This is a genomic window from Mycobacterium simulans, assembly GCF_900232995.1.
GTDB classification, from domain to species: Bacteria; Actinomycetota; Actinomycetes; order Mycobacteriales; family Mycobacteriaceae; genus Mycobacterium; species Mycobacterium simulans.
The window spans coordinates 484,549-528,472 of record NZ_OCVX01000007.1; the positions used below are offsets into that span (position 1 = coordinate 484,549).

The following is a 43,924-nucleotide window of genomic DNA, read 5'->3' on the forward strand; positions in this document are numbered from 1 at the left end:
ACCTTTCCCCGAACGCGTCCGCGGCGTCCATCCACTGAGGCAATAATGAGGCAAGCCCGAACGCGTCCGCGGCGTCAATCCACTGAGGCAATAATGAGGCAAGCCTCGCCCGACACCAGAAAGCGCTCGGCGGCAGATGCGGACTCGGCGGTGACGACACGGGCCACCGCCGAGGAGACCTCGATCAGCCGTTCGGCCCGCTGCCAATCCTCGGGACCGACCTCGGTGCAGTTGTGCAGTATCGCCAGCGCGGCGGCGACCTTGAGCTGTGCGAGCAGGCGGTGACCAGCCAGCGGGTCGGCGCTGCGCCCGAATGGATCTGCGTCCTTGGCCGCGTCGGCGTCAATGATCTGCTGAGCTATCACCGACGCGACACCGATGGGGACCAGGGGCCGCACGGCCGGGCCGTAATCGTCGGGATCGGAGTCGAGGGCAGCATCGGCGACAACGAACGGGTCAATGCCGAAGTCGGGCACCGCCACAGTCAGCGGGTCGATGCGACCGGCATCGGCACGGCGACGTGGCCGGGCGATTCCGGGCCGCACGGGCGCCCAGATGAACCGCTGCGGCACCCCGTCACGATGCGCCCGGTCGTTGAGTAGTACGGCACCGTTGTCGGGCTGCACGCCGGCGGACAGGCACAGCCGATAGGTGTGCATCGGCAGGATGACGCGGCGGTCCTTCTCGGCGTTGGCGAATCCAAGTTCCTCACCCATATAGGCCTTGAGCAGTTCGGGGACGAGAGTCGATCCTTGGCGCGCGATCAGTGCATCGAGTGTGGCGATGTCGCGGCACCCGAACAGCGCGCGGTCGGTATGCCATCGCAAGCGCACCTGGCCACTGCCGTGCTTGTCGCGCTCGGCGTGCGCGTAGGTCCGGTTGATCCCTTCGCCGGTGCCGATCGGGATCATGGGCAGCGGCGCCAGAATGCTGCGGCCACCACGCGACAAGCGAACGGTAGCCTCGGCGGTCTTGTCGGCGGTACCCTTGCCGGCCCCGCTGGCACCGACCAGCGCGAGCAGCAGATTCATCGAGACCTCACCGCCGATGATGGGCGGCAAGACCACTTGCGGCGGGACGGCCAATACCGCGCGCATCAGCACGCCGAACGTGGTTGCATAGCGCTCCGCGCCGCGGGCGTCGGCGAACTGTGCGACGTGGGTGAGGATCGCACTTGACGCCAGAACGTCGGCATTGCCGGCCATCACGTTGCGCAGGTCGGCCATCGCGTCGTTGACCGCCGCGTCATGCTGCTGTGCGGCCTGTGCAGCGGCATTGATGTCACGGGCGCGATACCTGTCGGCGGTGCGTTGCTCAGCTGCGCTGTGTTGACGGTCCTGGCGTACCCGGTCCAACTCCGTTGCCATCTTGCAGGTGTCGAACGGGTAATAGTCGGGATCGTCGGGCATGCGGCCTTGTGAATCGAGCGGCAATGCGCGGCCGTTGCGTTCGTTGGCGGCCTCTGGCGATACTGCGCGGGTGCCCTGGCGGGCGGTAGGCTTGCTCACGTCATCCTTTCCGGGGATGTTGTTGAGTTGGGTGGGGCCGTCCCGTTCATCACCGCCGAGGCCAAAACGGCGCGAACGGTTCGGCCCCACTGTCTTTGGGGGCCGTCCCAGGTCAATCTCGTTGTGGCGATGACGATCCCGGCGTCACGGCGTGTTGCTGTAACCAGGCTTCGAGGTCAGCGATCCGGTAGCGCACCTGTCCGTTTTCGAGCCGGACGTAGGCAGGACCGATGCCCCTGGCGCGCCACCGCTTTAAGGTCTGCTCGGTCACGCGCAGGCGTGGAGCGGCTTCCCGCGCCAAGACGGCGGTGCCCGCGGTGTCAGTCGCTAGGTCGTTCATGTGGTCACGGTCCTTTCGGGGTCGTTACCGGTGCCCGGAGAGTACGAAGTCACCGTGCAATCGTCTGCGGCAGCCAACGCGGCCGCGCGGATCTCGCTGTCGTCGATTCCGACGTACCGCTGGGTGGTGGCCACGCTGCTGTGCCCCAGGAGGGCCTGGACCGCCCGCAGGTTGCGCCCGCCGTGCCGGTATGCCCGCGTCGCGAAGCGGTGCCGCAGTTTGTGCATCGACCAGCCCGGCCCCAGCGCCGCGGCGACGATCTTGCCCACATGCATAGCGGTCAGGTGTCCGCCGGCCGGCCAGGCCGGAAACAGCCACCCGCCGGCGTAGGCCGCCAATGCGGGTGTGTGGCCGGCGGCGCCGCGGCGGATGTCGGCGGCGAGCGACGCGGTGATCGGCACGGCCCGAGTCCGGCCGCCCTTGCCGCAGACGATGAGCTGCGCGCCGCCGATACCCTCGACAACGTCGCGCACGTGCACCTTGGCGACCTCACCGCGGCGCAACCCAGCCTCGGCGGCGAGCCGCAGCATCAGCGTGACGCGCGCGTCCGCGGCTGTGGTCGCCAGCGTCTGTTGCCACACGTCATCCGGCACCGGTCTTGGTATAGCCGGCGGTATCCGTACCGAGGGCAACTCATCGGCGAGATAGTCGGGGACACGGCCTTTGCGGTATGCCCAGGCAAAGAATCCGCGCACCGCAGCGCGGTTGTTGCGCCTAGTCTCTGGCTTCCAATGGGTCTGCCGGCCGAACCACGTGATCAGTTGGGCGGCAGTTACTTTGGTCGGCGGACAGCCCAACTCGCGGCCGAGGCGTGCTAGCGTCTTTTGCCGCGCGTCGATGGTTCGAGCGCTCTGTCCGGCTGCGGCCAGGTGCAGGCAGTAATCGGCGATGTGTTGTTGCCAGGCCGCCGGTACGGGCGCCTGCGCCGGCCCTGGCGGTCGGTGCACAGCCCGCCCGGCCAGGTAGGCCGAAATGGTGCTCAGGTCGCCGGAATCGACCACCTGGCCGTCAACGTCGTAGAGCGCGATCACGGCGCCGCACTTGACCATGCGCAGACCAAGTCGTTTGGCTCGGGTGCGGGCCTGGCGTACTCGGTTGGCCGTGGCCGTGTCCCGCATCGGGCTCCCCCCCCCGCCGCCGCCGTGTCCGCGATACCAAGGTCGAGCGGCGCCACGTCGTCCAGGCCGGCGGGGTCGACGACGTACTCGCTGCCGATGGCAGCCAACAGGTGATCGGGTTGCACGGTGGCGGTGAACCCCTGCCCGCCGCAATGCTTCCGGGCGAACCTGCGCGCGGCGCGAAGATCGCGTGTCCAGGCCATGCCGGCGGTGGTGTGCCAGGATTCGACGATTTCGCCGTAGGGATCGAGGGGGCACCCGAAGGTGTCCACAGCGACCACAGCGACGAGGTGACCACTGGCGTCGAAGTGTATGAACATCGGGACACAGCCCCGGTAGAGGCGGACCGGTTCAGCCGGCCGGTCGTGGAATCCATTGGCTACGAAGAGCTCGACCCAGCGCCACCGGCTCAGCGCAGATTCCGCGTACTCATCGGCCGCCCAGATGGCGGCGACGGCGCCGGCCATGTCCGGCCGGGCCAGATCCAGTGTTCCCTCGGACACCAAATCGTCGAGCAGTGCCGGGCCATTGAACTTGCCCACGGCGCGAACGCACTCGTCGAACGTTTCGCGGTCCAGGTCGCCGCGGTCGTAGTGGTGGTGCCCGTCGCTGTCCTCGTACAAACCGGGTGGCCAGTCCGGCCAGGTCCAGCGGCGGTGCTGTGCCGGCACAGGGAAGGTGAGAATGGTTGCGGCGGGCATGCTTGATCTACTCCTTTGAGGGGTGGGGTTGAGGTTGAGGTTCAGATGGTGGAGTTGAGACGCTGCGGACAATGCCGCCATTGGAAGGTGTTGTGAGGGTTCGCTATTCGGACGACTCAGTGTCGGACCCTGGCTGCGTCACGGCGTTCATCAGAGTGCGGCGGCAATGCGCGATGGCGTTGTCGATAACCTCGAGCTGAGGATTGATATCGTCCAGCACGCTGACTATTTTCTTCAGCGTCGGGTGGTTCAATGGGCCTAGCAGCGCTTTCATGTCGCCTACCCGCCTAGAGAGCAACAGGTGATGGTCGTCTAACCTGGCGATTTCCCCAGAAATTAAGGCAACAAATGCGAGGAAGGTCGAATAGTTGTCGCTATCGGTGTGGTGGACGTTCATCGGTCGGCTGCGTCTGGTGTTTGTGTGTTCGCGTCGAGATAGGCGCGTATATCGCTGGCGCGGTAGCGGATTCGGCGGCCATCGCGGATGAACCGCGGGCCAGTGCCTTTGTGGCGTTCCTGCGCCAGTACCGCAACCGTGGTTCCGCGGTAGTCGGCGACCTGTTGGGGAGTGAGAAGCTCGTCGAGCTTCGGCAGATTGGCAGTGGACATTTTTGGTTGTGCACCCTTTCGCCGGTTCTTGGGTTAATCCCTTGGCGGTGGGTGCAATCCCTGCCTTAGCGTGGGATGCTAACACGCAATGATTGGGATTGACAGTATCTGATGTGGATTGATCGTACGAATGTTGTTGTTAAGTCAGAACATTAATGCCGACTCTTGTAGGCGTTGTGGTTGCAGGCACCGGCACGATTAAAGGGGCGTCGCGATGGCAAGCATCACGAAATACACGACAGCTTCGGGAGCGGTGAGGTGGCGCGTCCAGTACCGCACGCCGGACAACAAATTGACCGGTGCACGCGGGTTCACAACCAAGCGTGAGGCCGAGAATTACGCCGCCACGGTCACTGTGAGCAAGGCGCGCGGGGAGTACGTCGACCCCGCCGACGCGCGGGTGACGATCGGCGATCTCGCGCCTGGCTGGTTGGCGCGCCGTGCCCACCTCAAGCCATCGACCCGACGACGCGAAGAGGTTGCCTGGCGCGTGCATGTACAGCCCCGGTGGGGCCGGGTCAAACTCGCCGATATCCGGCACAGCGCCGTGCAGTCGTGGGTTGCCGAAATGGGGCGCGAGGTCAACGACGTAGACGGCCGGATCATCAAGCGCGCCAGCGGACCGGTCAGTGTGCGCGCGGCCTTCGACGTGTTGGCAAAGATCCTCGACGAGGCGGTGCGCGATCGTCGCCTGATGACCAACCCGGCGCGCGGGGTGAAGCTACCGCGCAAGGTGAAGCGTGACCACCGTTACCTGACCGACGCGCAGGTCTGGGAGCTGGCGGGCCAGGCGGGGCCGGAGAAGGGCGTCATCGTCCTGGTGCTCGCCTACTGCGGCCTGCGGTGGGGCGAGCTGGCCGGGCTGCACGTCGCCGATGTCGACACTCTGCGCCGACGTATTCACGTCCGGCGCAACGCTGTCAACGTCGGCGGCATGATCGAAGTCGGTACACCCAAAACGCACGAACGCCGGTCAATCCCGTTTCCGCGGTTCCTGGTCGAGCCGCTGGCCGCCGCCTGCCGTGGCAAAGCGCGTGACGGCATCATGTTCCCGACGACTGCCGGCGACTACGCGAAGTCGCCGGGAGTTAACACCTGGTTTTCGGGCGCGGTGGGTCGGTGCATCACCGCCGCCGGCAAGGCCCGTGAGGCCGAGCGCAAGGCGTATCCGAACCGCGATCCCGCGGTGCCGGAGTTCCCGCGCATTACACCGCATGACCTTCGCCACACTGCTGCCTCATTGGCCGTGTCGGCCGGTGCAAACGTCAAAGCGGTGCAAAAGATGCTGGGCCACAAGTCGGCTGTGATGACGCTGGATACCTACACCGATCTGTTCGATCGCGATGCAGAGGCCGTGGCCGACGCGCACGATGCACGCCTGGCCGGGGTCGTTTTCCCGGCAAATGTAGTCAGAATGTAGTCACAGGCTGCCGGCGGGCGCCGCGATTGGTGACTTATTAAGCCGCTGACCTGCAGTGACATTCTCAACAAGCCTGGTGCCCTCGGTGAGATTCGAACTCACACTGTACGGGTTTTGAATCCGTTTCCTCTGCCAGTTGGGATACGAGGGCCGATCCGCATTCGTGGTCGAGTTTCTACCTTAGAGGAGCCCGATCCCGACTCACCGCCCCCCAAGGTTCCCAGTTGAACACGCCCACGACACAATGTCCGTCATGACGGGCACCACCACCGACGCCGATGCCGCTCCGCCGCGCCGCGTTCTGATCGCCGAAGACGAAGCGCTAATCCGAATGGACCTCGCCGAGATGTTGCGAGAGGAGGGGTACGAGATCGTCGGGGAAGCCGGCGATGGCCAGGAAGCCGTCGAGCTAGCCGAGCGTCACAAGCCCGATCTGGTGATCATGGATGTCAAGATGCCGCGTCGCGACGGGATTGATGCTGCGTCGGAGATCGCCAGTAAACGCATCGCTCCGATCGTCGTGCTAACCGCCTTCAGTCAGCGCGACCTCGTCGAACGTGCCCGCGATGCGGGGGCGATGGCCTACCTGGTCAAACCCTTCACCATCAGCGACCTGATCCCGGCCATCGAATTGGCGGTGAGCCGGTTCAGTGAGATCGCCGCGCTGGAACACGAAGTGGCGACCCTGTCGGATCGGCTGGAAACCCGCAAACTCGTCGAACGCGCCAAGGGCCTGCTGCAGGTCAAGCAGGGGATGACAGAGCCCGAGGCGTTCAAGTGGATTCAGCGTGCCGCGATGGACCGGCGCACCACGATGAAACGGGTAGCCGAGGTGGTACTCGAAACCCTGGGGGACACCCCCAAGGACCCCGCCGAATAACCCGCGAGCGTGCGTGTTGGTATGGCGACACGCCGCTACGGCCGTGCATTTGCGCACCCTCGCGGGGCGGTGTGAGGTCGTTAACGCGCCACGATCACTGACGAGCCGTGGCCGAATAGGCCCTGATTGGCCGTGACGCCGACCCGCGCGTTCTCCACCTGCCGGCCGGTGGCCTGACCGCGGAGCTGCCAGGTCAGTTCGCAGACCTGAGCGATCGCCTGGGCGGGGATGGCTTCGCCGAAGCACGCCAACCCGCCCGACGGGTTGACCGGTACCTTGCCGCCGATGGTGGTCGCGCCGCTGCGCAGCAGCGCCTCGGCTTCGCCCTTGGCGCAGAGCCCCAGATGTTCGTACCAGTCGAGTTCCAGCGCGGTGGACAGGTCATACACCTCGGCCAGGCTCAGGTCTTGCGGCCCAATGCCGGCCTCGGCGTAGGCGGCGTCGAGGATCTGATCCTTGAACACCCGATCGGGAGCCGGCACCACCGCGGTGGAATCCGTTGCGATATCCGGCAATTCGGGCAGATGCTGAGGGTACTGCGGGGTAACGGTGCTGATGGCGCGCACCGACGGCACGCCCGCCACTGAGCCAAGGTGCTTCTCCGCGAAGGACTTGCTCGCCACAATCAGCGCGGCCGCACCGTCAGAGGTTGCGCAGATGTCAAGCAGCCGAAGCGGATCCGAGACCACCGGGCTCGCCAGCACGTCCTCGATCGAGTTCTCCTTGCGGTAGCGGGCATTCGGGTTGTTGAGCCCGTGCCTGGAGTTCTTGACCTTCACTTGAGCGAAATCCTCGAGCGTGGCCCCGTACAGGTCCATTCGGCGCCGCGCCAGCAGCGCGAAGTACACCGTGTTCGTCGCGCCGATCAGATGAAAGCGTTGCCAGTCAGGGTCGTTCTTCCGCTCTCCGCCGACTGGTGCGAAGAAGCCCTTCGGGGTGGTGTCGGCGCCAATGACCAGGGCCACGTCGCAAAAGCCGGCCAGGATCTGGGCGCGAGCACTCTGCAGCGCTTGGGAACCGCTGGCACACGCGGCGTAGCTCGAGCTGACCGGCACACCGTTCCAGCCGAGTTTCTGCGCGAACGTGGCGCCGGCGACGAAGCCCGGATAGCCGTTGCGGATGGTATCCGCGCCGGCCACCAACTGGACCTGGCGCCAGTCCAGGCCGGCGTCGCGTAACGCGGCGCGGGCGGCGACCACGCCGTACTCGGTGAAGTCGTTGCCCCACTTGCCCCAGGGGTGCATCCCGGCGCCGAGGATGTAAACGGGTTCCGGTGTCATGCGATCCTCCACGCGTACACGATGCGCTCTACGCCCTCGTCGTCGGTGAACAGCGGCATGGTGGTCAGCTCCATCTCCACGCCGACTTTCAAGTCGGCCGCCAGCGTGCCCTCGACCACTTTGCCCAGCACGATCAGGCCCTCGTCGGCCAGCTCCACCGCGGCCACGGCGAACGGTTCGAACGGCTCGGGTGCGGGGTACGGCGGCGGCGGGGCGTACCTGTTTTCGGTGTAACTCCAGAGCTTGCCGCGGCGCGACAGTGCGACGGACTCTAGTGTGTCGCCTTCACATGCCGGATTCGGGCAGTTGTTTTCCCGGGGCGGGAAGACGTAGGTGCCGCACTGCGGGCACTTGCTGCCGATCAGGTGCGGGTTGCCGGTGTCGTCGGTCGCGAACCATCCGTCGATCGCGGGTTCTTGGCTGGTGAGCTCTGGCACCTGGCCAGCGTACCCAGCGCAAGAACAGAACTGAAACGTGTTCCAGTTCTGGCCGCGCACGACGCGTCGGAGCGGGTGCTTAGAGTGTGAGCTGTGAGCGCTCCGCCTATTGAGGCCAGCGAGGCCGCGCCTAAGCCGACGCTGATGTTGCTGGATGGCAATTCGCTGGCGTTTCGAGCGTTCTACGCCCTGCCCGCGGAGAACTTCAAGACCCGGGGCGGGCTGACCACCAACGCGGTCTACGGCTTCACCGCCATGCTGATCAACCTGCTGCGCGACGAGGGGCCGACGCACATCGCGGCGGCGTTCGACGTGTCGCGGCAGACGTTTCGTTCCGAGCGCTATCCCGAGTACAAGGCCAATCGCTCATCGACCCCCGACGAGTTTCACGGCCAGATCGACATCACCAAGGAAGTCCTTGGCGCACTGGGCATCACGGTGCTCTCCGAGCCGGGATTCGAAGCCGACGACCTCATCGCGACCTTGGCCACGCGAGCCCAGGACGAGGGCTATCGCGTGCTGGTGGTCACCGGCGACCGCGACTCGCTGCAGCTGGTCAGCGACGACGTGACGGTGCTCTACCCGCGAAAAGGTGTCAGTGAGCTCACCCGCTTCACGCCCGCAGCCGTCGTCGAGAAATACGGCCTCACCCCCGAGCAGTACCCGGACTTTGCTGCGCTGCGCGGCGACCCGAGCGACAACCTGCCGGGCATTCCCGGGGTGGGGGAGAAGACGGCGACGAAGTGGATCGTCGAGTACGGCTCGCTGCAATCACTGGTCGACAACGTCGATTCGGTGCGCGGCAAGGTCGGCGATGCGTTACGCGCGCACCTGGCCAACGTCGTGCGCAATCGGGAGCTCACCGAACTGGTCCGCGATGTGCCGTTGGCGCAGACCCCGGACACATTGCGGCTGCAACCCTGGGATCGCGACCAGATTCACCGGCTTTTCGACGACCTGGAGTTCCGGGTGTTGCGGGACCGGCTGTTCGACACGTTGGCGGCGGTTGAGCCCGAGGTCAACGAGGGGTTCGACGTGCGCGGCGGCGCGCTGGAGCCCGGGACGATAGGGCAGTGGCTGGCCGAGCATGCCGGCGACGGGCGCAGGTCCGGCCTGACCGTTGTCGGTACCCACTTGCCGCACGGTGGGGACGCCACCGCACTGGCGATCGCCGCCGCCGACGGGGAGGGCGCCTACATCGACACCGCCACGTTGACGCCAGACGACGACGGCGCCCTGGCGGTCTGGCTGGCCGATCCCGCAAAGCCGAAGGCCCTGCACGAGGCCAAGCTGGCCATTCACGATCTGGCGGGCCGCGGTTGGACGCTGAACGGCGTCACCTCCGACACCGCACTGGCGGCGTACCTGGTGCGGCCGGGACAGCGCAGCTTCACCCTCGACGACCTCTCGCTGCGCTACCTGCGTCGCGAGCTGCGTGCGGAAACGCCTGAGCAACAACAGCTTTCGCTTCTCGATGACTTGGACGAGTCGGGCGGGGTGGACGAGCAGGCCGTACAAACGACGATCTTGCGGGCTAGGGCCGTGATAGACCTCGCCGACGCATTGGACGTTGAGCTGGCCCGCATCGACTCCACCGCGCTGCTGGGTGAGATGGAGCTGCCGGTCCAGCACGTGCTGGCCAACATGGAGCGCGCCGGTATCGCCGTCGACATGGAAATGCTGAGCGAGCTGCAAAGTCAGTTCGGCAACCAGATCCGCGACGCAGCCGAGGCCGCATACGCCGTGATCGGCAAACAAATCAATTTGGGCTCGCCCAAACAGCTACAGGTCGTGTTGTTCGACGAACTGGGCATGCCGAAGACCAAGCGAACCAAGACCGGCTACACCACGGATGCGGACGCCCTGCAGTCGCTGTTCGACAAGACCGGGCACCCGTTCTTGCAGCACCTGCTCACCCACCGCGACGTCACCCGGCTCAAGGTCACCGTCGACGGCTTGCTGAACTCGGTGGCCGCCGATGGCCGCATACACACCACCTTCAACCAGACGATCGCGGCGACCGGCCGGCTCTCGTCGACCGAACCCAACCTGCAGAACATCCCGATCCGCACTGACGCCGGCCGGCAGATCCGGGACGCATTCGTCGTGGGGTCGGGTGACTACGCGGAGCTGATGACCGCCGACTACAGCCAGATCGAGATGCGCATCATGGCGCATCTGTCGGCCGATGATGGCCTCATCGAGGCGTTCAACACCGGAGAGGACCTGCACTCGTTCGTCGCATCCCGAGCGTTCGGCGTGCCGATCGACGAGGTTACCGGCGAGCTGCGGCGTCGGGTCAAGGCGATGTCGTACGGGCTCGCGTACGGCTTGAGCGCCTACGGCCTGTCCACCCAGCTCAAGATCTCCACCGAGGAAGCCAAGGACCAGATGGACCAGTACTTCGCGCGGTTCGGCGGAGTGCGCGACTACCTGATGGCCGTCGTCGAGCAGGCCCGCAAGGACGGCTACACCTCGACCGTGCTCGGCCGGCGGCGCTACCTGCCCGAGCTGGACAGCAGCAATCGCCAGGTCCGCGAGGCCGCCGAGCGCGCGGCGCTCAACGCGCCCATCCAGGGCAGCGCCGCCGACATCATCAAGGTGGCGATGATCGAGGTCGACAAGGCGCTCACGGAGGCCGGGCTGGCGTCGCGCATGCTGCTGCAGGTCCACGACGAGCTGCTGTTCGAAATCGCGCCCGGTGAGCGGGAGCGGGTGGAGGCGCTGGTGCGCGACAAGATGGGTGGCGCCTACCCGCTGGACGTCCCGCTGGAGGTCTCGGTGGGCTATGGCCGCAGCTGGGACAGTGCGGCACACTAGCCAGGTAGTAGCCGAGTTTGTCCAGCGTGTGCCCTGTCGAGTAGCCTCAACAGGTAAACCCCAATTTGTCCCTACGATGAACCCTGTCCGGAGCAACCCAACAATATGCCGAGTCCCACCGTCACCTCGCCCCAAGTAGCCGTCAACGACATAGGCTCCAGCGAGGACTTTCTCGCAGCAATAGACAAAACGATCAAGTACTTCAACGATGGCGACATCGTCGAAGGCACCATCGTCAAAGTGGACCGGGACGAGGTGCTCCTCGACATCGGCTACAAAACTGAAGGGGTCATCCCCGCCCGCGAGCTCTCCATCAAACACGATGTCGACCCCAACGAGGTCGTTTCGGTGGGCGATGAGGTCGAGGCCCTGGTTCTCACCAAGGAGGACAAAGAGGGCCGGCTGATCCTTTCCAAGAAGCGCGCGCAGTACGAGCGCGCCTGGGGCACCATCGAGGCGCTCAAGGAGAAGGACGAGGCCGTCAAGGGCACCGTCATCGAGGTGGTCAAGGGTGGCCTGATCCTCGACATCGGGCTGCGCGGCTTCCTGCCTGCCTCGCTGGTGGAGATGCGGCGGGTCCGCGATCTGCAGCCGTATATCGGCAAGGAGATCGAGGCCAAGATCATCGAGCTGGACAAGAACCGCAACAACGTGGTGCTGAGCCGCCGGGCTTGGCTGGAGCAGACCCAGTCCGAGGTGCGCAGCGAGTTCCTCAACCAGCTGCAGAAGGGCACCATCCGCAAGGGCGTGGTCTCGTCCATCGTCAACTTTGGCGCATTCGTCGATCTGGGCGGTGTTGACGGTCTGGTGCACGTGTCCGAGTTGTCCTGGAAGCACATCGACCACCCGTCCGAGGTGGTCCAGGTTGGCGATGAGGTCACCGTCGAGGTGCTCGACGTCGACATGGACCGCGAGCGGGTTTCGTTGTCGCTCAAGGCGACCCAGGAAGACCCCTGGCGGCACTTCGCCCGCACGCACGCCATCGGCCAGATCGTGCCGGGCAAGGTCACCAAACTGGTTCCATTCGGCGCGTTCGTTCGCGTCGAAGAGGGCATCGAAGGCTTGGTGCACATCTCCGAGCTGGCCGAGCGCCACGTCGAGGTGCCTGACCAGGTGGTTGCCGTTGGCGACGACGCGATGGTCAAGGTCATCGACATCGACCTGGAGCGGCGCCGGATTTCGTTGTCGCTCAAGCAGGCCAACGAGGACTACACCGAGGAATTCGACCCGGCGAAGTATGGCATGGCCGACAGTTACGACGAGCAGGGCAATTACATCTTCCCGGAGGGCTTCGACCCCGAAACCAACGAGTGGCTCGAAGGATTCGACGCCCAGCGCGCCGAATGGGAAGCCCGCTACGCCGAGGCCGAGCGCCGGCACAAGATGCACACCACGCAGATGGAGAAGTTTGCCGCGGCCGAGGCGGCCAGCCATGCTGCCGGCGACCAAGCGCCGTCCAGTGGCGGGTCCTCGGAGAAGTCCGCGGGCGGATCGCTGGCCAGCGACGCCCAATTGGCGGCGTTGCGGGAAAAGCTGGCCGGCAACGCCTAACCTGTCAGCTGATCGCGCTCGGTAATGCTGCGGATCGGGTTGACCGGTGGCATCGGTGCCGGGAAATCTGCGCTGTCCACGGCCTTCTCGCGGTGCGGGGCCATCATCGTCGACGGGGATGTCCTGGCACGGGAGGTAGTCGAACCGGGCACCGAAGGGCTGGCTTCGCTGGTCGAAGCCTTTGGCCCTGACATCCTGCAACCAGACGGCTCCCTCGACCGGCCAGCGTTGGCTGCCAAAGCATTTCGAGACGACGAGACGCGCGGAAAACTCAACGGGATCGTTCACCCCCTGGTCGCCAAGCGCCGCGCGGAGATCCTTGCGGCGGTGACTGGGGATGCCGTTGTGGTGGAAGACATTCCGCTGCTGGTCGAATCTGGGATGGCGCCACTGTTCCCGTTGGTTGTCATCGTGCATGCCGACGTGGAACTGCGGGTGCGACGGTTGGTCGAGCAACGCGGCATGTCTGAAGACGACGCCCGCGCCAGGATCGCCGCCCAAGCCGACGACGAGCAACGCCGTGCCGTCGCCGATATCTGGCTCGACAACTCAGGCGAGCCGGGGGACTTGGTCGAGCGGGCTAATGACGTGTGGCACAACCGGATAGTGCCGTTCGCACACAACCTGAGCAGCCGTCAGGTCGCCCGCGCACCCGCGCGCCTGATGCCGGCCGACCCGAGTTGGCCCGCGCAGGCACGCCGTATCATTGCCCGGCTGAAGACCGCATGCGGCCACCGGGCACTGCGAGTCGACCACATCGGATCAACTGCCGTACCGGATCTCGACGCCAAGGACGTGATCGACATCCAGGTCACCGTCGAGTCACTAGAGGTGGCCGATGAACTCGTCGAGCCGTTACTGGCCGTGGGATACCCGCGCCTGGAGCACATCACCCAGGACACACCCAAAGTCGACGCCCGCAGCACCGTTGATCATTACGACCACAGCGATGATCCATCGTTGTGGCACAAGCGAATTCACGCATCGGCTGACCCTGCCCGGCCGACGCACGTGCACATCCGGGCAGACGGTCGACCCAATCAGCAGTTCGCCCTGCTGTTTGTCGACTGGCTGGCGGCTAACCCCGCTGCGCGCGCCGACTACCTGCGAGTCAAGCGCAGAGCCGAAGCCAGCGGGAACGGCGATATGGCGCGCTACGTCACCGCCAAAGAACCGTGGTTCCTGGACGCGTACCGGCGCGCATGGGAGTGGGCCGACACCACCGGCTGGCGGCCTTAGCTGAATACCGTTACTCGCGCTGACAACGCGGGCACCACAGCGATGCCCGGCCGCCCACCCGATCGCGCGCGAGGCGGGTGCCACAGCGCGGGCAACTCGGATCCGGTTCGTCTCGTGCCGCGGTGAGCCAGCGGGGCAGGCTGGGCACTCGGCCGTGACGCACCGCGGTGCGCAGCACTCGGATCATGGCGCTGTGCAAGCGCCGCACATCGTCGGCGTCAAGGTTTTCCATCGCGCGCGACGGCCGCATCCTGGCCCGCCAGCAGATTTCGTCGGTGAGCAGATTGCCCAGACCGGCGATTACCGATTGGTCCATCAGCGTGGACTTCAGCCGACCGCGCCGGCCGGACAGCGCGCCGCGGAACGTCCGCAAGTCGATGTTCAACGCATCGGGGCCTTGTGGCCCCAGCACGTCCGCGACCTCGTCGGCGCAACCGGCCAGCCACACGCCGCGCAGCTTGCGCAGGTCGGCGTAGCGCAGTTCGCCGCGATCCAGCGACACGACTAGCCGTTCGTAAGCCAGATGTTCAGTGCCGTCGCTGGCGTAGTACGGATGGCCCGTCATGCCACTGTGTACCAGCAGTGTCGGGCCGTCCGTCGGCAGGATCAGCCACTTGCCGCACCGGCGCGGGGCATCGAAGCGGTGACCGTCCAGCCGGTATCCGAGCGCTTGCGCGGTGACGTTCCGCAGAATGCCCGCATCGTGGACGGTCACCCGGCGGATCCGCCGGCCCGGCAGCGTGCCGGCCAGCTCGCGCCGAAACCCTTCCACGTCAGGCAGTTCAGGCATGTAGCTTCGCCTGGCGCTGCAGAGGTCCGGATAGCGAGCGAGCGTGCCGGGACATGTCTGCCCACGGATCACGTTGGCCGGCAAGCCGTTTGGGGATGTCGCGGATCGTGAAGCGATCGGCACGCAAATCCGGGCTGTCTAGTTCGTCCCATTCCAGCGGAGTTGCCACCGGAGCACCGGGACGGGCCCGGACCGAATATGGCGCTACCGCCGTCTGCGCGTACGCGTTTCGTGCGACGTCCAGGGGAAACCGCTGCACTGTGAGCGGCCGGCCCTTGAGGTGCGGCAGCATTGTGTCGACCACTTCGCAGTAGTAGTCCACCAGGTCGCGCTTGGTGATTCGTTGTTGTGAGGACCGGCCGGGAAACAACACCCGGTCGGTGTGAGTCACTTCAACTTCAACGCGGGACATCAACGGCTCTTCTTCACGATGTCTTTGGGGTCGTTGGGTTCGTTGTCGGTGCGCAGACCGGCGGGATCGGTCATGCCAAGTCGTCCAGCGTGCGACCCGACAGCACCGACTCGGGCTGACTGCGCACCGGTTTGCGTCGCGCGTCGGCATCCCGGTCTTTTCGCTTGACCAGCAGCCACGTCTCGTCCTTCCCCTCGCGGATGCGGGTCAGCGCGTAACCGCCGCGCAGCTTTTCACCGTGTAAGCGAAACGAGAGGTGGCCGCGTTCAAGGCCCTCGGTCATTTCATGCTGGGTCGCGTTGGCGTAGGTGCCGTGGTCCCAAACGATGACGCCACCCGCGCCGTACTCCCCTTCGGGGATCACTCCCTCGAATGTCGCGTACTCCAACGGGTGATCCTCGGTGCGACGGGCCATCCGTCTGTGCTTCGGGTTTATCGACGGCCCTCTGGGGATAGCCCAGGACACCAGCACGCCATCGATCTCGAGACGAAAGTCATAGTGATCGCTGCGCGCCGCGTGGTGCTGGACGACGAACCGTGGCTCTTCCTGGGGTTCCGGGTTCTTCCGCCGGTGCCGCCCCCGTGGCTCGGGACTGCGGCCGAATTGCCGTTTGCGGCGGTATTCGCTCCAGGGCATACGACTGAGGTACCCGTCTGGCGGCACTGAAAACTGCTACGCCTCGCTCCAGGTCAACTCCATGCCCTTGGAAGCCAGCCAGCGTGTGAGGTCATAGTCGTTGCGGGCCAGGCCGTCGACTGCGTCGACGGCACGTCGTACGGCCCGCTCGGCGACGTCTGGGGCCAATAGACCGTGGCGAACGGCGTCCAGCAGCTCGTCCACGTCAGCCAATGAAGCGTCGCTGCAAGTGCGAACCTCGATGTCGAGGTAATGGTCTTCGGAACGCCACACTGCCGGGCCGGGCGTGTATTCGCCAATGTCGAGGTAGTAGTCGTGGTTGCGTTCATGGCCCGGGTTGAAGTGAAAGACCGTGGCGCGCAAGCCCAACGACGGTAGTAGCCACGACTCGAGGTAATGGAACTGCGCCCGGCCCGGGGTCGGACGGGCCAGATAAAGCCCCCACGGGCGCACCGCGTACTCATCGACGGCCCGCACCACGCCTTTCGGGTCGGTGTTGGTGCGGGCCACCAGGTCGAATGTTTCGTGCTTGGGCGGATGGATGCTCTCACCTTAGCGACCCTAACGACGCAGCCGGATCTTCCACCGCACAAAGCAGGCATAGAACACCGACAACGCGGCCAGCATCGCCATGTCGAACAGCCAGATCTTCGACGTGTGTTGCCAGAACCGGTCCTCGGAGACCAGCGAACCGGGTACCAGGTGGCGTACATCGACCGTCGACGCGGCCGCCGCATAACCCCAACGCGCGGGCGTCGCAAACGAGAGCTGGTCGAGCACGATCCGGCCGGTCACCGGGACCATCCCGCCGCACAGCACCAGCTGCGCCATGATCGACACCACGAACAGCGGCATGATCTGCTCACTGGAGCGGACCAGCGCCGAAATGGCCAGGCCGAGAATCGCCGACGCCACACACGTCCCGGCGACAGCGAGGAACAGCTCAGCGGTCGCCGCGACGTTGCTATGTTGCGGGCCATGCCCGAGCGCGAGAGCGCCTCGGGTCGGCGTGCCCTTGCCGACCACGACGATCGCGGTGGTGATCGCCGATTGCAGGATGGCGAACAAGCAGAACACACCGGTCTTGGCCATCAGGTAGGCGGTTGTCAACAGACCGACGGCTTGTTCCCGTTGAAAAATCGCACGTTCGCCAACCAAGTCGCGAATCGTCAAAGCGGTGCCCATGAAAGCCCCGGCGAGCACGAGCAGGTTCAGTATCTGTGCGGATTCGTCGGGAGTACCGCCATGCTCGCCGACAATCCGGAATCCGTTTGAGCCCGGAACCGTCAACGACAGCGCACCCAGAATGAACGGCAACAAGGCCAGGAACACAAAGTAGCCGCGGTCGGCGACAACCAGCCGAACCTGCCGGCGGGCGACGGTCGAAACCTGCCGCCGCACGCTGGTATGTACCGGCTCGCCGAGATCGGCGGGTTCGTCCGCTGGGACCGGCGGTTTCGGCGCTTGGTTTTGGGAGAGGAAGCGTCGGTTGGCTTCCTCGGGGTCGGCGCCCACCTGGCCGAAGATCTTGGCCCAGTTGGTGGTTCCCATCGCGTCTCCGATCCGGTCAGGCGGACCGCAATAGGCCGTCTTGCCACCCGGCGCCACTAACAGCAGTTGGTCGCAGGTGTCCAGGTAGGACAACATGTGCGTTACCACGATCACCACGCGGCCGGCGTCGGCGAGCTGGCGCAGCATCGTCATCACTTGATGGTCCAGTGCGGGGTCCAGCCCTGACGTCGGCTCATCGAGGATGAGCAGCGACGGGCCGGTCAACAATTCCAGTGCCACCGAGGCACGTTTGCGCTGGCCGCCCGACAGCTTGTCCACCCGGGTGTCGGCGTGCTTGGTCAGGTCGAGCTCCGCGAGGACCTGGGCAACCACCCTGGCACGGTCCGCCTTGCTGGTGTCGGGCGGCAGGCGCAACTCGGCGGCGTAACCCAACGCCTGGTTCACGGTGAGCTGGTGGTGCACCACATCGTCTTGCGGGACCATCCCGATTCTGCTTCGCAGCGAGGCGTATTCGGCATGGATGTCGTGGCCCTCGAAGCTGACCGAGCCCGAACTGGGGCGTGCGTAGCCGGCAATCAGCCTGGCCAGTGTGCTCTTTCCGGCGCCCGATCCACCGATGACGGCGGTCAGCGTGCCGGGTCTGGCGACCAGCGAGATGTCATCCAACAGTTGTTTGCCGTTGTCGACGGTGTACTTGATGTTGCGCACCTCCAGGCCACCGGTGCGCGTCGCGGCCTCATCGCGCTGGATCAGGGTGCCGTCTGTGAACACCAGGTCGACATTGCCGATGGTGACAACGTCGCCTTCGGTCAAGATCGCCGACCCCACTCTGGTGCCGTTGACGAATGTTCCGTTGATGCTGCGGTCCCTGATCTCGGTGCCCAGCGGTGTCGGCCGGAGCGTCGCGTGCTGCCGCGAGGCCAAGACCTCGGCGACGACGATGTCGTTGTTGGTGGCGCGACCGATCGTGGTGATACCACCGGTCTTGGTGGCCGGCGAGGACCGCAACGACAAGGACTTCACCATCCTTGTCGCGAGGTTCGACACGTCGGCCGATGTGGCGTTGACCACGGTGAGCTCGGCTGCTGGTGGGCCGACGTTGATCGCCGTGAGTTCGTCGAGCGGCGGCGGGGTCGGACGCCGGGGTGGGCGCCTCTCGATCGGTGCTGGCGATGCGGGCACCGGATGTAGCGACCACGCAAGGGTGGGCGGCCCGCTGTCCCGCGCCGACCTGGTCTGCGCTGGCCGACTGGTCGGCCCATGGTTAGGTCCGATCTGGAAGGTCAGCCGCGGCCCCGCGGGATTCCCGACGTTGATGCTTTGACCGTCGTGGATATCAACTACCGGCATCCGGTAGCCGTTGACGTAGGTTCCGTTCAGCGACCCGTTGTCGATGGCCAGCCAACGGCCCTGATCGAAGCGCAGGATCAGGTGCGCGCGTGAGATGCGTGGATCCGGGATACGTAGGTCGGCGTACAGGTCACGCCCGACGATCACCTCGTAGCCGGGTGCGAAGCAACGGTGGGACCCGTCATGTCGAATTGTCAGCGCAGGCAAGGCTAGTCGGCTCACCTCATCAGTATCGGCCGGCTAGTGGGTCAGCTTATTTGTGCCAGCTGTGAGTTGGCTTTGTTTTGGGTTTGCGGGCATACATAGCTCTTTCATAGCGAGCAGCGGCATCATTACGCACTAATGATCTGGCCTACCAAACCGCTATCTTCAGCGACCGTGGCGCACGTACTGCGCCGCGCTCAATCGGTCCGCCCGACCCCAAGCGCGCAGCCGGGCTCAGCCGAGAATGGCCCCGCACGCCGGTCGCCGGCCTGCGGTGCGTCCTTTGCCGGATACACCATCCTGCGGCCGTTGGGTGCCGGCGGAATGGCCGAGGTCTATTTAGCCCTGCATCCCAGGCTGCCGCGCCGCGACGTCATCAAAGTTCTCGCCGCTGCGATTACGGCGGACGGCGAGTTCCGCGAGAGGTTCAACCGGGAGGCAGATCTCGCCGCAACGCTTTGGCACCCGCACATCGTCGGTGTACACGATCGCGGCGAATTCGACGGTCAGCTCTGGATTTCCATGGACTACGTCCAAGGCACGGATGCATCCCGACTGGTGAAGGAGCGCTACCCGAACGGGATGCCGGCCGATGAGGTGTGCGCCATCCTCAATGCCGTTGCGGGGGCTTTGGATTACGCTCACGACCGCGGTTTGTTGCACCGCGACGTCAAGCCGGCCAACATCCTGCTCACCCATCCCGATGACCAGGAACGCCGGATCCTGTTGGCGGACTTCGGTGTAGCGCGCCACCTCGGTGATATCAGCGGAATCACCGAGACCAATGTCGCCGTGGGAACGGTCGCGTACGCCGCGCCCGAGCAGTTGACGGGCTCCAACATTGACGGGCGGGCAGACCAATATGCGTTGGCGGCAACGGCTTTTCACCTCCTTACCGGCGCGCCGCCATTCCGGCACTCCAACCCGGTCGTGGTGATCGGCCAGCATCTACACGACGATCCGCCCCGGCTGAGCGACTACCGTCCGGATCTGGCGCGCCTAGATGACGTGTTCTGCAAAGCCCTCGCCAAGCAACCCGAAGCCAGATTCGAACGGTGTCGCGCGTTCTCCGCTGCGGTCAGCGCCGCTATCGCAGACAACGCCGATGACGCCCAATCCGTTTCGGTCGCGCTACCACCCAGACGCCGCGGCGTTGTTGGGCTGCTACGTCACAAGTTTTCGCCACGGGCGCGGTGGGGGGCCGCGTTGGTTTGCGCGGTGCTTATCGCGGTGGCTGCCACCTGGTCCACCCTGTACACCTTCCAGACCGAGAGTCCGCCGCCCGAGCCCGCGCTTGCCGCGAGACCCGGCGCACCGGCTGCCAGCCCGGGTGGTTCGGCGAGCTCAGCCAAGGTCCTCAACGGCACCTACCGATTGGACTACGACCGCTCGAAGCGAACCACCAACGGCATCCCGATCCGCCACGACGGAGTCAAGACCGAATGGTGGGCCTTCCGTTCCGCGTGCACCGCCAATGGGTGTGCGGCCACCGGAATCCGGTTGGACGATGCCAACCACCAAATCGCCCGTACCACTGACGGCGGCCAGTCTGACGTTTTGCGATTTGTCTCTGGATATTGGCAAGGCGCGCCTGAGCAAGTGAGGGTGGGCTGTCGCCAGCCGAACGGGCCAGTGCGAACCACCCAACAGGAAACGGTTTCCTTGTCGTTGGCGCCGCAAGCGGATGGCACGCTGCGCGGCGTGGAGACCGAAACAGTGCGCAGCGATGAGTGCGGCGCGCGAGGAGCGGTGCTGCGGGTCCCGGTGGTAGCCACCCGGGTGGGTGAGGTGCCGCCCAGCGTGACATTGGGTGATCCCGCGCAAGTGGTCGTCGCACCCGCTGTGTCGGCCGCCAAGCCCGTCCTCGGTGGCACGTGCAACGACGTCGACAAACTCGGCTACGACCAAACCAGCAATGAGCAGGTCGTGTGCGAGGGCAACACCTGGTCGAAGGCGCCGATCACGACCGGAGTCCATGCTGCGGGCACGTCGTGCGACCGGCCCGACATCCCGGTCTTCGCCATTTCGGCCTCCAACGATGGCTACCTGATCGAATGCGATCCGGTGACCCGGATGTGGAGCCGTCACGGGGGTTAGGGCCTGCCCTTCCCTGACACACCTGCGTTCAGGGAACCTCGGGCCAGGTCGCTGACCCAATTATTTGAATTTGGACCGTTGCGCGGCGTCTCTGCAGTGGTTTGGGTATTTTTCGCTTGGTTGTGGCGATTTCGGGGCTGCCTAGGTCCGATCGATCTGCGCGTCACCGCCCGACAGCCGACAGTGAGTTTCTCGTTGAGTCAGGGGTGGCAGATGTCGTTCGTGATCGCGACGCCGGAGCTAGTGTCGTCCGCTGCTACGAATTTGGTGGGAATCGGTTCGTCGATCAGTGCAGCCAGTCTGGCTGCGGCGGCTCCGACGACCGGGCTAGTCGTGGCAGCGGCTGACGAGGTATCGACGGCGATCGCGGCAGTCTTCCGCGCGTACGCCCAGGAATATCAGACGCTGAGCTCACAGGTGGCTGAGTTTCATGACCAGTTTGTGCGGACTCTCAACGGCGCCGCCGGTGCCTACGCGGCCGCCGAGGCCGCCAATGTCGAGCAGAATCTGCTCAACGCCATCAACGCACCGCTGCAAGCGTCGACGGGGCGGCCGCTGATCGGTGACGGTGCCAACGGAGCACCCGGTCAAAGCGGCGGGGACGGTGGGTGGTTGTACGGCAATGGCGGGGGCGGGGGGGGCCGCGCCACCGCCGGCGGGGGGGGGGGGGGGGGGGGGGGAGGCGGGGGGGGGGCGGGTGCGCAAGGGGGGGGGGGGGGGGGGGGGGGGGGCCGCCGCTCTCAAGCTCTACGCCGAACTCATCGACCTGCTCGACATGGTCGTCGACGTCGACATCCTGTCCGGGACGAGTGCGGGTGGCATCAACGCGGTCCGGCGGCAGCGGCACCGGTGGTAGCGGCGGGAGCGGTGGAAGCGGCGGCAGTGCGACGCTAATCGGTGACGGCGGCGACGGTGGGGCCGCGGGTGGTGGCGGCTCACTTGGGGGACCCGGCGGAACGGGTGGACGTTTCTTCGGGAAGCCAGGGGCCGACGGGCCAACGTAGGTCGCGGCCTGTTGCGCTAGTCGACGGCCGCGAAGCGTGGCTGTCGGTGCGCAGTTCTACCCTGGTCGGTATGGCGTTTGCCACCGAACACCCAGTTGTCGCGCATTCCGAATACCGCCCAGCCGCAGAGGACGTGGAAGGGTTGGTGCGCACCGGGGCCCGCTTCGAAGTGGTCAGCCCACACGCCCCGGCCGGTGACCAGCCCACCGCCATCGACGAGTTGGAGCGCCGCATCCGTGCGCGGGAGCGCGACGTGGTGCTGCTCGGCGCCACCGGCACCGGCAAGTCGGCCACCACCGCGTGGCTCATCGAACGGGTACAGCGGCCCACCCTGGTGATGGAGCCGAACAAGACACTGGCCGCGCAGATGGCCAATGAACTGCGAGAGATGTTGCCGCACAACGCAGTCGAGTACTTCGTGTCGTACTACGACTATTACCAGCCGGAGGCGTACATCGCGCAGACCGACACCTACATCGAAAAGGACAGCTCCATCAACGACGACGTGGAACGGCTGCGCCACTCCGCAACGTCGTCGCTGTTGTCCCGCCGCGACGTGGTGGTGGTCGCCTCGGTGTCCTGCATCTACGGCCTGGGCACCCCACAGTCCTACCTCGACCGTTCCGTCGAGCTGCGGGTCGGCACCGAGGTGCCGCGCGACGGGTTGCTGCGGCTGCTGGTCGACGTGCAGTACACCCGGAACGACTTGTCCTTCACTCGCGGCTCGTTCCGGGTGCGTGGCGACACGGTGGAGATCATTCCGTCCTACGAAGAGCTGGCGGTTCGGATCGAGTTCTTCGGCGACGAGGTCGAGGCGCTGTACTACCTGCACCCGCTGACCGGCGACGTGATTCGGCAGGTCGACTCGCTGCGGATCTTCCCGGCCACTCACTATGTGGCCGGTCCGGAGCGGATGGCGCAGGCGATCTCCACCATCGAGGAGGAGCTCGCCGAGCGGCTCGCCGAATTCGAAAGGCAGGGCAAGCTTTTGGAGGCGCAGCGGCTTCGGATGCGCACCAACTACGACATTGAAATGATGCGGCAGGTCGGCTTCTGCTCCGGTATCGAGAACTACTCCCGCCACATAGACGGGAGGTCGGCTGGGTCCCCTCCCGCCACCCTGCTCGACTATTTCCCGGAAGACTTCCTGCTCGTCATCGACGAGTCACATGTCACGGTGCCGCAGATCGGCGGCATGTACGAGGGTGACATTTCACGCAAACGCAACCTGGTCGAGTACGGATTCCGGTTGCCTTCGGCGTGCGACAACCGCCCATTGACCTGGGAGGAGTTCGCCGACCGGATCGGGCAAACGGTGTACCTGTCGGCCACCCCGGGCCCCTACGAGCTCAGCCAGTCCGGCGGCGAGTTCGTCGAGCAGGTGATCCGGCCGACCGGGCTGGTGGATCCGAAGGTGGTGGTCAAGCCGACCAAGGGGCAGATCGACGACCTAATCGGCGAGATCCGCAAACGCGCCGAGGCCGACGAGCGGGTGCTGGTGACGACGCTGACCAAGAAGATGGCCGAGGATCTCACCGACTACCTGTTGGAGATGGGTATTCGGGTGCGCTACTTGCACTCGGAGGTCGACACGTTGCGGCGGGTGGAGTTGCTGCGCCAACTTCGCCTCGGTGACTACGACGTGCTGGTCGGGATCAACCTGCTCCGCGAGGGATTGGACCTGCCCGAGGTATCGCTGGTGGCGATCCTCGACGCCGATAAGGAAGGGTTCCTGCGGTCGTCGCGCAGCCTGATCCAGACCATCGGCCGCGCCGCCCGAAATGTGTCCGGCGAAGTGCACATGTACGCCGACAAAATCACCGACTCGATGACCGAGGCCATTGACGAGACCGAACGGCGGCGGGCCAAGCAGATCGCTTACAACGAGGCCAATGGGATTGATCCGCAGCCGCTGCGCAAGAAGATCGCCGACATCCTCGACCAGGTTTATCGCGAGGCGGTTGATACTGAAGCCACCGAGTCCGTTCCGGTCGGGGGCTCCGGGCGCAATGCGTCCCGTGGCCGGCGTGCCCAGGGCGAACCCGGCCGGGTGGTCAGCGCCGGCGTGCTTGAGGGCCGCGACACCTCCAACATGCCGCGCGCCGAGCTGGCTGACCTAATCAAAGACCTCACCGCACAGATGATGGCCGCCGCGCGTGATCTGCAATTCGAGCTGGCCGCTCGGTTCCGAGACGAGATCGCCGATCTCAAGAAGGAACTGCGCGGGATGGATGCCGCCGGCCTGAAGTGACCGAAACCGCGAGCGAAACCGGCAGCTGGCGTGAGCTGCTGCGCGGGTATCTGGGCGCCGCCACCGTGCTGGCCGGCGGCGTTGCGCTGTATGCCACCAACGAATTCCTGACCATCAGCCTGCTCCCGAGCACCATCGCCGAAATCGGCGGCGCCAGGCTGTATGCCTGGGTGACGACCCTGTATTTGGTCGGGTCAGTGGTCGCGGCGACCACCGTAAATCCGATGCTGCTGCGCGTCGGGGCGCGCTCGTCGTACCTGATGGGGCTGGCCGTGTTCGGTGTTGCCAGCGTGGTGTGCGCGGTGGCGCCGAGCATGGAGGTTCTGGTCGCGGGACGCACTTTGCAGGGCGTGGCGGGTGGTCTATTGGCCGGGCTGGGCTATGCGCTCATCAATTCCGCGCTGCCGAAGTCGCTGTGGACCCGCGGCTCAGCGCTGGTCTCGGCGATGTGGGGGGTTGCGACGCTGGTCGGGCCCGCGACCGGTGGCCTGTTCGCCCAGTTCGGGCTGTGGCGGTGGGCGTTTGGTGCGATGGCGATGCTGACCGCGCTGATGGCCACGGTGGTCCCGGCCGCGCTCGATCCGAGGCGCGTCGATCGCAACGGCGAGCAACCATTGCATAAGGTGCCGGTGTGGTCGCTGCTGTTGATCGGCGCAGCCGCGCTAGCCGTCAGCGTTGCAGAGCTCCCGCGCTACCTGGTGCAGACCGCCGGGCTGCTAGCCGCCGGCGCGCTGCTGGTCGGTGTGTTTATGGTCGTCGATTGGCGGATGCACGCAGCGGTGTTGCCGCCCAGTGTCTTTGGCCCCGGGCCGTTGAAATGGATCTACCTCACCATGTCGCTGCAGATGATCGCTGCCATGGTCGATACCTACGTGCCACTGTTTGGACAGCGGTTGGGCCATCTGACGCCGGTGGCCGCCGGATTTCTGGCCGCGGCGCTGGCGGTGGGGTGGACGCTCAGCGAGATTGTCAGCGCGTCGCTGAAAAGCCCGCGAGTCGTCGGAAATGTGGTCGCGGCAGCACCATTGGTGACGGCGTCGGGTCTGGCGCTAGCCGCAATAACGCAACGGGCCGACGCGTCGCTCGGGATTGTCGCGCAGTGGGCGCTGGCGTTGCTGATCACTGGAACCGGAATCGGGATTGCCTGGCCGCATCTCACGGTGCGAGCAATGGATTGTGTCGACGACCCGGCTGAGAGCAGCGCGGCGGCCGCGGCGATCAACACTGTGCAGTTAATGTCGGGCGCGTTCGGTGCCGGGTTGGCCGGGGTGGTGGTGAACACGGCCAAGGGCGGCGCGGTGGTGGAGGCTCGCTGGCTGTTTTCGGTGTTCACCGTGCTGGCCGCGGGTGCAGTGATCGCTTCATACAACGCGACCCATCGTGATCGCCGTTCAGCGCGTTGACTTGACCACCTGCGAATAGTGAAACTGCCAACGCTCGACGATGCGGAAGCCGAGGTAGCTGGGGAACGAGTAGACGGGCGTACGCCCGAAAGCCGTTCCTGGAGGCAATGATTGGCCAACTTGATGATCAGGCAGCGACTTGTCTCGGTTAGAGATGGTCCACAGTGTGGCGCATTTGTTGATCTTGGCCGTCGTCAGCCACACCGCGACGTGGCCATCCCAGAGCGCCCCAACCTTCGGGCCGTAGAAACCGCGCTCGACGTCGATCAGCGATCGGAAGGCCGCCGGTCGGGTGGCGAGCAGCGCACGGATCGGCCCGGGCCTCCACGGCACGGTGTTGTCCACCAACAAGCAATCCCCGGCCGCGGCATGGGCGCTGATGACATCGGCGACCTGGCTGTAGTCCCAGCCCTCTTTCGCATACGGCCCGCGTTGGGTGAAGTAGTAATTCGGAAACGCGGCGACGGCAAAGAGCACGAGGACTCCGGCAATGGCCCACGGCATGCGGGCGATTGTGACGATGCAGATTGCCAGGACGACCGCCGCCGCAGGCGCGGTGAGGATCAAGTAGCGCGGGTAGTAGATGGGCTCCACCCTCGCCGAGTAGATCAGGACGACGACGGTGGGGACGAGGATCCATGCTGCGGATGCCAGCAGGAGTTGACCACCATCGCCGGCGGGTCCGGCCCCGCGGAGCAGCGTCACCGCGACGGCGGCGACGACGGTAACGCCCGCGAGGATGGCGAATGGAACGCTGTGGTCGAAGTACTGCCGATGCACCACGTCGAGAAAGAGGTTGCGAGTCAGTCCCGAAATCCAGCCGACCTGCCACACCTGCTTATGGGCGAACACAACGAACGGTGTGATGGCCGCGAGTCCGGCCACTGACGTGGCCGCCCACCAGATGACCGGAGATTTCCACGCTTTCCCGGCGACCAGCAGCGGCAGCATCGCAGCGTAGACCAGCACTAACAAGCCTAAGTTGACGCTGACCAGGATCGACAGCGTCAGCGTCAGCATGTAGATCAGCCACAGCCACGGCCTGTTGCGCCGCACTGCGGCCACGAGAAGGACCGTCAGCCACACAGCGGCTGCCACCGACAGTGCCGACGAGCGGGCTTCGATCCCCGCCCAAGTCACCCGCGGGAGGATGGCGAAGATCGCACCCGCGCACACCGCGATAGCGCGATTCTGCGGGGCGAGCTGCTTGGCGAAAACCACCACACCTGCGGCAGCGGCGCCAATCGCCAGACTGCTGGGAACCCGCGACCAGAATTCCGTCGGCGGGAATATCGCGAACCAGCCGTGCATGAGCAGGTAGTACAGCCCGTGCACGGCGTCGATGTGGCCCAACAGCTTCCACAGCTCCGGCAATGTTCGACTGGCTGACGCCGATATCGTCGCACCCTCGTCGAACCACAGCGATGGTCTGCTCGCCCACGCGGCGCTGATGGCTGTGGCCAGCACAGCAATCGCCACTGGGTCGAGCCGCCTGCCTCGCGGACGCGCCGGCGCGTGCTCGTCAGCGAAGCGCGCTGTGCGATCGGCAATCGTCGGCACGGACATGATGCTTGTCACTGTAGGGTTCCCGGGATGAGCCTGGTCACCAGTTGTCCCGCGGGCGAACAGCCGGTTGCCGGCCAGTCTGTCCGCACGGCGCGTCCGGGGCTGCCGCATCCGACGAAAGACGGTGCACAGCAAGGCTTTCCGTGATCAGCATGAGCGTTTGGCGGTGGTGTCATCGGCAATATTGTCCGTTGGCGCACGGTGACCGAGCAAATGCGGGTTGCGCCACGCCGTTGCGGTGTGGTTAATCTGACCCATCTGCATCCGGCAACGCGATACTGTCTTGGGTTGGCTGAGCAACCGACACTGGGAGGGTTAATGGGCGCCTATCAGACCGTGGTGGTAGGGACGGACGGCTCGGATTCGTCGATGCGCGCGGTGGACAGGGCGGCACAAATTGCCGGGACAGACGCCAAGCTGATCATCGCGTCGGCGTACCTGCCCCAGCACGAGGACGCCAGGGCCGCCGACATCCTCAAAGAGGAAAGCTACAAGGTCAAGGGCACCGCCCCGATTTACGAAATCCTCCACGACGCCAAGGAGCGGGCGCACAACGCCGGGGCCAGGAATGTCGAAGAGCGGCCCATCGTGGGCGCTCCGGTCGACGCGCTGGTGCACTTGGCCGAAGAGGAGAAAGCCGATCTGCTGGTTGTCGGCAACGTCGGTTTGAGCACGATCGCGGGCCGGCTTTTGGGATCGGTGCCGGCTAATGTCTCGCGGCGGGCGAAGGTCGACGTGCTGATCGTGCACACCACGTAACGAGGGCACACGCGCGGGTCGGCTCGCTCACGGTCCCGTTGGTGCTTACCAGCCCCGGTTGCGCCATTCCTCGAGGTGCGGACGTTCCGTCCCCAATACCGTGTCGTCGCCGTGGCCCGGATAAACCACGGTCGAGTCTTCGTACACGTCAAATACTCGGGTGGTGACGTCCTCGAGCAATTGGGTGAAGTCTCCCGGTTGCCAAGTCTTGCCCACGCCTCCCGGGAACAGGCAGTCGCCGGTGAACAACTGTGTTACCTCGCCGGTGGCGGGTCCACCGAGTGCCAGCGCGACCGATCCGGGGGTATGTCCGCGCAAGTGGAGAACGTTGAACGTCAGCTCGCCGATTTGCACGGTGTCGCCGTGGGCAAGCAAACGGTCGGGCTTGACCGGCAGCGGCTCCGCGTCGATTTTATGGGCGGCCGTCGGCGCACCGGTGGCCTCGGCGACCGCTTCCAGTGCCTGCCAGTGATCGAAGTGCTGGTGGCTGGTCACGATCAGTGACAGCTTCGGGGCGTACCGTCGGATCAGGTCGACGAGGATGTCGGCGTCGTTGGCGGCGTCGATCAGCAGTGTTTCGCCGGTCGCGGAACATGTCACCAGGTAGGCGTTGTTGTCCATGGGGCCCACCGATGCCTTCAGGATGGTGGCGCCTGGCAGGGTGCGACGAGCGGCGGTGCCCGGTTCGACGTGTCCGGTGTAGTTGTCCTCGACGGTAATCATGTGCGCCACTCCTCCATCCCGGCTGCGAGCGCGGGTCATATCGGTCAGATTACTGGTCCCCGAATACTTGTCGGTATGGCCACATAGCATGGGGGACGAGCTTCGTCTGTGAAGGACTTCCTCTGTTTGAAGGGAAGGCATTGGCTGATCGCCTGATTGTCAAGGGTGCGCGCGAGCACAACCTGCGCGGTGTCGACCTCGATTTGCCCCGCGACTCGCTGATCGTATTCACCGGGTTGTCCGGATCGGGCAAGTCCTCGCTGGCCTTCGACACCATCTTCGCCGAGGGGCAGCGCCGCTACGTGGAATCTCTGTCGGCCTACGCCCGTCAGTTCCTGGGGCAGATGGACAAGCCGGACGTCGACTTCATCGAGGGGTTATCCCCGGCGGTATCGATCGATCAGAAATCCACGAACCGCAATCCCCGGTCTACGGTCGGGACGATCACCGAGGTGTACGACTACCTGCGGCTGCTGTATGCGCGCGCGGGCACACCGCACTGTCCGATCTGCGGTGAGCGAATCGCGCGCCAGACGCCGCAGCAAATCGTCGATCAGGTGTTGGCTATGCCCGAGGGAACCCGATTCCTGGTGCTGGCCCCGGTGGTCCGTACCCGCAAGGGCGAGTTCGCCGACCTGTTCGACAAGCTCAACGCCCAGGGCTATGGCCGCGTACGGGTCGACGGTGTGGTGCACTCGCTGACCGACCCACCCAAGCTGAAGAAGCAGGAAAAGCACGATATCGAGGTCGTGGTAGATCGCCTCACCGTCAAGGCCACCGCCAAGCAGCGGCTCACCGATTCGGTGGAAACCGCGCTGAATCTCGCTGACGGCATCGTGGTGCTGGAGTTCCCCGATGACCGTGACGAGCATGACCATCCGCGCGAGCAGCGCTTCTCCGAGAAACTGGCCTGTCCCAATGGGCACCCGCTGGCCGTGGACGACCTGGAACCGCGTTCGTTCTCGTTCAACTCGCCGTACGGCGCCTGCCCCGAATGCGTTGGCTTGGGAATTCGCAAGGAGGTCGACCCGGACCTGGTGGTCCCCGACCCGGACCGCACCTTGGCCGAGGGCGCGGTGGCGCCATGGTCGAACGGCCACACCGCGGAGTACTTCACCCGGATGATGGCAGGGCTTGGTGACGCGCTCGGCTTCGACGTCGACACGCCGTGGCGCAAGCTACCGGCAAAGGCCCGCAAGGCGATTCTGGAAGGCGCCGACGAGCAGGTGCACGTGCGTTACCGCAACCGGTACGGGCGCACCCGGTCCTACTACGCCGATTTCGAAGGCGTGCTGGCATTCCTGCAACGCAAGATGGCTCAGACCGAGTCCGAGCAGATGAAGGAACGCTACGAGGGCTTTATGCGGGACGTGCCTTGCCCGGTGTGTGAAGGAACCCGGCTCAAGCCCGAGATTCTCGCGGTGACGCTAGCGGGAGAGTCTGGGGGTGAGCGGGCGTCGAAGTCCATCGCCGAGGTCTGCGAACTGTCGATCTCGGACTGCGCAGATTTTCTCAATGCTCTCACCCTCGGTGCGCGTGAGCAGGCGATCGCAGGTCAGGTGCTCAAGGAAATACAGTCGCGGCTGGGCTTTTTGCTCGATGTCGGGCTGGAGTACTTGTCGCTGTCCCGCGCGGCGGCCACGCTGTCCGGCGGTGAGGCGCAACGCATCCGGCTGGCCACCCAGATCGGCTCCGGCCTGGTGGGCGTGCTCTACGTGCTCGACGAGCCATCCATCGGGCTGCACCAGCGCGACAACCGTCGGCTCATTGAAACCCTTACCCGCTTGAGGGATTTGGGCAACACGCTGATCGTCGTCGAGCACGATGAGGACACCATCGAGCACGCCGACTGGATTGTCGACATCGGCCCGGGCGCGGGCGAGCACGGCGGCCGCATCGTCCACAGCGGCCCGTACGCCGAACTGCTGCGCAATAAGGATTCGATCACCGGGGCCTACCTTTCCGGCCGAGAGAGCATAGAAATCCCCGCCATCCGGCGTCCCGTTAGCCCCCGACGGCAACTCACCGTCGTCGGGGCCCGCGAGCACAATCTGCGCGGGATCGACGTGTCCTTTCCGCTCGGTGTGCTGACCTCAGTGACTGGTGTATCGGGCTCGGGCAAGTCGACGTTGGTCAACGACATCCTGGCCGCGGTGCTGGCCAACCGGCTCAACGGCGCCCGGCAGGTTCCGGGCCGGCACACCCGGGTCACCGGGCTGGATCACCTGGACAAGCTGGTGCGGGTCGACCAGTCACCGATCGGGCGAACGCCGCGATCCAACCCGGCGACCTACACCGGTGTCTTCGACAAGATCCGCACCCTGTTCGCGGCCACCACCGAGGCCAAGGTTCGGGGCTATCAACCCGGGCGATTCTCCTTTAACGTCAAGGGCGGTCGCTGCGAGGCGTGCACCGGCGACGGCACGATCAAGATCGAAATGAACTTCCTGCCCGATGTGTATGTGCCGTGTGAGGTGTGTCAGGGCGCTCGCTACAACCGCGAAACCCTTGAGGTGCATTACAAGGGCAAGACGATCTCCGAAGTGCTGGACATGTCGATCGAGGAAGCGGCCGAGTTCTTTGAGCCGATCACCGGTATTCACCGGTACCTGCGCACCCTAGTCGACGTCGGGCTGGGTTACGTACGGCTCGGTCAGCCCGCACCGACCCTGTCCGGCGGTGAGGCGCAGCGGGTCAAGCTTGCCTCCGAGTTGCAGAAGCGCTCGACCGGGCGCACCATCTACATCCTCGACGAGCCCACGACAGGGTTGCATTTCGACGACATCCGCAAGCTACTGAACGTCATCAGCGGCCTTGTCGACAAAGGCAATACGGTGATCGTCATCGAACACAACCTGGACGTGATCAAGACGTCGGACTGGATCATCGACATGGGTCCCGAAGGCGGCGCCGGAGGCGGAACGGTTGTGGCCGAAGGCGCTCCGGAGGATGTCGCCGCGGTGCCGGAAAGCTACACCGGGAAGTTTCTCGCCGAGGTGGTTGGCGGCGGGCGCGCGCCCGCGAGTCCACCGCGGCGACGCCGGAAAGTCAGCGCCTAGGCAGGCTTCGCGACACTCACGCCACGCACACGACACTCCGAAAAGTGTGTGCGTGGTTTGAGTTTCGCCGCCGGCCTTGGACAGCGGCGACGGGAAACGCGGGCTAGCCCCACCGGTCGGCAATGACTTGGGCCACCAGGCGCGCGTCGGGCAGAAACTGCCTGCGCGCCAGTCGATTACGTCGCTCGACGATATCGAATTTCCGCATGGCCGCTATTTGGGTACCTTGGCCGCCATCGCGTTGGCTATCAGTCTGGCTTGATTAATGGTGCCGGGTGCGCAGACGTTGACGTCGAGGACCATATTGGCTACCGCGCTGAGGACGTGCTGACAAACCACAGGGCTACCGGCCAAACTGCGTTGCAGGGCGATGTTGGGCGGATTGCCGCTGACTTCGCGGAATGTCCATTCGGACGTGTTGCCATTGTTGACCTGAGTCACCGATCTCCCGGCGCAGTTTCGCCACTGCTCCACCTGACCGGTCACAAAATTGTTTGCCTGGTTCTCGGAGGCAAAAATCACGGCGCCTTGGACCACCACGTAGCCCGGGTCGCTGTTCGGCTTCTTCAACAGCTGCGCGAGCATGGCCGTGTAGCCACTGCTCTTATAGGTCGGAGTTTGGTAACCGATAAGCGCGCCGAGGCATCGCTCGTCCGACAACGTATTTCCCGGCCCGGAGTCGGTCATCTCGGTGGTGTTGTGGTCGACGACCATACCCGTCGTGAGCATGATGGCATCGATCTGCTCGGGACTGAGTAGGAACGAATCCAGTTGCGCGGGAACCACTGCTGCGACGGAGGTGGATGTCGTGGCGGCACTGGTGCTGGCCGTGGTGGGCGCGGTGGCCGTGGTGTGACCGTTGGACTGGCGGCCACCGTCGTTGGCCAGCATCAACCAGATTCCGGTGCCGGCGAGCATACCTATGACGATCAGGACCGCGCCGATGATGAGCCACGGTCTGCGCTTGGGTGGCGCCATGGGTGGCCACGGCGGCGGTGCTGGCGGACGCGAAGGTATCGGGCCTGGGGGTGGTGGGGCAAAGTGTCGAGTGTGTTCGAGCATGGTCGCCGCGCGGTCTCGGTCGGGAGCGCTGAGCGCCTGTTGGGCGGCCCGCGCCAGCTCGCCCGCGGTTGGATAGCGGTCGGTGGGCGATTTGGCCATGCCCCGGGCGATGACCTCGTCGAAGGAGGTCGGGATCCCCTGACGTTGCAAGCTGGGACGTGGGATGGGCTGCATGAGATGCGCACCCATCAGGGTGCTCAGGTTCTGGGTTTGGTAAGGCGGTGTGCCGGTGAGGCACTCGTAAAGCACACAGGCCAGTGCGTAGATATCGGAACGGTAGGTGATGTCGTCGTCGCCGAAGCGTTCGGGTGCCATGTAGCTCCAGCTGCCCACAGCGGTCCCGGTTTTGGTGAGGTGTTGATCGCTGGCTGCGGCGGCGATGCCGAAGTCGACCAGGTAGGCGAAGTCGTTGCCGGTGATCAGGATGTTCTCGGGCTTGATGTCGCGGTGAATGACTCCGGTGCGGTGGGCGGCATCAAGGGCTTCGGCGACTTGGCTGACTATGGCTACCGCGCGAGGTGGGGGTAGCGCCCCATTGCGGTGCAGCAGTGCCCCGAGATCGGCGCCCTCGATGAGGCGCATGTCGATGAAGAGTTGCCCGTCCAGTTCTCCGAAGTCGTGGATGGGCACGATGTGGGGTTCTTGGAGGCGTCCGGCGGTATGGGCTTCGCGCTGCATCCGTCGGCGAAAGACGCTGTCAGTGGTGTACTGCTGGGATAGCAGCTTGAGCGCGACGGTGCGGTCTTTGACGGTGTCGTGTGCCTCGTAGACTTCGCCCATCCCGCCGCGGCCCAGCAGTCGTCTTAGCCGGTAAGGCCCGAACTGGGTGCCCACTCGCGAAGTCGGCACGGTGTCACTCATCGGTGTGCATCGACTCCCGGATCTGGGCCAAGCGCTCGGCCGCAGCACGTTGGCGCTTTTCGTACTGTTCCTCGACACTTTGGCCCCCGGGTGTCTCGGCGTCGAGCTCTTTGGCACCCTGCGCCGTCGCAAACCGGTTCTCGATCTTCTCGCGGACGGACTCAAAGGTCGGCACGCCGGCCGGGTCATAGCCGGGGTCGGACGGCGCCTCGTCGGGCGCGGTCGGTTCGTCGGGCATGCCGCAACGTTACTGCGGCCGCGCGACCGCCTATCGCTGCCGGTGATCCTGCCGGCGGTCGGGGCCGCCACGAGATGGCGAACCAGCCTGATATCCCGGTGTCGGGGCCGTGCCGGGTGATCGCTGTCGTCCCGTGTTCGGCAAAGAATTGCTGTGAGGTAGCTGGGGGCGTGGCGCCCGGGCTTAGTGCGGCTTGGCGAGGGGGAAAGGCAGCGTCTCGCGAATGCTGCGGCCGGTGACCAGCATGACTAACCGGTCAATACCCATCCCGAGCCCCCCGGTGGGCGGCATCGCGTACTCCATGGCTTGCAGGAAGTCTTCGTCGAGCTGCATCGCCTCCGGATCTCCACCGGCTGCCAGCAGGGACTGCTCGTGCAGACGCCGCCGTTGCTCGACCGGGTCGGTGAGTTCGCTGTAGGCCGTACCCAGCTCGACGCCCCACGCCACCAGGTCCCAACGTTCGGCGACTCCGCGCTTGCTGCGATGTGGTCGGGTCAGGGGCGACACCGACGTTGGGAAGTCGATGTAGAACGTCGGATTCTCGGTGCGGTCCTCAACCAGGTGCTCGTACAGCTCCAGCACGACCGCGCCGGCGTCCCAGTGCGCCCGGTATGGGATGTGGGCGGCCTCGGATAGCTTGCGCAGCGTCGTCAAGCCGGTGTCCGCGTCGATGTGCTCCCCGAGGACTTCGGACACCGCCTCATGCACCGACTTGACCGGCCAGACGCCGGAGATGTCTACCGGCTCGAGGCGATCACCGTGGCCCGGCCGCATCGCGGTGGGCGCACCATTTGCCGCTCGGGCAGCGTTTTGGATGAGCTCGCGGCACCCGTCGATCCACACCATGTAGTCGGCGTGCGCTTGATAGGCCTCCAGCAGGGTGAACTCCGGGTTATGGCTGAAGTCGACACCCTCATTGCGAAACGCGCGGCCGAGTTCGAATACGCGTTCCACGCCGCCGACGCACAGGCGCTTTAGATACAGCTCCGGTGCGATGCGCAAGAACAGGTCCATTGAGTAGGCGTTGATATGCGTGACGAACGGTCGTGCGGTGGCTCCGCCGTGCAGCTGCTGCAGGATCGGAGTTTCGACCTCGGTGAATCCCTTGGCGAATAGCGTCTCTCGGATCGATCGCAAGATGTCGCTGCGGGCGGTGATCAGCGCACGGGATTCGGCGTTGATCGCCAGGTCCACATAGCGGGTCCGTACCCGGGCCTCGGGATCGGTGAGCCCCTTCCACTTATTGGGCAGCGGCCGCAAGCACTTGCCGATCAAGCGCCAACGGCTCACGATCAACGACTGGGTTCCGTTCTTGCTCGAGCCCATCTGCCCGGTCATCTCCACCAGATCACCCAGATCGATCGCCGCGTTGAAATCCGCAGCGCGGCCCTGCTCTAGGCGCGAATTATCCAGCAGCACTTGGACTTCGCCGGACCAATCGCGCAGCTGGGCGAATAACACCCCGCCGAAATTGCGCACTCGCAATATGCGTCCGGACACCGAAACGTCGGTCTGATCGTCCGCATCGAGCGCCCGAGCAACCGTGTGGCTGGGCTGATTTCCTACCGGGTAGACATCAATACCACTGTCCTGCAACTTCTTTAGCTTCGTCAGTCGCACGCGAACCTGCTCGGGCAGGCGACGCTGAACCTCGGTGCCGTTGACGGTGTCCGGCTGTTGCAGCCCACTCACGTCCGGGGCCGTGCCGTCGTGATGCAACAGGCCGGTAGCCACCAGCGGCGGTGGCACTGCCGGATGATGGCCGGTGTGTACCCGGTCGCGCCGGCTGAACGGCAACACCAGGAAGCCCTCGGCGATCACCGAGGCGACGCCGACTTTGGGAATCAATCGAGCGTCGTCGTAGCAGGAGTAGCGCGGGACCCATTCGGGTTGGTACTTCATGTTCGAGCGGTACAGCGTTTCGAGCTGCCACCAGCGCGAGAAGAAGACCAACAGCCCGCGCCACAACCGTGCAACCGGTCCCGCACCTAGCCGCGCGCCCTGTTCGAAGGCGGACCGGAACACCGCGAAGTTCAGCGAGATACGGGTGATACCAAGGCTTTCAGCGTGTAAGGCGAGCTCGCTGACCATCAGTTCGATGGTGCCGTTTGGAGACTGCGGAGAACGGCGCATCAGATCCAGGGAGACACCGGTGGTTCCCCAAGGCACCAAAGACAACAGTGCCAGTACCTCTTTGTCGGGGGTTATCGCCTCCACCAGCAGGCAGTTGGAGTCAGCCGGGTCACCGAGTCTGCCTAGCGCCATGGAGAAGCCACGCTCGGATTCGGTGTCGCGCCACGCGTCCGCGCGCTCAATGGTCTTGGCCATCTCGTCGTCGGAGACGTCGCGGTGACGCCGGATGCGCACCGTCAGCCCCGACCGGCGCGCCCGAGTCACCGCCTGGCGGACGCCACGCATCTCCGGCCCGGTCAATTTGAATTCGGCCGGCCGCAGAATGGCCTCGTCGCCCAACACCAGCGCATTCAGGCCCGCTTCGCGATACACCTGTGCGCCTTGCGAACTGGCGCCCATGACACCGGGGGACCAGCCGTAGGACTGACACAGCCGTAGCCAAGCGGCGACGGCCTGCGGCCATGCGTGCGGGTCGCCTACCGGGTCGCCGCTGGCCAGGCAAACGCCGATCTCGACCCGATACGTGATGGCGGCGCGACCACTGGGTGCGAAGACCACCGACTTATCACGACGGGTGGCGAAGTACGCGAGTGAGTCGTTCTGCCCGTACAACTGGACCAGCCCGCGTATGGCCGACTCGTCCTCTCCGGTCAGTGCATTGTCGGCGCGCTGGGATTGGAACAACACAATCGCCGCCGCAATCAACGCGAAGGCGCCGAACAATCCAAAGATCGCGTTGAGAAAGACATGCGGTTTGCCGCTAAACAGATCGGGGTCGGCCAGGCCGAAGCCGATCACCCGGTTCGCGACATAAGGCAACCGGTCTTGCGGCGCAAGCGATCCCGGGAACAGTTCCACCAGACCCCAGGACACCAGGATTCCGATCGCTCCGCCGGCAAGCAGCACTCCGGCCGCCTTGAATAGCGCGCCCCTGCGGACTTTGGCCCAAAACTGCCGATAGCTCAGCACCAGAAGAACGATTGCGACGACGTGGAAAGCGAATCCGAGATTCTCGCCGAAGTTCTCGGCGGCGGTATTGTCGCCCGCGGCGATATCGGCGACATTCAATACCGCGGCAAGGACCATGTTTCCCAGCAACAGCAACCAGGCAATACGTTTGCGCGCGGCTAGGGCACCGGCCAGCAGTGCCAGCACGAAAGACCACGCAAAGCTGGTGTCGGGAAAGTTGAACAGGTAGCTATTGATGAATTCGCGTGGAGCATGGATGAGCCATCGGACCAACGGCGACACACTCGCCAGTAGCGACAGGGTCGCGATGACTCCGACAGTCCAGCCCGCCGCCGCGGGGACCCAGTGATACCGGGAAACCGGCCTGCTCTCCCCAGAGAGAGGCTTGATGAGTGTCACAGACCGCGAGGATATTCCCTAAAACTACGAAATTGTTGGCGATGTGATCGCCAGGTTGCACAAGCTTGGTGCGCTTAGGTTGCTACTTCTGCCCGGTTCGTTGTCCGGATGCCGCGTCATGCCTGTTAAACTGGCTGCTGCGACCATCCCGGCGAAGGCCAGGGACAGTTAAGTGGAGTCCCACTCCCACCGCTTGCCGAGAAGGCTTCAAGGCTCTTCCAGGCAATGCGGTCCGGTCACAGGCATTTCGGAATGCCTGTTCTGCGTGTGACGCAGGCGGCTTGAGTAGATCCAAGCCGCGATCGGTCGGCATTGGGCCCTGCTTCTGCAGGGCTTTTTTGCTGATGGCAGGTGTGTTCCCCGCACTGATCCCGACCCGGCTCGGGCACAGGTCGCGATGGAACAGTCAAGCCTACGAGGAGGCCCCATCAGCACTGAGACCCGCGTCAACGAGCGCATTCGCGTACCTGAAGTCCGATTGATTGGCCCAGGGGGGGAGCAGGTAGGCATCGTGCGTATCGAAGACGCACTCCGCGTTGCCGCGGACGCCGATCTCGACCTTGTCGAAGTTGCTCCGAACGCCAGACCGCCGGTCTGCAAGATCATGGACTACGGCAAGTACAAATACGAGGCGGCGCAGAAGGCGCGCGAATCCCGCAGGAACCAGCAGCAGACCGTTGTCAAAGAGCAGAAGCTGCGACCAAAGATCGACGACCACGACTACGAGACCAAGAAGGGCCACGTAGTCCGCTTCTTGGAAGCGGGATCGAAGGTCAAGGTCACCATCATGTTTCGCGGACGTGAGCAGTCGCGGCCGGAGTTGGGCTATCGGCTTCTGCAGCGACTGGGCGCCGACGTTGCCGACTACGGCTTCGTCGAAACCTCCGCCAAGCAGGACGGGCGCAACATGACGATGGTGCTGGCACCCCACCGCGGCGCGAAGACTCGCGCCAGGGCGCGGCACCCGGGTGAGCCGACGGCGGGGCCTGCCGACGCGGCTGGCGACAACAAAACTTCACCGAACTGACCTGATAACCAGAACTGAGGAAACATGCCCAAGGCCAAGACCCACAGCGGGGCCTCGAAACGGTTCCGGCGCACCGGCACCGGGAAGATTGTCCGTCAGAAAGCCAACCGACGGCATCTGCTCGAGCACAAGCCGACCAAGCGCACCCGGCGGCTGGATGGCCGTACGACGGTGGCGGCCAATGACACCAAGCGGGTCAATTCGCTGCTGAACGGCTGATCGGCGCCCAGCAAGACTCGGCCGCCGGCCCTGACCATTTCGCCCGAACGAGAGTAGGAACAATCCATGGCACGCGTAAAGCGGGCAGTCAACGCCCACAAGAAGCGGCGCTCCGTCCTGAAGGCCTCCAAAGGTTATCGGGGTCAGCGATCCCGCCTTTACCGCAAGGCCAAAGAGCAGCAGCTGCATTCGCTGAACTACGCCTACCGCGACCGTCGCGCGCGTAAGGGCGAGTTCCGCAAGCTGTGGATCTCGCGGATCAACGCGGCTGCGCGCGCCAACGACATCACCTACAACCGACTGATCCAAGGTCTGAAGGCCGCCGGTGTCGAGGTGGACCGCAAGAATCTCGCCGATATCGCGATCACCGATCCCGCGGCGTTCACCGCGCTCGTTGATATCGCCCGGGCGGCCCTGCCCGAGGATGTCAATGCCCCGTCCGGAGAGGCCGCCTGACCCGGGGCTCTGGTGCTTACCGAACGCTCGGCCCGGGTGGCCGCGGCGGTCAAGCTGCATCGTCATGTCGGCCGTCGGCGCGCTGGTCGGTTTCTCGCCGAAGGACCCAACCTGGTGGAGGCCGCCGCAGAGCGCGGGCTGGTCCGGGATGTCTTCGTCACCGAGGCCGCCGCACGACGTCACGAGTCGTTGCTGGCCAGGCAGGAGTCGCCGGTCCATCTGGTGACCGAGCGTGCTGCCAAGGCGCTGTCCGACACGGTTACACCGACGGGTTTGGTCGCGGTTTGTGAGATGCCCGCCACCCGGTTAGCCGAGGTGGTGTCCGGCACGCCCCAGTTGGTCGCGGTCGCCGTAGACATCAACGAGCCAGGCAACGCCGGGACGCTCATCCGCATCGCGGACGCCATGGGTGCGGCGGCAGTGATTCTCGCCGGGCACAGCGTCGACCCGTACAACGGCAAATGTCTGCGCGCGTCCACCGGCAGCATCTTCGCCATCCCTGTCGTTGTCGCGCCGGATACCGCGGTCGTCGTCGAAGAGTTGCGAGCGGCCGGTCTACGGGTGCTGGCCACCACAGTGGACGGCGAGACGTCCCTCAACGATGTTGATCTTGCGGCGCCGACGGCCTGGCTCTTCGGGCCCGAGTCACATGGCTTGTCAGCCGAAACCGCGGGCGGGGCGGACCACCGGGTGCGCATCCCGATGTCGGGTGGGGCCGAGAGCCTCAACGTCGCCGCCGCCGCGGCTATCTGTCTGTATCAGAGTGCGCGGGCCCTCGAGGGACCTTAGGCGGCCTTCCTACGGCCCCGGGCTGGGCGCAGGCCGGCGATCGAGAGCGTGCCATGCACCAGCGATCCGGCGCGCTCCATTATCAGCCTGGCTGGGTTGGCACGAGGTGGAAAGTAGTGCATCGGCAGGCCCCGACGGTCCCGTGGCGGCGCGACGAATGACGGCGCCTCGACCAAGGGTGCGTCGCTGCGAATTCGTCCTTCCGCCCGGCGATAGGCGGCCAACGCGCGCGGATGCAAGCGGATTTCGTCGGGCACTGCCAAGAAAAGCAGCTCGACCAGCTTGCCGAACACTCGCAGCAACACCTCATCGCCCGGTGTCCAGTGCATTCCCGCCTTCTCCCGGATCGCGGGCTCGAATAGGCCGGCGGCGATCCAGCGTTGACCGGCCACCAACGGCTTGAACAATTGGTCCCAGATTGGGGTGGGGATCAGAACGAATTTCGGCTTGGGGATTCGCATCTGGAAAATGTCCAGCGTCGCCTGGTTGATCTCCAGCTCGTCGCGACCTATCCGCTCCCAGTACTCCTGAAAGTCTTCCCACGATTGGGGCACCGGTCGCATGCTCATCCCGTACATCCGGTACCACTGCACGTGCTCGTCGAACAGCTGGCGCTTCTCGGCATCGGTCAGGCCGCCGCAAAAGTACTCGGCCACCTTGATGACCAGCATGAAGAAGGTCGCATGCGCCCAGTAGAACGTCTCGGGATTGAGGGCGTGATACCGACGTCCCTCGGCGTCGACACCCTTGATCGTGCGGTGGTAGCCCTTGATCTGCTGACCGGTTTGAGCCGCGCGGTTACCGTCATAGACCACACCCATGATCGGGTACACCGACCGGGCCACCCTTTGCAATGGTTCTCTGAGCAGGATTGAGTGCTCGGTGACACCCGCGCCCAGCTCCGGATACATGTTCTGGACGGCGCCGATCCACACGCCCATCATCCCCGTGCGCAAGTCGCCGAAATATTTCCAGGTCAGCGAGTCGGGCCCGAGCGGCTCCGCGGATGTAGTCGACACGACAGTCATCACGGCCTCCATGCGCGTAATTTGCGCTCACGATAATCGTTGACAACGCGCGTTGTCTACGATTTCGGCAGATGCCCGCATGTGGTGTTATCCACCGTCCACATCAGTGTGGTGCGGCTGTGATCAGGCCGTTTGTCGCGAGTTCCGAGACCGGTGCTAACCCATGGGGCGGCTGGTCCGCCCACGGCCGACCGCACGCCGGATACCGCGATGCGGCGTCGGGTGGAGTGGCGGCAGCGTTTCGCCGGCCGCCGCTTACGTCGTTCCGTCCCGTGTCGCTAACTCTGAATAGAACGGCCGACCGAATTACGAGAATCGTTCGCGAATCCGGGTCGATCGCGCATGGCAATTGTCAACGCGATGCACAGTAGAAACAGTGGTTGGTACCCGCCAAGCGCTTTTCGTTGCTCCCGGTAACGCCGTGAACGGCTTTGGCCATGAAACGATTTCGCAGACGGTGACCGCAGCGGGGGAACGGGAGACGGGTCACTGTGTTCGGGGTTCCGAGTTCCGGACATTGACGCCGACTAGCGGAACGCCGACGACCACTAAGTTGGGCGGTCCCTATGCGAATTGCAACACACGCGGCGGGTACCTGATTGCCTGGCTTAGCCAACACCACCTACCCTTGCCAGGTGGAGGTCGGGCCTGATGATTTGGAGTCCGACGTGCCCGACGAGACGGCGACTGCGTTAGCGCCGTCCGATTCTCGTCGCCGTTCCCCGGTGCAGTGGCTGCGTTCCACGAACAACAGTCCGGCGGTGGTGGCGTTTGTCCGCCGCGCGCGACGGCTGTTGCCCGGCGGTCCGGAGTTCGGCGACCCGTTGTCCACCGCAGGCGAGGGCGGCCCCCGCGCCGCGGCACGGGCCGCCGACCGGCTGCTGGGGGATCGCGACGCGGCGTCTCGCGAAGTCAGCCTGGGTGTGCTGCAAGTCTGGCAAGCGTTAACCGAGTCCATTTCGCGGCGTCCGGCAAACCCGGAGGTGACGCTGGTATTCACCGATCTGGTCGGTTTCTCGACGTGGTCGCTACAGGCTGGTGATGATGCGGCCCTGATGCTGCTGCGGCAGGTAGCCCGGGCTGTGGAGCCGCCGCTGTTGGATGCCGGCGGGCACATCGTCAAGCGGATGGGCGACGGGATCATGGCGGTGTTCCGCAGGCCGGACGTTGCCGTGCGGGCCGTAGTTGCCGCCCAGGATGCTGTGAAATTGGTTGAGGTACATGGATATACGCCACGGATGCGGGTCGGCATCCACACCGGCCGGCCGCAGCGTCTGGGCGCCGACTGGCTCGGCGTCGACGTCAATATCGCCGCGCGGGTTATGGAAAGGGCCACCAAAGGTGGGATCATGATTTCCAGCCCAACCCTAGACCTGATCCCGCAAAGTGAGTTGGACGAGTTGGGTGTGGTCGCCAAGCGAGCACGCCGACCGATATTTTCCAGCAAACTCACCGGCATCCCACCGGATCTGGCGATCTATCGCCTGAGGACTGGTAGGGAGTTGACAGCTGCCGATAACCAAGATGAGACACAACTCGATGCATAGTGGAACGCGATGATTTACGGCCTGTTGTCCCGGCTGGCCCGGGTCCGATTCACCGTGGGTTACCTGGCAGCTCTTGCGTGGGTCAGCACCGCGATCCTGACGCTTAGTCCGCAGGCGCACGACCGCCTGATCCGGCACGCCAGCACCAACCTGCACAACCTGGGGCATGGACGGTTGGGAACCCTATTGAGTAGCGCGCTCGTCGTCGAAGCGGGTCCGCTCTACTTTTGGATGCCCTTCCTGGCGTGTCTGCTCGCGCTCGCCGAGCTGCATTTGCACACTGTCCGGTTGATCGTGGCGTTTGTCGTCGGCCATGTGGGGGCCACGCTGGTAGTGGCGGCAGCTCTGGCCGCGGCGGTGGAGTTTGGCTGGATGCCCTGGTCGATCACTCGCGCCACTGATGTCGGGATGAGTTATGGGGCGCTGGCGGCGCTGGGAGCGCTGTCCGCGGCGATCCCGCGGCGCTGGCGGCCGGCGTGGATTGGCTGGTGGGTCTCGGTGAGCGTGGTCGCGGCGGTAGTCGATGGCGAATTCACCAACGCAGGGCATGCCATCGCCATGATCTTGGGCGTGATTGTGGCCACCCGCTTTCGCCGGCCGGCCCACTGGACGCCGTTGCGGTGCCTGATGCTTGCCATGTCCTCGGGGTTCGGTTTCCTGGTGCTGGCTCATAGCTGGTCCGCGATGGCCATGGGGCTGGTGCTTGGCGTGCCGTGTGCCGTGCTGGCGCATCTGGTGGCCCGCGGGTTCGCCCGCCGCGACGCGATGGCCACCGCGCCGGTGTTATCGGACGCGTTGACTGTCCCGCAGCCCGCGCTGAGCGTCTGAGTTGCGTCCAAATTCAATTATTGACGTCATCGTCGAGACTATTGCCGCAGCCGGATGAATGGCCAAATTGAATCCAAAATTCCGTTAAAGCCCAGCGGCGGGTCATATCCGCAATTTTTACAATTGAAACTCCAATAATTTCGTGGGACTGTAGCCGGGTCAGATAGGTCCGCCGGAGGATGATGCATGTCTTTTCTGATCGCTGATCTGGAGATGGTGGCGGCCGCGGCGACGGATTTGGAGGGCATCGGCTCCGCGGTGAGCGCGGCCAACGCAGCGGGTCCGACGACGGGGATTGCGGCGGCCGCCGCCGATGAGGTGTCGGCGGCCATCGCCGCGTTGTTTGGCACCTACGCGCAGGAATACCGAGCTGTGAGCACCCAAGCGGCGGCGTTTCATGCCCAGTTTCTGCGGTCCTTGACCGCGGGCACGGGGCGGTATGCGAACGCAGAAGCGGTCAACGCGACGCTATTTCAGCGCATCGAGCAGGAGGCGCTCGGCATTGTCAACGCGCCCACCCGGGCGTTGCTGGGCCGCCCCTTGATCGGCGACGGGGCCAGCGCAACGATGCCGGGTGGGCGCGGCGAGGACGGCGGACTGCTTTACGGAAACGGTGGCAATGGCGCCGCCGGCGGGACCGGCCAGGCCGGCGGTGCCGGCGGTAACGCCGGGTGGTTCGGAAACGGCGGGGCCGGTGG

At 65.1% G+C, this 43,924-nt stretch carries 36 protein-coding genes, 1 tRNA gene and 1 pseudogene; 18 read left to right on the top strand and 20 right to left on the bottom strand.

Annotation, left to right across the window (positions count from 1 at the left end; genetic code table 11):
* Nucleotides 1–74: 74 nt before the first annotated feature.
* From MSIMFI_RS24410 to MSIMFI_RS24435, 6 genes are all read right to left on the bottom strand, one after another.
* Nucleotides 75–1,508 carry a hypothetical protein gene (locus MSIMFI_RS24410; RefSeq protein WP_191499515.1) on the bottom strand — a complete coding sequence of 478 codons (1,434 nt, stop codon included), beginning with the start codon at nucleotides 1,506–1,508 and terminating at the stop codon, nucleotides 75–77.
* Between the two features lie 112 nt (nucleotides 1,509–1,620).
* On the bottom strand, nucleotides 1,621–1,848 hold the full coding sequence (locus MSIMFI_RS24415; protein WP_191499516.1) for a helix-turn-helix transcriptional regulator: 228 nt from the start codon (nucleotides 1,846–1,848) through the stop codon (nucleotides 1,621–1,623).
* Nucleotides 1,845–2,966 (bottom strand): tyrosine-type recombinase/integrase, encoded by a 1,122-nt coding sequence (locus tag MSIMFI_RS24420; RefSeq protein WP_224770413.1) that lies wholly within the window; start codon nucleotides 2,964–2,966, stop codon nucleotides 1,845–1,847. Before MSIMFI_RS24420 ends, MSIMFI_RS24415 begins: the two co-directional genes overlap by 4 nt.
* On the bottom strand, nucleotides 2,876–3,667 hold the full coding sequence (locus tag MSIMFI_RS24425; RefSeq protein ID WP_191499517.1) for a hypothetical protein: 792 nt from the start codon (nucleotides 3,665–3,667) through the stop codon (nucleotides 2,876–2,878). The genes MSIMFI_RS24420 and MSIMFI_RS24425 overlap by 91 nt, the downstream gene beginning before the upstream one ends.
* 103 nt (nucleotides 3,668–3,770) lie before the next feature.
* Entirely contained in the window at nucleotides 3,771–4,064 is a 294-nt protein-coding gene (locus MSIMFI_RS24430; protein WP_191499518.1) for a hypothetical protein, read from the bottom strand.
* Entirely contained in the window at nucleotides 4,061–4,276 is a 216-nt protein-coding gene (locus MSIMFI_RS24435) for a helix-turn-helix transcriptional regulator (RefSeq protein WP_191499519.1), read from the bottom strand. The genes MSIMFI_RS24430 and MSIMFI_RS24435 overlap by 4 nt, the downstream gene beginning before the upstream one ends.
* 214 nt (nucleotides 4,277–4,490) lie before the next feature.
* Between MSIMFI_RS24435 and MSIMFI_RS24440 the strand changes: the two genes are divergently transcribed.
* Nucleotides 4,491–5,696, top strand: coding sequence for a tyrosine-type recombinase/integrase (locus tag MSIMFI_RS24440; protein WP_191499520.1), 1,206 nt, complete (start codon nucleotides 4,491–4,493; stop codon nucleotides 5,694–5,696).
* A gap of 74 nt (nucleotides 5,697–5,770) precedes the next feature.
* On the opposite strand, the gene MSIMFI_RS24445 is transcribed toward MSIMFI_RS24440, so the two are convergent.
* Nucleotides 5,771–5,847: transfer RNA gene (locus MSIMFI_RS24445), tRNA-Leu, on the bottom strand.
* A gap of 102 nt (nucleotides 5,848–5,949) precedes the next feature.
* Between MSIMFI_RS24445 and MSIMFI_RS24450 the strand changes: the two genes are divergently transcribed.
* A complete protein-coding gene (locus MSIMFI_RS24450) occupies nucleotides 5,950–6,576 on the top strand; it encodes an ANTAR domain-containing response regulator (protein WP_186242996.1) in 627 nt (208 codons plus the stop codon).
* 80 nt (nucleotides 6,577–6,656) lie between these two features.
* On the opposite strand, the gene MSIMFI_RS24455 is transcribed toward MSIMFI_RS24450, so the two are convergent.
* Nucleotides 6,657–7,856, bottom strand: a complete 1,200-nt coding sequence (locus MSIMFI_RS24455; protein WP_191499521.1) for a lipid-transfer protein — start codon at nucleotides 7,854–7,856, stop codon at nucleotides 6,657–6,659.
* On the bottom strand, nucleotides 7,853–8,293 hold the full coding sequence (locus MSIMFI_RS24460; RefSeq protein ID WP_186242998.1) for a Zn-ribbon domain-containing OB-fold protein: 441 nt from the start codon (nucleotides 8,291–8,293) through the stop codon (nucleotides 7,853–7,855). Before MSIMFI_RS24460 ends, MSIMFI_RS24455 begins: the two co-directional genes overlap by 4 nt.
* A 144-nt stretch (nucleotides 8,294–8,437) precedes the next feature.
* Between MSIMFI_RS24460 and polA the strand changes: the two genes are divergently transcribed.
* The 3 genes from polA (at nucleotide 8,438) to coaE (ending at nucleotide 13,903) form a co-directional block, all read left to right on the top strand.
* On the top strand, nucleotides 8,438–11,113 hold the full coding sequence (gene polA, locus MSIMFI_RS24465; protein WP_191499835.1) for a DNA polymerase I: 2,676 nt from the start codon (nucleotides 8,438–8,440) through the stop codon (nucleotides 11,111–11,113).
* Nucleotides 11,114–11,218: 105 nt separating this feature from the next.
* Nucleotides 11,219–12,664 carry a 30S ribosomal protein S1 gene (rpsA, locus tag MSIMFI_RS24470; protein ID WP_191499522.1) on the top strand — a complete coding sequence of 482 codons (1,446 nt, stop codon included), beginning with the start codon at nucleotides 11,219–11,221 and terminating at the stop codon, nucleotides 12,662–12,664.
* Nucleotides 12,665–12,688: 24 nt separating this feature from the next.
* Complete coding sequence (coaE, locus tag MSIMFI_RS24475; protein WP_186243000.1) at nucleotides 12,689–13,903, top strand: dephospho-CoA kinase; 1,215 nt, start codon at nucleotides 12,689–12,691, stop codon at nucleotides 13,901–13,903.
* Nucleotides 13,904–13,913: 10 nt separating this feature from the next.
* Here the strand turns inward: coaE and MSIMFI_RS24480 are convergent, their stop codons facing one another.
* The 5 genes from MSIMFI_RS24480 to MSIMFI_RS24500 all read right to left on the bottom strand — a co-directional run bounded on the left by MSIMFI_RS24480 (nucleotide 13,914) and on the right by MSIMFI_RS24500 (nucleotide 18,826).
* Nucleotides 13,914–14,693 (bottom strand): Fpg/Nei family DNA glycosylase, encoded by a 780-nt coding sequence (locus tag MSIMFI_RS24480; protein ID WP_191499523.1) that lies wholly within the window; start codon nucleotides 14,691–14,693, stop codon nucleotides 13,914–13,916.
* Nucleotides 14,686–15,105, bottom strand: coding sequence for a non-homologous end-joining DNA ligase LigD (gene ligD / locus MSIMFI_RS24485; protein ID WP_191499524.1), 420 nt, complete (start codon nucleotides 15,103–15,105; stop codon nucleotides 14,686–14,688). The genes MSIMFI_RS24480 and ligD overlap by 8 nt, the downstream gene beginning before the upstream one ends.
* Nucleotides 15,106–15,175: 70 nt before the next feature.
* Nucleotides 15,176–15,742, bottom strand: a complete 567-nt coding sequence (locus MSIMFI_RS24490; protein WP_191499525.1) for a DNA polymerase ligase N-terminal domain-containing protein — start codon at nucleotides 15,740–15,742, stop codon at nucleotides 15,176–15,178.
* A 36-nt stretch (nucleotides 15,743–15,778) separates the two neighbouring features.
* The gene (locus tag MSIMFI_RS24495) at nucleotides 15,779–16,219 is read right to left on the bottom strand and encodes a DUF402 domain-containing protein (RefSeq protein WP_191499836.1); all 441 of its coding nucleotides are present in this window, start codon (nucleotides 16,217–16,219) and stop codon (nucleotides 15,779–15,781) included.
* 84 nt (nucleotides 16,220–16,303) lie between these two features.
* Nucleotides 16,304–18,826, bottom strand: a complete 2,523-nt coding sequence (locus MSIMFI_RS24500; RefSeq protein ID WP_191499526.1) for an FHA domain-containing protein — start codon at nucleotides 18,824–18,826, stop codon at nucleotides 16,304–16,306.
* A 120-nt stretch (nucleotides 18,827–18,946) separates the two neighbouring features.
* Between MSIMFI_RS24500 and MSIMFI_RS24505 the strand changes: the two genes are divergently transcribed.
* From MSIMFI_RS24505 to MSIMFI_RS24520, 4 genes and pseudogenes are all read left to right on the top strand, one after another.
* On the top strand, nucleotides 18,947–20,905 hold the full coding sequence (locus MSIMFI_RS24505) for a serine/threonine-protein kinase (protein ID WP_191499527.1): 1,959 nt from the start codon (nucleotides 18,947–18,949) through the stop codon (nucleotides 20,903–20,905).
* A 213-nt stretch (nucleotides 20,906–21,118) separates the two neighbouring features.
* Nucleotides 21,119–21,634, top strand: a pseudogene (locus tag MSIMFI_RS30090) (PE family protein); the annotation flags it as partial.
* A gap of 345 nt (nucleotides 21,635–21,979) precedes the next feature.
* Complete coding sequence (gene uvrB / locus MSIMFI_RS24515; protein WP_191499529.1) at nucleotides 21,980–24,160, top strand: excinuclease ABC subunit UvrB; 2,181 nt, start codon at nucleotides 21,980–21,982, stop codon at nucleotides 24,158–24,160.
* Complete coding sequence (locus MSIMFI_RS24520) at nucleotides 24,157–25,563, top strand: MFS transporter (RefSeq protein ID WP_191499530.1); 1,407 nt, start codon at nucleotides 24,157–24,159, stop codon at nucleotides 25,561–25,563. Before uvrB ends, MSIMFI_RS24520 begins: the two co-directional genes overlap by 4 nt.
* Here MSIMFI_RS24520 and MSIMFI_RS24525 read toward each other — a convergent pair.
* Nucleotides 25,552–27,240 (bottom strand): mannosyltransferase, encoded by a 1,689-nt coding sequence (locus MSIMFI_RS24525; protein ID WP_191499531.1) that lies wholly within the window; start codon nucleotides 27,238–27,240, stop codon nucleotides 25,552–25,554. The two genes, MSIMFI_RS24520 and MSIMFI_RS24525, sit on opposite strands and share 12 nt — an antisense overlap.
* A 207-nt stretch (nucleotides 27,241–27,447) precedes the next feature.
* On the opposite strand from MSIMFI_RS24525, the gene MSIMFI_RS24530 reads away from it, so the two are divergent.
* On the top strand, nucleotides 27,448–27,888 hold the full coding sequence (locus MSIMFI_RS24530) for a universal stress protein (RefSeq protein ID WP_186243009.1): 441 nt from the start codon (nucleotides 27,448–27,450) through the stop codon (nucleotides 27,886–27,888).
* A 45-nt stretch (nucleotides 27,889–27,933) separates the two neighbouring features.
* Here the strand turns inward: MSIMFI_RS24530 and MSIMFI_RS24535 are convergent, their stop codons facing one another.
* The gene (locus MSIMFI_RS24535) at nucleotides 27,934–28,611 is read right to left on the bottom strand and encodes an MBL fold metallo-hydrolase (protein WP_191499532.1); all 678 of its coding nucleotides are present in this window, start codon (nucleotides 28,609–28,611) and stop codon (nucleotides 27,934–27,936) included.
* 140 nt (nucleotides 28,612–28,751) lie between these two features.
* Here MSIMFI_RS24535 and uvrA point away from each other — a divergent pair, with 140 nt between their 5' ends.
* A complete protein-coding gene (gene uvrA, locus MSIMFI_RS24540; RefSeq protein WP_191499533.1) occupies nucleotides 28,752–31,670 on the top strand; it encodes an excinuclease ABC subunit UvrA in 2,919 nt (972 codons plus the stop codon).
* 213 nt (nucleotides 31,671–31,883) lie between these two features.
* On the opposite strand, the gene MSIMFI_RS24545 is transcribed toward uvrA, so the two are convergent.
* The 3 genes from MSIMFI_RS24545 to lysX all read right to left on the bottom strand — a co-directional run bounded on the left by MSIMFI_RS24545 (nucleotide 31,884) and on the right by lysX (nucleotide 37,332).
* Nucleotides 31,884–33,593: a serine/threonine-protein kinase PknH/PknJ gene (locus MSIMFI_RS24545; RefSeq protein ID WP_191499534.1), complete on the bottom strand. Its 1,710-nt coding sequence runs from the start codon at nucleotides 33,591–33,593 to the stop codon at nucleotides 31,884–31,886.
* Nucleotides 33,586–33,831 (bottom strand): hypothetical protein, encoded by a 246-nt coding sequence (locus tag MSIMFI_RS24550; RefSeq protein ID WP_191499535.1) that lies wholly within the window; start codon nucleotides 33,829–33,831, stop codon nucleotides 33,586–33,588. The genes MSIMFI_RS24545 and MSIMFI_RS24550 overlap by 8 nt, the downstream gene beginning before the upstream one ends.
* Nucleotides 33,832–34,014: 183 nt before the next feature.
* Nucleotides 34,015–37,332: a bifunctional lysylphosphatidylglycerol synthetase/lysine--tRNA ligase LysX gene (gene lysX / locus MSIMFI_RS24555; RefSeq protein ID WP_191499536.1), complete on the bottom strand. Its 3,318-nt coding sequence runs from the start codon at nucleotides 37,330–37,332 to the stop codon at nucleotides 34,015–34,017.
* A gap of 427 nt (nucleotides 37,333–37,759) precedes the next feature.
* Here lysX and infC point away from each other — a divergent pair, with 427 nt between their 5' ends.
* The 4 genes from infC (at nucleotide 37,760) to MSIMFI_RS24575 (ending at nucleotide 39,823) form a co-directional block, all read left to right on the top strand.
* Nucleotides 37,760–38,359, top strand: a complete 600-nt coding sequence (gene infC / locus MSIMFI_RS24560) for a translation initiation factor IF-3 (protein ID WP_186245741.1) — start codon at nucleotides 37,760–37,762, stop codon at nucleotides 38,357–38,359.
* A 24-nt stretch (nucleotides 38,360–38,383) separates the two neighbouring features.
* On the top strand, nucleotides 38,384–38,578 hold the full coding sequence (gene rpmI, locus MSIMFI_RS24565) for a 50S ribosomal protein L35 (RefSeq protein ID WP_186243015.1): 195 nt from the start codon (nucleotides 38,384–38,386) through the stop codon (nucleotides 38,576–38,578).
* A 66-nt stretch (nucleotides 38,579–38,644) separates the two neighbouring features.
* Nucleotides 38,645–39,034 (top strand): 50S ribosomal protein L20, encoded by a 390-nt coding sequence (rplT, locus tag MSIMFI_RS24570; RefSeq protein WP_186243016.1) that lies wholly within the window; start codon nucleotides 38,645–38,647, stop codon nucleotides 39,032–39,034.
* 12 nt (nucleotides 39,035–39,046) lie between these two features.
* Nucleotides 39,047–39,823, top strand: coding sequence for a TrmH family RNA methyltransferase (locus MSIMFI_RS24575; RefSeq protein ID WP_191499537.1), 777 nt, complete (start codon nucleotides 39,047–39,049; stop codon nucleotides 39,821–39,823).
* On the opposite strand, the gene MSIMFI_RS24580 is transcribed toward MSIMFI_RS24575, so the two are convergent.
* Nucleotides 39,820–40,851 (bottom strand): oxygenase MpaB family protein, encoded by a 1,032-nt coding sequence (locus tag MSIMFI_RS24580; RefSeq protein ID WP_191499538.1) that lies wholly within the window; start codon nucleotides 40,849–40,851, stop codon nucleotides 39,820–39,822. The genes MSIMFI_RS24575 and MSIMFI_RS24580 overlap by 4 nt on opposite strands.
* 635 nt (nucleotides 40,852–41,486) lie before the next feature.
* On the opposite strand from MSIMFI_RS24580, the gene MSIMFI_RS24585 reads away from it, so the two are divergent.
* From MSIMFI_RS24585 to MSIMFI_RS29400, 3 genes are all read left to right on the top strand, one after another.
* Nucleotides 41,487–42,398 (top strand): adenylate/guanylate cyclase domain-containing protein, encoded by a 912-nt coding sequence (locus tag MSIMFI_RS24585; RefSeq protein ID WP_224770415.1) that lies wholly within the window; start codon nucleotides 41,487–41,489, stop codon nucleotides 42,396–42,398.
* 9 nt (nucleotides 42,399–42,407) lie between these two features.
* A complete protein-coding gene (locus MSIMFI_RS24590; RefSeq protein ID WP_191499540.1) occupies nucleotides 42,408–43,226 on the top strand; it encodes a rhomboid-like protein in 819 nt (272 codons plus the stop codon).
* Between the two features lie 186 nt (nucleotides 43,227–43,412).
* The coding region (locus MSIMFI_RS29400; protein WP_191499541.1) for a PE family protein at nucleotides 43,413–43,924 on the top strand (512 nt) is incomplete at its 3' end.

What these genes read in the sequence shown, in the direction of transcription:
- MSIMFI_RS24415 (WP_191499516.1), bottom strand. Translation starts at nt 1,848, where the DNA reads ATGAACGACCTAGCGACTGACACCGCGGGCACCGCCGTCTTGGCGCGG.
- MSIMFI_RS24420 (WP_224770413.1), bottom strand. Translation starts at nt 2,966, where the DNA reads ATGCGGGACACGGCCACGGCCAACCGAGTACGCCAGGCCCGCACCCGA.
- MSIMFI_RS24425 (WP_191499517.1), bottom strand. Translation starts at nt 3,667, where the DNA reads ATGCCCGCCGCAACCATTCTCACCTTCCCTGTGCCGGCACAGCACCGC.
- MSIMFI_RS24430 (WP_191499518.1), bottom strand. Translation starts at nt 4,064, where the DNA reads ATGAACGTCCACCACACCGATAGCGACAACTATTCGACCTTCCTCGCA.
- MSIMFI_RS24435 (WP_191499519.1), bottom strand. Translation starts at nt 4,276, where the DNA reads ATGTCCACTGCCAATCTGCCGAAGCTCGACGAGCTTCTCACTCCCCAA.
- MSIMFI_RS24440 (WP_191499520.1), top strand. Translation starts at nt 4,491, where the DNA reads ATGGCAAGCATCACGAAATACACGACAGCTTCGGGAGCGGTGAGGTGG.
- MSIMFI_RS24450 (WP_186242996.1), top strand. Translation starts at nt 5,950, where the DNA reads ATGACGGGCACCACCACCGACGCCGATGCCGCTCCGCCGCGCCGCGTT.
- MSIMFI_RS24455 (WP_191499521.1), bottom strand. Translation starts at nt 7,856, where the DNA reads ATGACACCGGAACCCGTTTACATCCTCGGCGCCGGGATGCACCCCTGG.
- polA (WP_191499835.1), top strand. Translation starts at nt 8,438, where the DNA reads ATGTTGCTGGATGGCAATTCGCTGGCGTTTCGAGCGTTCTACGCCCTG.
- rpsA (WP_191499522.1), top strand. Translation starts at nt 11,219, where the DNA reads ATGCCGAGTCCCACCGTCACCTCGCCCCAAGTAGCCGTCAACGACATA.
- coaE (WP_186243000.1), top strand. Translation starts at nt 12,689, where the DNA reads ATGCTGCGGATCGGGTTGACCGGTGGCATCGGTGCCGGGAAATCTGCG.
- MSIMFI_RS24480 (WP_191499523.1), bottom strand. Translation starts at nt 14,693, where the DNA reads ATGCCTGAACTGCCTGACGTGGAAGGGTTTCGGCGCGAGCTGGCCGGC.
- ligD (WP_191499524.1), bottom strand. Translation starts at nt 15,105, where the DNA reads ATGTCCCGCGTTGAAGTTGAAGTGACTCACACCGACCGGGTGTTGTTT.
- MSIMFI_RS24490 (WP_191499525.1), bottom strand. Translation starts at nt 15,742, where the DNA reads ATGCCCTGGAGCGAATACCGCCGCAAACGGCAATTCGGCCGCAGTCCC.
- MSIMFI_RS24505 (WP_191499527.1), top strand. Translation starts at nt 18,947, where the DNA reads ATGATCTGGCCTACCAAACCGCTATCTTCAGCGACCGTGGCGCACGTA.
- uvrB (WP_191499529.1), top strand. Translation starts at nt 21,980, where the DNA reads ATGGCGTTTGCCACCGAACACCCAGTTGTCGCGCATTCCGAATACCGC.
- MSIMFI_RS24525 (WP_191499531.1), bottom strand. Translation starts at nt 27,240, where the DNA reads ATGCGGCAGCCCCGGACGCGCCGTGCGGACAGACTGGCCGGCAACCGG.
- MSIMFI_RS24530 (WP_186243009.1), top strand. Translation starts at nt 27,448, where the DNA reads ATGGGCGCCTATCAGACCGTGGTGGTAGGGACGGACGGCTCGGATTCG.
- MSIMFI_RS24535 (WP_191499532.1), bottom strand. Translation starts at nt 28,611, where the DNA reads ATGATTACCGTCGAGGACAACTACACCGGACACGTCGAACCGGGCACC.
- MSIMFI_RS24545 (WP_191499534.1), bottom strand. Translation starts at nt 33,593, where the DNA reads ATGAGTGACACCGTGCCGACTTCGCGAGTGGGCACCCAGTTCGGGCCT.
- MSIMFI_RS24550 (WP_191499535.1), bottom strand. Translation starts at nt 33,831, where the DNA reads ATGCCCGACGAACCGACCGCGCCCGACGAGGCGCCGTCCGACCCCGGC.
- rpmI (WP_186243015.1), top strand. Translation starts at nt 38,384, where the DNA reads ATGCCCAAGGCCAAGACCCACAGCGGGGCCTCGAAACGGTTCCGGCGC.
- rplT (WP_186243016.1), top strand. Translation starts at nt 38,645, where the DNA reads ATGGCACGCGTAAAGCGGGCAGTCAACGCCCACAAGAAGCGGCGCTCC.
- MSIMFI_RS24580 (WP_191499538.1), bottom strand. Translation starts at nt 40,851, where the DNA reads ATGACTGTCGTGTCGACTACATCCGCGGAGCCGCTCGGGCCCGACTCG.
- MSIMFI_RS24590 (WP_191499540.1), top strand. Translation starts at nt 42,408, where the DNA reads ATGATTTACGGCCTGTTGTCCCGGCTGGCCCGGGTCCGATTCACCGTG.